Source organism: Roseovarius nitratireducens (assembly GCF_002925845.1).
Classification (GTDB): domain Bacteria; phylum Pseudomonadota; class Alphaproteobacteria; order Rhodobacterales; family Rhodobacteraceae; genus Roseovarius; species Roseovarius nitratireducens.
On sequence record NZ_PDNI01000087.1, the window covers coordinates 1 to 55,028 of the forward strand.

At 66.6% G+C, this 55,028-nt stretch carries 56 protein-coding genes and 2 tRNA genes (1 of these 58 running past the window's edge); 35 read left to right on the top strand and 23 right to left on the bottom strand.

The features are described 5' to 3' along the window. The 3 genes from ahcY to glyA all read left to right on the top strand — a co-directional run. Positions 1 to 1,286: adenosylhomocysteinase (gene ahcY, locus CRJ03_RS18870; protein ID WP_104018141.1), on the top strand; the 1,286-nt coding region annotated here is incomplete at its 5' end. A gap of 11 nt (positions 1,287 to 1,297) precedes the next feature. Continuing rightward, a complete protein-coding gene (locus CRJ03_RS18875) occupies positions 1,298 to 2,290 on the top strand; it encodes an adenosine kinase (RefSeq protein ID WP_104020413.1) in 993 nt (330 codons plus the stop codon). Positions 2,291 to 2,374: 84 nt separating this feature from the next. After that, positions 2,375 to 3,670 (top strand): serine hydroxymethyltransferase, encoded by a 1,296-nt coding sequence (glyA, locus tag CRJ03_RS18880; protein ID WP_104020414.1) that lies wholly within the window; start codon positions 2,375 to 2,377, stop codon positions 3,668 to 3,670. 341 nt (positions 3,671 to 4,011) lie between these two features. On the opposite strand, the gene CRJ03_RS18885 is transcribed toward glyA, so the two are convergent. The 4 genes from CRJ03_RS18885 to CRJ03_RS18900 form a co-directional block, all read right to left on the bottom strand. Then, positions 4,012 to 4,088 (bottom strand) — tRNA-Arg (locus tag CRJ03_RS18885). A 56-nt stretch (positions 4,089 to 4,144) separates the two neighbouring features. Beyond that, a complete protein-coding gene (locus CRJ03_RS18890; protein ID WP_104020415.1) occupies positions 4,145 to 5,536 on the bottom strand; it encodes a sensor histidine kinase in 1,392 nt (463 codons plus the stop codon). Positions 5,537 to 5,558: 22 nt separating this feature from the next. Continuing rightward, positions 5,559 to 6,977: a dihydrolipoyl dehydrogenase family protein gene (locus CRJ03_RS18895; RefSeq protein WP_104020416.1), complete on the bottom strand. Its 1,419-nt coding sequence runs from the start codon at positions 6,975 to 6,977 to the stop codon at positions 5,559 to 5,561. A gap of 2 nt (positions 6,978 to 6,979) precedes the next feature. Next, on the bottom strand, positions 6,980 to 7,723 hold the full coding sequence (locus tag CRJ03_RS18900; protein ID WP_104020417.1) for a TVP38/TMEM64 family protein: 744 nt from the start codon (positions 7,721 to 7,723) through the stop codon (positions 6,980 to 6,982). 268 nt (positions 7,724 to 7,991) lie between these two features. Between CRJ03_RS18900 and rpmH the strand changes: the two genes are divergently transcribed. From rpmH to CRJ03_RS18930, 6 genes are all read left to right on the top strand, one after another. Next, positions 7,992 to 8,126 carry a 50S ribosomal protein L34 gene (gene rpmH / locus CRJ03_RS18905; RefSeq protein ID WP_104020418.1) on the top strand — a complete coding sequence of 45 codons (135 nt, stop codon included), beginning with the start codon at positions 7,992 to 7,994 and terminating at the stop codon, positions 8,124 to 8,126. A 22-nt stretch (positions 8,127 to 8,148) separates the two neighbouring features. Further along, the gene (gene rnpA / locus CRJ03_RS18910) at positions 8,149 to 8,559 is read left to right on the top strand and encodes a ribonuclease P protein component (protein ID WP_104020419.1); all 411 of its coding nucleotides are present in this window, start codon (positions 8,149 to 8,151) and stop codon (positions 8,557 to 8,559) included. Then, complete coding sequence (gene yidD, locus CRJ03_RS18915) at positions 8,556 to 8,894, top strand: membrane protein insertion efficiency factor YidD (RefSeq protein ID WP_104020420.1); 339 nt, start codon at positions 8,556 to 8,558, stop codon at positions 8,892 to 8,894. Before rnpA ends, yidD begins: the two co-directional genes overlap by 4 nt. Next, the gene (gene guaB / locus CRJ03_RS18920) at positions 8,866 to 10,314 is read left to right on the top strand and encodes an IMP dehydrogenase (protein WP_104020421.1); all 1,449 of its coding nucleotides are present in this window, start codon (positions 8,866 to 8,868) and stop codon (positions 10,312 to 10,314) included. Before yidD ends, guaB begins: the two co-directional genes overlap by 29 nt. A 39-nt stretch (positions 10,315 to 10,353) precedes the next feature. After that, positions 10,354 to 11,538: an RsmB/NOP family class I SAM-dependent RNA methyltransferase gene (locus CRJ03_RS18925; protein ID WP_104020422.1), complete on the top strand. Its 1,185-nt coding sequence runs from the start codon at positions 10,354 to 10,356 to the stop codon at positions 11,536 to 11,538. Positions 11,539 to 11,604: 66 nt separating this feature from the next. Then, positions 11,605 to 13,986 carry an ATP-binding protein gene (locus CRJ03_RS18930; RefSeq protein ID WP_104020423.1) on the top strand — a complete coding sequence of 794 codons (2,382 nt, stop codon included), beginning with the start codon at positions 11,605 to 11,607 and terminating at the stop codon, positions 13,984 to 13,986. Here the strand turns inward: CRJ03_RS18930 and CRJ03_RS18935 are convergent. After that, positions 13,947 to 14,588 (bottom strand): gamma-glutamyl kinase, encoded by a 642-nt coding sequence (locus CRJ03_RS18935; protein WP_104020424.1) that lies wholly within the window; start codon positions 14,586 to 14,588, stop codon positions 13,947 to 13,949. The two genes, CRJ03_RS18930 and CRJ03_RS18935, sit on opposite strands and share 40 nt — an antisense overlap. 193 nt (positions 14,589 to 14,781) lie before the next feature. On the opposite strand from CRJ03_RS18935, the gene recA reads away from it, so the two are divergent. The 4 genes from recA to CRJ03_RS18955 all read left to right on the top strand — a co-directional run bounded on the left by recA (position 14,782) and on the right by CRJ03_RS18955 (position 19,236). Next, entirely contained in the window at positions 14,782 to 15,855 is a 1,074-nt protein-coding gene (gene recA / locus CRJ03_RS18940; RefSeq protein WP_104020425.1) for a recombinase RecA, read from the top strand. Positions 15,856 to 15,957: 102 nt separating this feature from the next. Beyond that, positions 15,958 to 18,621, top strand: a complete 2,664-nt coding sequence (gene alaS / locus CRJ03_RS18945) for an alanine--tRNA ligase (protein WP_104020426.1) — start codon at positions 15,958 to 15,960, stop codon at positions 18,619 to 18,621. Between the two features lie 9 nt (positions 18,622 to 18,630). Then, positions 18,631 to 18,915: a DUF1330 domain-containing protein gene (locus CRJ03_RS18950; protein ID WP_104020427.1), complete on the top strand. Its 285-nt coding sequence runs from the start codon at positions 18,631 to 18,633 to the stop codon at positions 18,913 to 18,915. A 33-nt stretch (positions 18,916 to 18,948) separates the two neighbouring features. Continuing rightward, positions 18,949 to 19,236: a DUF1330 domain-containing protein gene (locus tag CRJ03_RS18955; RefSeq protein WP_104020428.1), complete on the top strand. Its 288-nt coding sequence runs from the start codon at positions 18,949 to 18,951 to the stop codon at positions 19,234 to 19,236. A 5-nt stretch (positions 19,237 to 19,241) separates the two neighbouring features. Here CRJ03_RS18955 and CRJ03_RS18960 read toward each other — a convergent pair whose 3' ends face one another. The 3 genes from CRJ03_RS18960 to ssb all read right to left on the bottom strand — a co-directional run bounded on the left by CRJ03_RS18960 (position 19,242) and on the right by ssb (position 22,539). Further along, a complete protein-coding gene (locus tag CRJ03_RS18960; RefSeq protein WP_104020429.1) occupies positions 19,242 to 19,919 on the bottom strand; it encodes a DUF6639 family protein in 678 nt (225 codons plus the stop codon). Positions 19,920 to 20,150: 231 nt separating this feature from the next. Further along, positions 20,151 to 21,971, bottom strand: coding sequence for a translational GTPase TypA (gene typA / locus CRJ03_RS18965; RefSeq protein ID WP_104020430.1), 1,821 nt, complete (start codon positions 21,969 to 21,971; stop codon positions 20,151 to 20,153). 88 nt (positions 21,972 to 22,059) lie between these two features. Next, on the bottom strand, positions 22,060 to 22,539 hold the full coding sequence (ssb, locus tag CRJ03_RS18970; protein ID WP_104020431.1) for a single-stranded DNA-binding protein: 480 nt from the start codon (positions 22,537 to 22,539) through the stop codon (positions 22,060 to 22,062). 189 nt (positions 22,540 to 22,728) lie between these two features. Between ssb and CRJ03_RS18975 the strand changes: the two genes are divergently transcribed. Further along, a complete protein-coding gene (locus CRJ03_RS18975) occupies positions 22,729 to 23,322 on the top strand; it encodes a lytic transglycosylase domain-containing protein (RefSeq protein WP_104020432.1) in 594 nt (197 codons plus the stop codon). 11 nt (positions 23,323 to 23,333) lie between these two features. Here CRJ03_RS18975 and CRJ03_RS18980 read toward each other — a convergent pair whose 3' ends face one another. The 3 genes from CRJ03_RS18980 to CRJ03_RS18990 form a co-directional block, all read right to left on the bottom strand. Next, entirely contained in the window at positions 23,334 to 24,992 is a 1,659-nt protein-coding gene (locus tag CRJ03_RS18980; RefSeq protein WP_240611723.1) for an ABC transporter substrate-binding protein, read from the bottom strand. Positions 24,993 to 25,064: 72 nt separating this feature from the next. Continuing rightward, the gene (locus CRJ03_RS18985; RefSeq protein WP_104020433.1) at positions 25,065 to 25,889 is read right to left on the bottom strand and encodes an AraC family transcriptional regulator; all 825 of its coding nucleotides are present in this window, start codon (positions 25,887 to 25,889) and stop codon (positions 25,065 to 25,067) included. A gap of 93 nt (positions 25,890 to 25,982) precedes the next feature. Beyond that, positions 25,983 to 26,822: an AAA family ATPase gene (locus CRJ03_RS18990; protein ID WP_104020434.1), complete on the bottom strand. Its 840-nt coding sequence runs from the start codon at positions 26,820 to 26,822 to the stop codon at positions 25,983 to 25,985. A gap of 156 nt (positions 26,823 to 26,978) precedes the next feature. Between CRJ03_RS18990 and dksA the strand changes: the two genes are divergently transcribed. From dksA to CRJ03_RS20015, 3 genes are all read left to right on the top strand, one after another. Next, positions 26,979 to 27,434, top strand: a complete 456-nt coding sequence (dksA, locus tag CRJ03_RS18995) for an RNA polymerase-binding protein DksA (RefSeq protein ID WP_206018402.1) — start codon at positions 26,979 to 26,981, stop codon at positions 27,432 to 27,434. Positions 27,435 to 27,515: 81 nt separating this feature from the next. Continuing rightward, positions 27,516 to 28,706 (top strand): FAD-dependent oxidoreductase, encoded by a 1,191-nt coding sequence (locus tag CRJ03_RS19000; protein WP_104020436.1) that lies wholly within the window; start codon positions 27,516 to 27,518, stop codon positions 28,704 to 28,706. Between the two features lie 56 nt (positions 28,707 to 28,762). Next, complete coding sequence (locus tag CRJ03_RS20015) at positions 28,763 to 28,906, top strand: hypothetical protein (protein ID WP_165375363.1); 144 nt, start codon at positions 28,763 to 28,765, stop codon at positions 28,904 to 28,906. 490 nt (positions 28,907 to 29,396) lie between these two features. Here CRJ03_RS20015 and xth read toward each other — a convergent pair whose 3' ends face one another. Both xth and CRJ03_RS19015 read right to left on the bottom strand, forming a co-directional pair. After that, a complete protein-coding gene (gene xth / locus CRJ03_RS19010; RefSeq protein ID WP_104020438.1) occupies positions 29,397 to 30,179 on the bottom strand; it encodes an exodeoxyribonuclease III in 783 nt (260 codons plus the stop codon). Positions 30,180 to 30,238: 59 nt separating this feature from the next. After that, positions 30,239 to 30,562: a HesB/IscA family protein gene (locus CRJ03_RS19015; RefSeq protein WP_104020439.1), complete on the bottom strand. Its 324-nt coding sequence runs from the start codon at positions 30,560 to 30,562 to the stop codon at positions 30,239 to 30,241. A 76-nt stretch (positions 30,563 to 30,638) separates the two neighbouring features. Here CRJ03_RS19015 and CRJ03_RS19020 point away from each other — a divergent pair, with 76 nt between their 5' ends. The 8 genes from CRJ03_RS19020 (at position 30,639) to CRJ03_RS19060 (ending at position 38,283) form a co-directional block, all read left to right on the top strand. Beyond that, complete coding sequence (locus CRJ03_RS19020; protein ID WP_104020440.1) at positions 30,639 to 31,808, top strand: deoxyguanosinetriphosphate triphosphohydrolase; 1,170 nt, start codon at positions 30,639 to 30,641, stop codon at positions 31,806 to 31,808. A 313-nt stretch (positions 31,809 to 32,121) separates the two neighbouring features. After that, positions 32,122 to 32,712 (top strand): hypothetical protein, encoded by a 591-nt coding sequence (locus CRJ03_RS19030; protein ID WP_129590318.1) that lies wholly within the window; start codon positions 32,122 to 32,124, stop codon positions 32,710 to 32,712. 87 nt (positions 32,713 to 32,799) lie between these two features. Next, positions 32,800 to 34,545, top strand: a complete 1,746-nt coding sequence (gene argS / locus CRJ03_RS19035; RefSeq protein WP_104020443.1) for an arginine--tRNA ligase — start codon at positions 32,800 to 32,802, stop codon at positions 34,543 to 34,545. A gap of 73 nt (positions 34,546 to 34,618) precedes the next feature. Continuing rightward, complete coding sequence (locus tag CRJ03_RS19040) at positions 34,619 to 35,488, top strand: SPOR domain-containing protein (protein ID WP_104020444.1); 870 nt, start codon at positions 34,619 to 34,621, stop codon at positions 35,486 to 35,488. Next, a complete protein-coding gene (gene nagZ, locus CRJ03_RS19045; RefSeq protein WP_439126651.1) occupies positions 35,464 to 36,492 on the top strand; it encodes a beta-N-acetylhexosaminidase in 1,029 nt (342 codons plus the stop codon). The genes CRJ03_RS19040 and nagZ overlap by 25 nt, the downstream gene beginning before the upstream one ends. After that, the gene (locus tag CRJ03_RS19050) at positions 36,485 to 37,273 is read left to right on the top strand and encodes a segregation and condensation protein A (RefSeq protein WP_104020446.1); all 789 of its coding nucleotides are present in this window, start codon (positions 36,485 to 36,487) and stop codon (positions 37,271 to 37,273) included. The genes nagZ and CRJ03_RS19050 overlap by 8 nt, the downstream gene beginning before the upstream one ends. A gap of 4 nt (positions 37,274 to 37,277) precedes the next feature. Continuing rightward, positions 37,278 to 37,946 (top strand): SMC-Scp complex subunit ScpB, encoded by a 669-nt coding sequence (gene scpB, locus CRJ03_RS19055; protein ID WP_104020447.1) that lies wholly within the window; start codon positions 37,278 to 37,280, stop codon positions 37,944 to 37,946. 151 nt (positions 37,947 to 38,097) lie between these two features. Then, entirely contained in the window at positions 38,098 to 38,283 is a 186-nt protein-coding gene (locus CRJ03_RS19060) for a hypothetical protein (RefSeq protein ID WP_104020448.1), read from the top strand. A gap of 7 nt (positions 38,284 to 38,290) precedes the next feature. Here the strand turns inward: CRJ03_RS19060 and CRJ03_RS19065 are convergent, their stop codons facing one another. From CRJ03_RS19065 to CRJ03_RS19100, 8 genes are all read right to left on the bottom strand, one after another. After that, entirely contained in the window at positions 38,291 to 39,364 is a 1,074-nt protein-coding gene (locus tag CRJ03_RS19065) for a 2'-deoxycytidine 5'-triphosphate deaminase (protein ID WP_104020449.1), read from the bottom strand. A gap of 64 nt (positions 39,365 to 39,428) precedes the next feature. Continuing rightward, positions 39,429 to 39,505, bottom strand: a tRNA-Pro gene (locus CRJ03_RS19070). A gap of 67 nt (positions 39,506 to 39,572) precedes the next feature. Then, positions 39,573 to 40,289 carry a MerR family transcriptional regulator gene (locus CRJ03_RS19075; protein WP_104020450.1) on the bottom strand — a complete coding sequence of 239 codons (717 nt, stop codon included), beginning with the start codon at positions 40,287 to 40,289 and terminating at the stop codon, positions 39,573 to 39,575. 14 nt (positions 40,290 to 40,303) lie between these two features. Then, positions 40,304 to 40,606, bottom strand: coding sequence for an integration host factor subunit alpha (gene ihfA, locus CRJ03_RS19080; protein ID WP_104020451.1), 303 nt, complete (start codon positions 40,604 to 40,606; stop codon positions 40,304 to 40,306). 110 nt (positions 40,607 to 40,716) lie between these two features. Further along, a complete protein-coding gene (locus CRJ03_RS19085; protein WP_104020452.1) occupies positions 40,717 to 41,691 on the bottom strand; it encodes a beta-ketoacyl-ACP synthase III in 975 nt (324 codons plus the stop codon). Further along, on the bottom strand, positions 41,688 to 42,827 hold the full coding sequence (gene plsX / locus CRJ03_RS19090) for a phosphate acyltransferase PlsX (protein ID WP_104020453.1): 1,140 nt from the start codon (positions 42,825 to 42,827) through the stop codon (positions 41,688 to 41,690). Before plsX ends, CRJ03_RS19085 begins: the two co-directional genes overlap by 4 nt. Before the next feature lie 25 nt (positions 42,828 to 42,852). After that, positions 42,853 to 43,059, bottom strand: coding sequence for a 50S ribosomal protein L32 (gene rpmF, locus CRJ03_RS19095; RefSeq protein ID WP_104020454.1), 207 nt, complete (start codon positions 43,057 to 43,059; stop codon positions 42,853 to 42,855). Between the two features lie 161 nt (positions 43,060 to 43,220). Then, positions 43,221 to 43,814 (bottom strand): YceD family protein, encoded by a 594-nt coding sequence (locus tag CRJ03_RS19100; protein ID WP_104020455.1) that lies wholly within the window; start codon positions 43,812 to 43,814, stop codon positions 43,221 to 43,223. Positions 43,815 to 43,904: 90 nt separating this feature from the next. Between CRJ03_RS19100 and CRJ03_RS19105 the strand changes: the two genes are divergently transcribed. From CRJ03_RS19105 to CRJ03_RS19120, 4 genes are all read left to right on the top strand, one after another. After that, positions 43,905 to 44,363: an outer membrane protein assembly factor BamE gene (locus tag CRJ03_RS19105; RefSeq protein ID WP_104020456.1), complete on the top strand. Its 459-nt coding sequence runs from the start codon at positions 43,905 to 43,907 to the stop codon at positions 44,361 to 44,363. 86 nt (positions 44,364 to 44,449) lie between these two features. Further along, the gene (locus tag CRJ03_RS19110) at positions 44,450 to 45,187 is read left to right on the top strand and encodes a GNAT family N-acetyltransferase (protein ID WP_104020457.1); all 738 of its coding nucleotides are present in this window, start codon (positions 44,450 to 44,452) and stop codon (positions 45,185 to 45,187) included. A 38-nt stretch (positions 45,188 to 45,225) separates the two neighbouring features. Next, the gene (locus CRJ03_RS19115; RefSeq protein WP_104020458.1) at positions 45,226 to 47,049 is read left to right on the top strand and encodes an ABC-F family ATP-binding cassette domain-containing protein; all 1,824 of its coding nucleotides are present in this window, start codon (positions 45,226 to 45,228) and stop codon (positions 47,047 to 47,049) included. A 45-nt stretch (positions 47,050 to 47,094) separates the two neighbouring features. Further along, positions 47,095 to 47,880 carry an ion channel gene (locus CRJ03_RS19120; RefSeq protein WP_104020503.1) on the top strand — a complete coding sequence of 262 codons (786 nt, stop codon included), beginning with the start codon at positions 47,095 to 47,097 and terminating at the stop codon, positions 47,878 to 47,880. A 324-nt stretch (positions 47,881 to 48,204) separates the two neighbouring features. Here the strand turns inward: CRJ03_RS19120 and CRJ03_RS19125 are convergent, their stop codons facing one another. Beyond that, positions 48,205 to 49,203, bottom strand: a complete 999-nt coding sequence (locus tag CRJ03_RS19125; protein WP_104020459.1) for a GlxA family transcriptional regulator — start codon at positions 49,201 to 49,203, stop codon at positions 48,205 to 48,207. 166 nt (positions 49,204 to 49,369) lie between these two features. Here CRJ03_RS19125 and CRJ03_RS19130 point away from each other — a divergent pair, with 166 nt between their 5' ends. After that, entirely contained in the window at positions 49,370 to 50,740 is a 1,371-nt protein-coding gene (locus tag CRJ03_RS19130) for a class II 3-deoxy-7-phosphoheptulonate synthase (RefSeq protein ID WP_104020460.1), read from the top strand. Positions 50,741 to 50,743: 3 nt separating this feature from the next. On the opposite strand, the gene CRJ03_RS19135 is transcribed toward CRJ03_RS19130, so the two are convergent. Beyond that, entirely contained in the window at positions 50,744 to 51,394 is a 651-nt protein-coding gene (locus CRJ03_RS19135; protein WP_104020461.1) for a PAS domain-containing protein, read from the bottom strand. A gap of 259 nt (positions 51,395 to 51,653) precedes the next feature. Here CRJ03_RS19135 and CRJ03_RS19140 point away from each other — a divergent pair, with 259 nt between their 5' ends. The 5 genes from CRJ03_RS19140 to phoU all read left to right on the top strand — a co-directional run. After that, positions 51,654 to 52,544, top strand: coding sequence for a YicC/YloC family endoribonuclease (locus CRJ03_RS19140; protein ID WP_104020462.1), 891 nt, complete (start codon positions 51,654 to 51,656; stop codon positions 52,542 to 52,544). Positions 52,545 to 52,595: 51 nt separating this feature from the next. Beyond that, positions 52,596 to 53,237, top strand: a complete 642-nt coding sequence (gene gmk, locus CRJ03_RS19145; protein WP_104020504.1) for a guanylate kinase — start codon at positions 52,596 to 52,598, stop codon at positions 53,235 to 53,237. Next, on the top strand, positions 53,234 to 53,755 hold the full coding sequence (locus CRJ03_RS19150; RefSeq protein WP_104020463.1) for a gamma carbonic anhydrase family protein: 522 nt from the start codon (positions 53,234 to 53,236) through the stop codon (positions 53,753 to 53,755). Before gmk ends, CRJ03_RS19150 begins: the two co-directional genes overlap by 4 nt. 6 nt (positions 53,756 to 53,761) lie before the next feature. Beyond that, on the top strand, positions 53,762 to 54,805 hold the full coding sequence (locus CRJ03_RS19155; RefSeq protein ID WP_104020464.1) for a sensor histidine kinase: 1,044 nt from the start codon (positions 53,762 to 53,764) through the stop codon (positions 54,803 to 54,805). 171 nt (positions 54,806 to 54,976) lie between these two features. Beyond that, positions 54,977 to 55,028, top strand: partial view of a phosphate signaling complex protein PhoU gene (phoU, locus tag CRJ03_RS19160; protein ID WP_104020465.1) — the 5' portion only. It continues 668 nt past the right edge of the window; only the first 52 of its 720 coding nucleotides appear in the window; its start codon is at positions 54,977 to 54,979; the stop codon falls past the right edge of the window.

A 55,028-nucleotide genomic window follows, 5' to 3' on the forward strand; every position in this document is an offset into this window, starting at 1 on the left:
ACGGCGAGGACAAGCCGCTCAAGGGCGCGCGGATCGCCGGCAGCCTGCACATGACCATTCAGACCGCCGTGCTGATCGAGACGCTGGTGGAGCTGGGCGCGAGCGTGCGCTGGGCGTCGTGCAACATCTTCTCCACCCAGGATCACGCCGCGGCGGCGATCGCCGAGGGCGGCACGCCGGTCTTTGCCATCAAGGGCGAAAGCCTCGAGGAATACTGGGATTACTGCGACCGGATCTTCCGGTTTCCCGAGGGTGGCGCCAACTTGATCCTCGACGATGGCGGCGATGCCACGCTCTATATCCTGATGGGGGCCCGCGTCGAGGAGGGCGAGACCGACCTGATCGAGACGCCCACCTCGGAAGAGGAAGAGGCGCTATTCGCGCAGATTCGCAAACGCATGGCCGAAAGCCCCGGCTGGTTCGTGAAGCAGCGCCACATGATCAAGGGTGTCTCGGAAGAGACCACCACCGGCGTGCACCGGCTCTACAAGATGATGGAGAAGGGGCACCTGCCGTTCCCGGCGATCAACGTCAATGACAGCGTCACCAAGTCGAAATTCGACAACAAGTATGGCTGCAAGGAAAGCCTCGTCGACGGCATCCGCCGTGCCACCGACACGATGATGGCGGGCAAGGTTGCCGTCGTCTGCGGCTATGGCGATGTCGGCAAGGGGTCTGCCGCGAGCCTGCGCGGGGCCGGCGCGCGGGTCAAGGTGACCGAGGTCGATCCGATCTGCGCGCTTCAGGCGGCGATGGACGGCTTCGAGGTGACGGTGCTGGAAGACGTGGTCGACAGCGCCGACATCTTCATCACCACCACCGGCAACAAGGACGTGATCCGCATCGAGCACATGCGCGCGATGAAGGACATGGCGATCGTCGGCAATATTGGCCATTTCGACAATGAAATTCAGGTGGCGACGCTCAAGAACCACAAGTGGACCAACATCAAGGACCAGGTGGACATGATCGAGATGCCCTCGGGCAACCGGATCATCCTGTTGTCGGAGGGGCGGCTTCTGAACCTCGGCAACGCCACCGGGCACCCGTCCTTCGTGATGTCGGCCTCGTTCACCAACCAGGTCCTGGCGCAGATCGAGCTTTGGACCAGGGGCGAGAATTACGGCAACGAGGTCTATGTCCTGCCCAAGCACCTCGATGAAAAGGTGGCGCGCCTGCACCTGGACCGCATCGGCGTCAAACTGACCGAACTGCGCCCCGACCAGGCGGAGTATATCGGCGTGACGCCGGAAGGGCCGTTCAAGCCCGAGCATTACCGGTATTGAGGGAGGTCAAGATGATAAAACGCACACCGCATATCGTGGGCCTGGGCAATGCCCTGGTCGATGTCGTCGCCGCCGTGCCACCCGAGGTGGTCACCCGCCACGGGCTGACGCCGGGCGGGATGCACCTGGTCGAAGCCGAGGCCGCCCATGCCCTGTTCGACGAGGTCGGACCGGGCGTGCGCCAGTCCGGCGGCTCGGTCGCCAATACCATCGCGCATCTGGCCGAAACGCCGGTGCGGGGGACCTACATCGGCAAGGTTGCCGATGACGATCTTGGAGAGACCTTCCGCCAGGAAATGGTGGGACTCGAGCTGGCCGCGCCGGTCGCGGTCGTCCAGAACGACGATCACGGGACCGGGCGCTGCGTGGTCCTTGTCACCCCCGACGGCGAACGAACGATGAGCACCTACCTGGGTGCGGCGACCACGCTGATGCCCTTCGAAGCGCGCGCGGCACTGCCGGAGGATTTCGACATCCTCTTCATCGAAGGCTATATCTGGGACGCGCCGCATGGCGCGGCGGTGATCGAAACGCTGGCCCAGGTGGCCAAGGCTGCCGGGGCCACCGTGGCACTGACGCCATCGGATGCAGGTTGCGTGGAGCGAAACATCGGGGTGATGCGCAACACGGTCTCGCGCTATGTCGATGTCCTGGTCGGCAATCATGCCGAGATCGGCGCCCTGGCAGGACGCGAAGGTGCCGAGGCGGCGCTGGACTGGGCCATGTCCAAGGTCGCCGTCGCCGCGGTCACCGAGCACGAGAAGGGCTCCTGGGTGGCCGATGCGGATGGCCGGCACCACGTGCCCGCGGCACCCGTCGCGCAGGTGGTCGACAGCACCGGCGCAGGCGATGCCTATGCCAGCGGCTTCCTGGCCGGGCTGGCCCAAGGGCACCCGGTGGACCGCGCCGGGGGCATGGGCGCGCGGCTGGCGGCCAGCGTGCTGGGCCATTACGGCGCGCGCGACGGCGCTGCGGCCCGCGCCATCGCCCTTCCGGCTGCCTGAACCGGACCCGAGACTGGCCGGAGCGTCACCGCCGCTCCGGCCCCGCCGCCGCCCGCACAACCGACCCAGCGAGAGGATACCGTCATGACCGTGCAATCTCCTGTCGAAACCTTCTTCACCGAACCGCTTTCGTCGCGGGACCCGGAGGTCTGGGGCGCGATCGGCAAGGAGCTGGGCCGTCAGCGCCACGAGATCGAGTTGATCGCCTCGGAGAACATCGTCTCGGCAGCGGTGCTTGAAGCGCAGGGCAGCGTAATGACCAACAAGTACGCCGAAGGCTATCCCGGACGGCGTTATTACGGCGGTTGCCAATACGTCGACATCGCCGAGACCCTTGCCATCGAGCGTGCCTGCGAACTCTTCGGCTGCCAGTTCGCCAATGTGCAGCCCAACTCGGGCAGCCAGGCCAACCAGGGTGTCTTCCAGGCGCTGCTGAACCCCGGCGACACGATCCTCGGCATGAGCCTTGATGCCGGCGGCCACCTGACCCATGGTGCCAGGCCCAACCAGTCGGGCAAGTGGTTCAACGCCGTGCAATACGGTGTGCGCCAGCAAGACAGCCAGATCGACTACGACCAGATCCAGCAGCTGGCCACCGAACATCAGCCAAAAATGATCATCGCAGGCGGCTCGGCCATCCCGCAGCAGATCGACTTCGCCCGCATCCGCGAGATCGCCGACAGCGTGGGCGCCTGGTTGCTGGCGGATGTGGCGCATTTCGCCGGGCTGATCGCCGCGGGGGTCTACCCCGATCCCTTCCCGCATGCCCATGTGGTCACCACCACGACGCACAAGACCCTGCGTGGTCCGCGTGGCGGCATGATCCTCACCAATGACGAGGCGATTGCGAAAAGGGTCAACTCGGCCATCTTCCCCGGCATCCAGGGCGGGCCGTTGATGCATGTGATCGCGGGCAAGGCCGTGGCCTTTGGCGAGGCGCTGCGCCCGGAGTTCAAGACCTACCAGAACCAAGTGGTCAAGAACGCCCAGGCGCTGGCCAATCAGCTTATGAAGGGCGGTCTGGACATCGTCACCGGCGGCACCGAGAGCCACGTCATGCTGGTCGACCTGCGCCCCAAGGGCGTGAAGGGCAACGCCACCGAGGCGGCGCTGGAACGCGCCCAGATCACCTGCAACAAGAACGGCATCCCCTTCGACCCCGAGAAACCGACCGTGACCAGCGGCATCCGCCTGGGCACCCCGGCGGGGACCACCCGTGGCTTCGCGGAACCCGAGTTCCGCCAGATCGGCGACTGGATCGTGAAGGTCACCGACGGTCTGGCTGCCAACGGCGAGGACGGCAACGCCGCCGTTGAGTCCATGGTCGCGGCAGAGGTCGAAGCGCTCTGCGAAGCATTCCCGCTTTACCCAAACCTCTGATCGCAGGCGAGGCGTTGCAGGCAACGCAGCATCGCGGTGTCTGGCTCTGCACCGAACAGCTCCCGTAATCGGCACTGGGCGGCAGACCACCTGCCGTGATCTATTGGCAGAGAAAAATGAAACCCAAACCGATCAGCAGGTGCAAAGAGTAGCTTAAACCACGCCAGATACTGTCCAACCGATGGGGAGTAGCTCAATCGCATGGTCCGAGCGACTCGCGGCTTGTTCTGATACAAGCGTATCGGGGCGCCGCAATCTGTTACCCCAGACGTTACCCCGGAGCAGAAACGAAAAAGGCCGCTTGCGCGACCTACTTTCAAACCCTTTTTTTGGGGGCTTTGTGGCGGACCGAGGAGGATTCGAACCCCCGACCCCTTGATTCGTAGTCAAGTACTCTATCCAGCTGAGCTATCGGTCCGTCGAGGTCAGCGTTTAGACTTTGCGATGTGTCGATGCAAGGGGGAGTTGGCGGTTTTATGACGCGGTCGCGAAATTTCCCTTGGGCAGGGTGATGCGAAAACAGGTGCCGTTCTCGTCGCTGCGTTCGAGGGTCAGCGTGCCGCCGTGGCCACGCACCAGTTCGGCGGCGATCGAGAGGCCGAGCCCGGTGCCGCCACTGCTCGCGCCGCCGCGGAACGGTTCGAACAAGTGTTCGCGCGCCTTGGCCGGCAGGCCGGGGCCGGTATCCTCGACCCGGATCACCCAGTCCTGCGTATCGGCCTCGGCGGAGACGGTGACGCGGCCCGGTACGCCGGCTCTGACGATCGCCTGACGTGCGTTTCGCATAAGGTTGGTGAGCACGCGGTAGAACTGTTCGGCATCGGCGCGCAGCACCACGTCGGCGGCTACGCGGTTCTCGAATCGCACGGCGAGATCGCCCGCGGCAAGGCGTTCGCCCTCGATGGCGTCCGTCACCAGGTCGGCGAGGTTGTGACGCGCCAGTTTGGGCGCGGGCTCTTCGGCCTTGCCGTAGGCGAGGGTGGCTTCGCACAGGTGCACCGCGCGGGTCAGCGAGTTGACCAGCTTGGGGGCCATGCGCCGCACGCGGGGGTCCTCGCTCATCTCCAGCCGGTCGGTGAAGAGCTGTGCGGAGGTTAGGATGTTGCGCAGGTCGTGGCTGATCTTGGCCACGGCACTGCCTAGCTGGGCGAGGTGCTCTTTCTGCTTGAGCGCGGCGGTGAGCTGGCGTTGCAGCGAATGCAGGCTTTCCTCGGCCTCTCGCAGTTCGGTGATGCCCGAGGATGGGGTGATCACGAGGCGGGCATCCTCGGGATCGGCGGCATAGGTCTGCATGGCCCCGACCACGCGGCGGATAGGACGCACAACGAAGCATTGCACCACCACGAAGAGAAGTCCCGCCGTGATCACCGAGATGACCAGCGACAGCCACAGGATGCGCAGCCCGTAATCTATCATCGCTGTGCGCAGATCGCCGGTGTCGAGCGTGATCTCTATGAGGATTCCGCCCATGCGCACTGGCTCGCCGATCACGCGGATGACTTCTGGATCCGTTTGTGCGAGGCGGCGGAAGGCGTCCGTGATGAGGGTGACAGCCGACGGATCACGCAAGTCGAAGCTCTGCGAGACAGGCGCGGGAACCGGCGAGGAGAGGACGAGTTGGCGCGCCTCATCGCGGCGCAGTACCACGTTGAAAACCTCGGCGTTGCGCAGGAGCTCTTCCTCTAGATCGGCGGAAACCTCGCCGCCGGTCAGCAGCCCCAGCGAGGCGATCTGCGCGCGTTGTAGGCGGTCGAGCAGGAACTGTTCGCGGAACCGCGCCACGGAGGGCACGAAGATCAGCACCTCGGCCAGCATCACGAAGATGGCCGTGAGGATCAGGAACCGGCCTGAAAGCGATCTTAGCACGCGTGCCCTCCCATCAGCGGCGTCAAGGCAGCCAGCGCTGCACGAGGCGCACCACCCATTTCACCATAGCGCTATCAAAGAGCCGGGGCGAGAAATAGGCTCCGGCGACGCGCTTGTTGATTTCGCCCAGCGTGGGGTAGGGCGCGACCATGCCCGCCACGTGTTTCATCTTGAGCTTGTTGGCGATGACCAGTGCCCAGAGACTGATGAGCTCGCCCGCCTGCGCGCCCGCAATCGACGCGCCGACCGGCCGACCCCGCACGACCATCACCTTGATGAGGCCCGTGGTCTTGCGCTCGGCGATGGCGCGGTCGTTGTGGTTGTAGGGAAAGCGGAGAACCTCGAGATTGCCGCCATGTGTGTCGCGCGCCTGTGCTTCGGTAAGGCCGATATGGGCCAGTTCGGGATCGGTGTAGGTGGCCCACGGGATGTGATCGGTGCGATTTTTCGCGGGCAGACCCAGGAGCGCCTGCCGGATGATGAGACCCGCCTGGTAGCCCGCAACATGGGTGAATTGCAGCCCCCCCGCGACGTCGCCAATGGCATGTACGCGCCTGTTGCTGGTGCGCAGCGAGGCGTCCACCTTGATTCCGCGCCTTGTCGTCTCGATGCCCGCCGCCTCGAGGTTGAGCCGGTCGATGTTGGCCTTGCGCCCGACAGCCATCAGAAGGTGGCTGCCCTTGAATACACGGCCGTCCTTGGCCACGACTTCGATGGCGCCTGCCTTACCGGTTATCTCGGCGGCCAACGCCGCTTCCTCTATTGCGATGCCTTCCGCGTCGAAGCGGGCGCGCACGACCTCGACCATCTCGGGATCGTCCTGGCTCAGCACTTTCTCGCCCTCGATCACCGTGACGGCACAGCCGAGACGGCGATGCGCCTGCGCCAGTTCCATGCCGATCGGGCCACCGCCGATGACCAGCAGGTGATCCGGGCGCTCGCGCAGCTCGAAGATGGTCTCGTTGGTCTCGTATGGCACGCGGTCGAGCCCCGGAATCGGCGGCACCAGGGGCGAGGATCCGGTAGCGATGACCGTGCGCCGGGCAGAGATGACGTGGGACCCCGCGCGCACCTCGGTGGGCGAGATGAATTCACCGTATTCGCGGATCACCCGCACGCCGAGCCCCTCGAATCGCTCCTGGCTATCGACCGGCGCGATCTGCGCGATGACGTCTGCGACGTGATCCTTGGCCGCGGCGTAATCGACCTGTGGGACAACGTCGGCGATGCCGAACTGCGCGGCATTGGCCTGGGCGTGGGCGGCCTTGCCGCTTGCGATCAGCGCCTTTGAGGGCACGCATCCGAAATTGAGGCAATCGCCGCCCATCCTGTGGCCTTCGAGAAGGACGACGCTCGCCCCCATCTGCACGGCACCCGCGGCGATTGAAAGCCCGCCCGAGCCGGCCCCGATGACCAGCAGATCCGGTGTCAGTTTATGCATTCTCAAATGTCCCTTTTTCCACGGATGGCCTTGATGAGCATCGGCAGCGCGGCGAGCGCCGCAAGCCCGAGAATGGGGCCGATGATCTGTGGCTCCCACAAGAGGGAAAGATCGGGTGTGTCACCCCGATCGAACACCTCGCCAAGCCCCACGCCGATCCAGGTGAATACGATCGCCCCGGGGATGATCCCCAGCACCGTGGTGAGCACGAAGTTGCGAAACCGCACGCCCACCAGCGCCGGTAGCAGGTTGGCCACGAAGAACGGGACCGCGGGCACCAGCCGCATCAGGAACAGCACGCTGATCTCGTTGTCATGCAGGCGCTCTTTGAGCCGCTTGAGGCGGCCATCCGAGGTCTCGATCCGTGCCGCGAGGGCCGCGCCCAGCCCCCAGCGGGCGGCGAGGAAGATGGCGATCGCCCCCAGCGAGGCGGCGGTGACGTTGAACACCGTGCCCAACACGAGCCCGAAAAGAAAGCCGCCGGTGACCGAGGCCACCGCCGCGCCGGGCAGCGAGAAGGCGACGATCACCACGTAGGTGGTGATAAAGGCTGCCGTCAGCGCGGCGAAATGGCTGTCGCGAAAGGCCAGGAGCATCTCGCGATGCTCGCGCAGCGTTTCGAAGGTGATGTGCTCGCGCAAGGTGACATAGCCCACCACCGCCGCCACGAGGATAATAGCGAGCGGGACGTGGCGCACGAGGCGCCGCCCCCGGGGCGTGGGCGTGGATGAGGAGCTCTGGTTCATGAGTTCACCGGGTTTGTTCGTTCTCGCTCCTAGATGCATGGTCCGGCGCTCGCTCGCCAGTACCTTCACGAGGGGGTGATCCCGGGTGATGCGCGCCGTGGTTTCTGTAATACACCGAAGGCAGAGGGTGTCCGCGCAAATGCAGGGGAAAATCTCCGGGCGAGGGTTTGACTTGGCCGGGGAGCGTCTTTATAGAACGGGCTTCGAACACATCCGGGCTCGGTGCGATTCCTGTCGCGCGGTGCCCCGCAGAACCGGAGACGGAGCGATGAAACGCACCTTTCAACCCTCGAACCTCGTGCGCAAGCATCGTCACGGGTTTCGCGCGCGCATGGCCACCAAGGCCGGGCGCAAGATTCTCAATGCCCGCCGCGCCCGCGGCCGCAAGTCGCTGAGCGCCTGAGCGCCAGCCCTTCGACATGACCATGACACCGCCGGAGGCCCCTGACAACAAGGCAGGGAATGCGCCTCCGGCGGATTCGTCATGTCCGCGCGTTACGCTGAACGTGATGCGCAAACGCGCCGAATTCCTGGCCGCCGCGCGGGCAAAGCGGCAGGGCACCAAGACGATGATGGTGCAGGGGCGTGATCGGCGCGATGACGATCCCGGCGTCCGCGTTGGATTTACCTGTTCCAAGAAGGTGGGCAACGCCGTGGCCCGCAACCGTGCCAAGCGGCGGCTGCGCGCAGTGGCGCGTGAGATATTGCCTGCCAGTGGGCAACCGGGTTGGGATTATGTGCTGATCGGTCGGGCGGGAGAGACGGGGCAGCGCCCGTTCGATGAGTTGCGCCGCGATCTCTCCTTCGCACTCGACCGCCTGCGGGGGCGCGAATGAGCCCGCTCGCACGTCTGCTCGCGCTGCCGGTCCGGGGCTACCGGCTGGTCCTGTCGCCCTGGCTCGGCTGGTCTTGTCGCTATCAGCCCACGTGCAGCCAATACGCGCTCGACGCGCTGGAGAGCCACGGCGCATTGCGTGGCGGGTGGCTTGCACTGCGGCGGATCGCCCGGTGCAACCCCTGGGGCGGGAGCGGCTATGACCCGGTGCCGGGGGCGGGTTGCGACTGCGGCGAGAACGCCCTTTCCCCTACCCGTGATACATGCGATAGGGAGCCGCCAAACGAGACATTCACGGAGAGACGGAATGGAGATTCGCGAGGCACTCACCTTTGACGACGTCCTGCTGGTGCCCGCGGCATCCTCGGTGCTTCCCTCCGACGCCGACACGCGCACGCGCGTCACCCGCGACATCGCCCTCAACATCCCGCTACTGAGTTCGGCAATGGACACGGTGACCGAGGGGCGCATGGCCATCTCGATGGCGCAGATGGGCGGCATGGGGGTGATCCACCGCAACCTGACCGTCGAGGAACAGGCCCGCGAGGTGCGCCGCGTGAAGCGCTTCGAATCGGGGATCGTCTACAACCCGATCACGCTCCGCCCCGACCAGACGCTCGCGGATGCCAAGGCGCTCCAGGAGCGCTACAAGATCACCGGGTTCCCGGTGGTGGACGAGGGCGGGCGCGTCGTCGGCATCGTCACCAATCGCGACATGCGCTTTGCCGAGGACGAGAACACGCCGGTGAGCGTGATGATGACCTCTGACAACCTCGCCATCCTGCGCGAACCCGCCGACCGCGACGAGGCGCGCTCGCTGATGAAGGCGCGGCGCATCGAGAAGCTTCTCGTGACCGACCGCGAGGGCAAGCTCACCGGCCTGCTGACGCTGCGCGATTCCGAGCAGGCGGTGCTCAATCCCACGGCCTGCAAGGACCGGCTCGGACGCCTGCGGGTGGCCGCGGCCTCGACCGTGGGCGATGCCGGGTTCGAGCGCACGCAGGCGTTGGTGGAGGCGGGCGTCGACATGGTGGTGATCGACACTGCGCACGGCCATTCCGAGGGCGTGGCCGTGGCGGTCAAGAGGGCCAAGTCGATATCGAACGAGGTGCAGGTCGTCGCTGGCAACGTCGCCACCGCGGAGGCCACCCGCGCGCTGATCGACGCGGGCGCCGACGCGGTCAAGGTGGGGATCGGACCGGGCAGCATCTGCACCACCCGCGTGGTGGCGGGCGTGGGCATGCCGCAGCTCACCGCGATCATGGACAGCGCGGCGGCGGCGGGCGATATACCGGTGATCGCCGATGGCGGCATCAAGTTTTCTGGCGATTTCGCCAAGGCGATCGCGGCGGGGGCGTCATGCGCGATGGTGGGCTCGATGCTCGCGGGCACCGACGAGAGCCCCGGCGAGGTGATCCTCTACCAGGGCCGCTCGTTCAAGGCGTATCGTGGCATGGGCAGCCTCGGCGCGATGGCGCGTGGCTCGGCCGACCGCTACTTCCAGAAGGATGCGGCCTCGGACAAGCTGGTGCCCGAAGGGATCGAGGGACAGGTACCCTACAAGGGCCCCGCGGGCACGGTGCTGCACCAGCTTGTCGGCGGTCTGCGCGCGGCCATGGGGTATACCGGCTGTGCCACCGTGGACGAGATGCGCCACAAGTGTCGGTTCGTGCGCATCTCTGGGGCGGGTCTGAAGGAAAGCCATGTCCATGATGTGCAGATCACACGCGAGGCGCCAAATTACCGAGCAAGTTAGGTTTTTCAGACTCTTGCGGTCCGAACTTAAAGTTTCATCATGACCCCGGGCGCGCGCATTTCGGCGGCGATCACGGTTATCGACGCGGTCCGCGAAGGTGCCCCGGCGGAGCGGGCACTCACCAATTGGGCGCGCGGTGCGCGCTATGCCGGCTCCAAGGATCGGGCGGCGGTGCGCGATCACGTCTTCGCGGTGCTGCGGCGCTGGCGGTCCTGCGCGGCGCGCGGTGGCGGGGACGGCGCGCGCGCGCTCCTGATCGGGTTACTTCGCGAGCAGAGCATTGATCCCGATACACTTTTCACCGGTGAAGGGCACGCACCCACGGTGCTTTCCGATGCCGAACGCGCGGCGGGGCGTGCGCCGGACGACGCGGAGGCGCGCGACCTGCCGGATTGGCTCTGGCCGCGCTTCGAGGCCGCTCTCGACGACGGGGCGGCGCAGGCAGCCGAGATGCTGCGCCACCGCGCGCCGGTCACGCTTCGGGTCAATGCCCGGCGGATGTCGCGCTCTGCGGCGCAAGCGGCGCTGGCACGGGAGGGAATCGTCACCCGCCCGCTCGATGAGGCGAAGATGGCGCTGCATGTTCTTGAAGGTGAACGTAAAATCTCCATGTCTTCACTTTATAGGACAGGCGCGGTCGAGCTTCAGGATGCCAGCAGCCAAGCGGCGATGGAGGCGCTCGACCTGCGGCCCGGGGCGCGCGTTCTGGACTACTGCGCGGGGGGCGGCGGCAAGACGCTGGCGCTTGCCGCCTGGCTCGACGGGGAATGGTTCGCCCATGATGCCTCGGCGCGCCGCATGTCCGACCTGCCGGCCCGCGCGGCCCGGGCGGGGGCAGAGGTTCGGCTCTGTGAAACGCAAGATTTGCAAGGACTTGCGCCGTTTGATGCGGTGCTTTGCGACGTGCCGTGTTCCGGTAGCGGCACGTGGCGGCGCGGGCCGCAGGCCAAATGGAACCTGACGCCCGACGGTCTGGCGGACCTGGGTCGCATGCAACAGGATATCCTCATGCGGGCGGCGGATCTCGTCGCACCTGGCGGACGGCTCGTTTATTGCACATGTTCTATTTTTACCGAGGAAAACGAGCGCGTTATCGACCGCTTTTTATGTGGATCCGACGATTGGTTCTGTGCAACGTCGCGGCGCTGGCCGATCAGCGAGACCGGGGACGGTTTCTTTTCAATACAGCTTATTCGCGAGTCGCGTTCAGAATTGCATTCTTGACGTGTTTTTTTTGTTGCCGTTAAGTCTGCCTTAATCGTTTCGTCACAGGATCGCGCCGGAGAGGTCATGGAGCAAAAGGCGCGGCGGGTGGCATTCCTGACAATATCCGAAGAGAACTGGCAGCGCGCCGGACAGCGGCTGGCTCCGCGTGCGGGTATCCTTGGGGCGGCAGCGGCGCTCTTTGCGGCGACAGGTCTTCTGATGGGCGGCGGGCAGGCACGGTGGATGCTGACGCTCGTGGCCGCAATCCTGTTTTGCGCGGCGCTCTGGCTCTGGGTGGTCCGGTATCGCGCCGCGCGTGACAGCGCGGCGTTGCTCTCCCAGGCCGCTGGCGTTATTGAGCACGACCCGCAGCCCCTTTTGTTGTCCGGCCCCGAGGGCGCGATCATGTTCGCCAATCGCGCTGCGCGCCATGATTTCGCGACGGTAAAGGGAAGCACGCTCGCGACCCTCCTGCGCGAGCAGCTTGCCAATCCCGGCCCACTTCTGTTGCGAATGGAGTCGCGCGCCGCCGCGGTCGGCGCGGCGCGGGAGGACATGGTGACGCGTGCGGGCCACATGCGTCTCTCGGTGCACAAGGCGGGCGAGGCGCTCTACATGTGGCGCATCGAGAAATCAGCCGATCCCCCGCTCAGGGACCCCGAGGCACATCCGCTTCCAATGATGACGCTCGGGCGCAATGGCACCGTGCTCTACATGAACCCGGCGGCGCGCGATCTGATAGGCAGCCGCGTCCGCACGCTCGACGAGGTTTGCGGCACCGGGACGGTGCGATCGGGGGCCTTTTGCAAGGTTGCCACGCCGGACGAACCGCTTGATTGTCTGTATTTCGAGCGGCTTGGTATCGCCGGGCGCCGAGAGGCGTATCTCCTGCCGGGGATTGAGACCGGGCCGGGCGCGGTGGACGGCTGGGCCTTCTTCGACCATTTACCGGTTCCGCTGCTCAAGCTCGACACCGAGGGCTGTATCCGCCTGTCCAACAGGCTGGCCCGCGTGCTGCTGGGCTGTGAGGAGACAGGCGGCCTGCGGCTTGGCGAGATGCTCGAGGGGCTTGGTCGGCCGGTTGCGGACTGGATCGCCGACGCCGCCGCCGAGCGCGGGACGGTTCATCCCGAGTTCCTGCGCGTGCGGCAGGCCGAGGGCGAGAGGTTCGTGCAGGTGGCGCTCAACCGGGCGCGCGACGGTGACGAGACAGTGCTCATCGCAGTGATGACTGACGCCACGGAGCTCAAATCACTTCAGGCGCAATTCGTCCAGAGCCAGAAAATGCAGGCGATCGGCCAGCTTGCCGGGGGGATCGCGCATGATTTCAACAATCTTCTCACCGCGATCACCGGGCATTGCGACCTGATCCTGCTCCGCCACGATCCAGGAGATCAGGACTATGCCGACTTGACCCAGATCATCCAGAATGCCAACCGCGCCGCGGCACTGGTCAGCCAACTGCTCGCCTATTCGCGCAAACAGACGATGCACCCCCGCATTCTCGATCTGCGCGACACGCTTTCGGATCTCACGCACCTGCTCAACCGGCTCGTCGGGGAGCGGATAACGCTCACCCTGAGCCACGAGCCGGGCCTCGACGCGATCCGGGCAGACAAGCGCCAGTTCGAGCAGGTCATCATGAACCTGGTGGTCAATTCCCGGGACGCCATGCCCAATGGAGGGGATATCCGTATCGTGACGCAGAACATCGCGCTTGACGAGCCACTGTGCCGCGACCGCGCGGTCGTGGCCCCCGGCGAGTATGTTTCGGTCGAGGTGATAGACGAGGGTGCCGGTATTGGGCCGGACAAGCTCGACAAGGTATTCGAGCCATTCTTCACCACCAAGGGTGTCGGCAAGGGCACCGGGCTCGGCCTGTCGACGGTTTATGGCATCGTCAAGCAAAGCGGCGGCTTCATCTTCGCCGATAGCGTTGAGGGGCGGGGCACGACGTTCCGGCTGTTTTTCCCGGCTCACGCGCATTGCGAGGCCGCGCGGACGGAGGGCGGTGCGGTCTCACCCGACGCCGCGCGTGGCGCCGGGGTGATCCTGCTCGTGGAGGACGAGGTGCCGGTGCGCGCATTCGCGAGCCGTGCATTGCAACTTCGCGGCTATAGCGTGATCGAGGCAGGCTCGGCCGAGGAAGCGCTCGAAATCCTTGGCGACAGGACGCTTTCGGTGGATGTCTTCGTCACCGATGTCGTGATGCCGGGGCTGGACGGTCCGGGCTGGGTGCAAAGGGCGCTGGCCGATCGCCCGGACGTGCCCGTGGTGTTCGTCTCCGGCTATGCCGAAGAGACCTTTGGCGACGCGCAGGCGCGGTTGCCAAGGTCGGTCTTCCTGCCCAAGCCGTTTTCCCTCGACGAGCTTGTGGAGACGGTGCACCGCTTGGCGCGGAATCCGGATTTGGCCGGCACGGATACTCAGGAGTTGGGCGGCGGGGGCGGCGCGGGAGCCTCGTAGTGCCCGTCCGGACCGATCCCGTCGTAGAGCGTGAAGTCATCCGCGTACTTGCGGCGCAGTCGCCCCTCGATACGTGCGGACAGCTCGAGCGCGGACGGCGGCGAGCGATTGCAGGAGGGTGGGTCGATGGAGACACCGAGCCTCCGTTCGAGGAAGCCGCGCAACCCGTCCTGGTCCTCGTAGCGGAAAAGATGGGTGACGCGCGTGCCATTGCGTTGGGGCTCGAGGAACTTCGCCTGGCTGCCGACACGGGCGAAGGGCGGCGGATCTCCGCGGCAATAGGCGGCCACGAACTCGTCAAAGCTCTGGCCGATTGTGCTGTTGGGGCGCCCCGCAAGGGCATCGCGGCGACGATAACGGTACCAGCTTCCCAGCCAGTCGATCGGCTCGCGCATCACGGCGACCACGTCCGGATCGGCCCCGATGAAGCGTTCGATCATCGGCCGGAAGAAGCGGTTGTATCGAAACACAGGCGCGTGCTTGAGGTCGGGTGGCGCGCTGATCACCATCGCCGCATGCGGCGCGAGCGCGGCCTCGTAGGCGGTACTGCCGGTCTTGGGAACCGAGAGAAGGACAAGGTTCTGTCGAGAGAAAACGAGCAAATCCAGTGTGTCCCGATCCTGGCCGCCAGTTTCGGCATCGGCGTCAATAACTTCTTAACGTCTCGCCGGGATGCTGTCATCACCAAGATTGTCTCTTGTCATGGCGCGTGTTTTGCCCCATGAATGGGAACAATACCAGAACAAAGGCGGGCATTGCTGCCCTCCACGGGGTATGAAATAACGGAGCTACGCAATGGCAACGGCAGACCTTCTTTCAATGGACAACAAGCGTATGGCGGACAAGCAGAAGGCGCTCGACAGCGCCTTGGCACAGATCGAACGGCAATTTGGCAAGGGCTCGATCATGAAGATGGGCGGCGACAATCCCGTCGCCGACATCGAAGCCACCTCTACCGGCTCCATCGGCCTCGACATCGCACTCGGGATCGGTGGTATTCCGAAGGGGCGCGTGGTGGAAGTCTACGGACCCGAAAGCTCTGGCAAGACCACGCTCACGCTGCATTGCGTGGCCGAGGAACAGAAAAAGGGCGGTGTCTGCGCTTTCGTCGATGCCGAGCACGCGCTCGACCCGATCTATGCGCGCAAGCTCGGTGTCGATCTCGACGAGTTGCTCATCTCGCAGCCCGACACCGGCGAACAGGCGCTCGAAATTGTCGATACGCTGGTGCGCTCCGGCGCGGTTAGCCTCATCGTCGTCGATTCGGTCGCCGCACTCACCCCAAAGTCTGAACTCGAGGGTGAGATGGGCGATAGCAGCGTGGGCGTCCACGCGCGACTCATGAGCCAGGCCATGCGCAAGCTCACCGGCTCGATCAGCCGCACCAAGTGCACGGTTGTGTTCATCAACCAGATCCGCATGAAAATCGGTGTCATGTTCGGCAGTCCCGAGACCACCACGGGCGGCAATGCGCTCAAGTTCTATAGTTCAGTCCGTCTCGACATCCGTCGCATCGGTGCCATCAAGGATCGAGACGAGGTTGTCGGCAACGCAACCCGCGTTAAGGTGGTCAAGAACAAGGTCGCGCCGCCCTTCAAGCAGGTGGAATTCGATATCATGTATGGCGAGGGCATCTCCAAGACCGGGGAGCTTCTCGACATGGGCGTGAAGGCAGGCATCGTCGACAAGTCGGGGAGCTGGTTCAGCTATGGTGACGAGCGCATCGGGCAGGGCCGCGAGAATGCCAAGACATTTCTGAAGGAGAACCCGCGGGTCGCGACCGAGATCGAGGACAAGATCCGCGCGGCGCACGGGCTCGATTTCGACATGGCGGAAGAGTCCGACACCGGGCCCGTCCTCGAAGCCTGAGCGCGGGCGCGCGGCAAGGGGTTTTGGGCTGTGGACACGGGCGGCGCTGACGGCTAAATCGGCACGAACGCCCCGTTTCACAATGCCGGAAGCCCCACATCCATGCCCACGCTCAACGAGATACGCAGCGCATTCCTCGATTTCTTCGAGCGCAACGACCACCGCGTCGTCGAAAGCTCGCCATTGGTGCCGCGCAATGACCCGACGCTGATGTTCACCAACTCCGGCATGGTGCAGTTCAAGAACTGCTTCACCGGGGTCGAGCATCGCGACTACACGCGCGCCGCGACCAGCCAGAAATGCGTGCGCGCTGGCGGCAAGCACAACGATCTCGACAATGTCGGCTACACCGCACGGCATCATACGTTCTTTGAGATGCTGGGGAATTTCAGCTTCGGGGACTATTTCAAGGAGCAGGCCATCCCTTACGCTTGGGATCTGCTGACGCGCGATTTCGGGATCGATTCCTCGAAGCTGTTGGTGACGGTCTACCACACGGACGACGAGGCCGCGGATATCTGGAAGAAATACGCAGGCCTGCCCGACGAGCGGATCATCCGCATCGCGAGCGAAGACAATTTCTGGTCGATGGGGTCGACCGGACCGTGCGGGCCGTGCACCGAAATCTTCTACGATCACGGCCCCGAGGTGCCCGGCGGGCCACCGGGCAGCCCCGATGAGGATGGCGACCGCTTCATCGAGATATGGAACCTCGTGTTCATGCAGAACGAGCGGTTCGAGGACGGCTCGATGCGCCCGCTCGACATGCAGTCCATTGATACCGGCATGGGGCTCGAGCGGATCGGCGCGCTGTTGCAGGGCAAGCACGACAACTACGACACCGACCTGATGCGCAGCCTGATCGAGGCGAGCGCGCACGCCACGAGCGCAGATCCCGACGGACCGGGCCGCGTGCATCACCGGGTGATCGCGGATCACCTGCGCTCGACTTCGTTCCTCATCGCCGACGGCGTGATGCCCTCGAACGAGGGGCGCGGCTACGTGCTGCGCCGGATCATGCGCCGCGCCATGCGCCATGCGCACATGCTGGGCGCCAAGGAGCCGGTGATGCACCGGCTGGTGCCCGCGCTGGTGGCGCAGATGGGGCAGGCATTCCCGGAGCTGGGCCGCGCGCAGGCGCTTATCACCGAGACGTTGCGCCTCGAGGAGACGCGGTTTCGCCAGACGCTGGAGCGTGGTTTGCGGCTTCTGGAGGATGAGCTGGGCCACGTGCCGGATGGCGCGGCCCTCCCCGGTCAGGCGGCGTTCCGGCTCTATGATACGTTCGGGTTCCCGCTCGACCTGACGCAAGACGCGCTGCGCGAGCAGGGGCGGGAGGTCGATCTTGCGGGTTTCGAGGCGGCGATGGCCGAACAGAAGGCCAAGGCGCGCGCCGCGTGGGCCGGGTCGGGAGAGACCGCTGATCAGCAGGTGTGGTTCGACATTGCCGAGACCCACGGGGTCACGGAGTTTCTTGGCTACGAGACCGAGCGCGCCGAGGGGCGCATCCTGACGTTGGTGGCCGATGGCACCGAGATTGCGGAGGCCGCGCCTGGCACGCGCGTGCAGATCGTGCTCAACCAGACGCCGTTTTATGCCGAGGCCGGCGGGCAGGTCGGCGACACAGGGGTGATCGAGACCGAGAGCGGCCGCGCCCGGGTGAGCGACTGCAAGAAGGTGGCAGGCGTGTTCGTGCACATGGCCGAGGTCGAGACCGGCGAGATCAAGGCGGGCGAGGCGGCGCGGCTCGAGGTCGATCACGAGCGGCGCAGCACCATCCGCGCCAATCACTCCGCCACGCACCTTCTGCACGAGGCGTTACGGCGCGCGCTTGGGCCACACGTTGCGCAGCGCGGCAGCCTCAACGCGCCGGACCGGCTGCGTTTCGACTTTTCTCATGCCAAGGCGCTCGATCCCGACGATCTTTCCCGCGTCGAGGCCGAGGTTAACGCCTTCATCCGCCAGAACAGCCCCGTGGAGACGCGGATCATGACCCCGGACGACGCCCGTGCCATCGGCGCGCAGGCGCTTTTCGGCGAGAAGTACGGTGACGAGGTCCGGGTGGTCTCGATGGGGTGGTTGGACGGCTCCGGCAAGGGCACGGACGGGACGACCTACTCGATCGAGCTGTGCGGCGGCACCCATGTGCGACGGACCGGCGACATCGGTGCTTTCAAGATACTTTCGGAGAATGCCTCTTCAGCGGGTGTAAGAAGAATTGAAGCCGTCACCGGTGCTGATGTGATATCTGACGTGCAGCGTCATTACGAAATCTTGGATGAAGTTTGTCTGGCGCTGAACACCCTGCCTGAAGACCTTCCCGCGCGTGTGAGTCGACTTCGTCAAGAACGCCGGGCGCTGGCCAACGAGGTGGCGCAGCTGCGCCGCGAGCTGGCGATGACGGGCGGTGCCGCGGGGGATGCCGGTCCGGAACCGCGGGAGGTGGGCGGTGTCACCTTCCTTGCGCAGGTGCTCTCGGGTGTGCAGGGACGCGACCTGCCGCCGCTCATCGACGAACACAAGGCGCGCCTTGGCAGCGGTGCCATCTTGCTTATTGCCGATACCGGCGGCAAGGTGGCGGTGGCGGCGGGCGTGACCGCCGATCTTGCAGGCCGCGTTTCGGCCGTGGACCTCGTGCGCGCGGCGGTGCCCGCGCTCGGCGGCAAGGGCGGCGGCGGTCGTCCCGACATGGCGCAGGGCGGTGGCAGCGATATCGGCGGCGCCGAGGCGGCGATCACCGCGGCGGAGGAGGTTCTGGCCTCCTGAGGAGGGGGAATGAGCGTCTATATCATCGGTCGGATCACCATCACCGATCCGCAGGACTATGCCGCCTATGCCGAGCAGACCGAGGCGCTGGCACGCAAGTTTGGTGGCCGGTTCCTGGCGAAGGGCGGGGCACAGACCGTGATCGAGGGCAATTGCCCCGACCGGCACGTCATTATCGAGTTTCCCGACCGTCAATCCGCCCTCGACTGGTACAACTGCGCCGAATATCGCCGTATCCTGCCGCTCGCCCTGTCGGCGGCGAACCGTGACCTTGTGATCGTCGACGGCGTCTGACCACACCACCACGCCCTGTGAAAGGACACCCCCATGCCCGCACTCTGGATCGCCCATGTCACCGTCACCGATGACGCGGCCTATGGCCGCTACGCCGCGCTGGCCGGACCGGCGATCGCCGCCCACGGGGGCGAGTTCCTCGCGCGCGGAGGGCGGTATGTGCAACTCGAGGGCAAGGATCGCCCCCGAAACGTGGTGGCCCGCTTTCCCAGCCTCGAGGCGGCCGAGGCGTGCTATCACAGCCCCGAATACCAGGAGGCGCTAGACCACGCGCGCGGCGCGTCGGAGCGGGAATTGCTGATTGTCGAAGTGACCGACTGATCGCGTCACGGACGCTCATAGTCCAGGCGGACGCGGCCTTCCATTACATCGTCGATATAGGCGCAGGCATCCGGGCGCTGATTGAGGTGAATCCATGCCCAGGTCATGAAAGTATCGGGCGCCATGAAGAGAACGACCGGGTTCAGGAAATCCCGCGAGATTTTCTTGGCCTTATCGAGGCCGGTCTCGAAGATGGTGATATCGGCTTCGGGCAGCGACATGACCTGCATGTTATAGGCTACATATTCGCTGGCGGTGATGCAGCTTCCGAACGGGCAGGGTACCTCGTCAAAGGCGGCGTGGGCCAGCTCATGGAGGATGATACTCCGAAAGAATACCTCGGGTGACACATGAGAGAGGTTGCTGTCGGAGAGGCGCATTGACTGCATGACTTCGGGCATGGGGATTTCAATTTTATCCTCGCCGCAATAATAAAGGCCCAGACATTTTTCGGGCATCTCGGTCACGAGTTCGATGCGTATCCGCCGTGTCTCGGAGATGGGCACGTTACAGGCAGCCAGCTTCTCTGCCGACTCGCGCGCGAAGGCACATACTTTCTGTGCCAGGGCGTCGTCATCGCTCAGGACCTCGAAGCGTGGATCGGGACATTCCAAAGGCTCCGCTCCCGCCGGGGTGCCGGCTAGCAGTACCGCGATCACGATCCATCCAAGCCATCCCGGCATCTGTACCTCCCGCGCGCATCGGCTGAGAGTGGCCCGGACCGCGCGCTGGTGGCAAGCATGTCAACTGGCACAGGCGAAGGCCTGCCCTACGTCCCGTGTCGTGTATCTGAGAGAGAGAGCGATGCGACCACTCCTCGTTATTCTTGATCCTGCGGTGGCCAGCGGCCCTCGTAGCCGAGGACATTGAGGCATTGAAGTAGCCCGCTGTCATCGCGCCCTGAGCCGCGCGTCTCAGCCCTGCTTGGCGGCGCGCTTGCGCTCGTGCGGATCGAGGTGGCGCTTGCGCAGGCGGATCGCGTTCGGCGTTACCTCCACCAACTCGTCATCGTTGATATAGGCGATCGCCTCTTCCAGGCTGAGGGTGATCGGCGTGGTCAGGCGCACCGCCTCGTCGGTGCCGGAGGCCCGCACGTTGGTCAGCTTCTTGCCCTTGAGCGGATTGACCTCGAGATCGTTTTCACGGCTGTGCTCGCCGATGATCATTCCCTCGTACACCTTGGCCTGCGCGCCAATGAACATGCGCCCGCGTTCCTCGAGATTCCATAACGCGTAGGCCACCGCCTCGCCCGATTCCATCGAGATGAGCACGCCTGCGCGCCGCCCGGGAATCGGCCCGCGATGCGGCACCCAGCCGTGAAAGACGCGGTTGAGCACGCCGGTACCGCGGGTGTCGGTCAGAAACTCGCCGTGATAACCAATCAGCCCGCGCGACGGCACATGCGCCACGATCCGCGTTTTGCCCGCGCCGGAGGGCTTCATCTCGGCCAGTTCGCCCTTGCGCGGGCCGGTGATCTTCTCGATCACCGCGCCGGTGAATTCGTCGTCTACGTCGATGGTGACTTCCTCGACCGGCTCCAGCCGCTCGCCGTTCTCGCCCTCGCGCATCAGCACCTGCGGGCGCGTGATCGAAAGCTCGAACCCTTCGCGGCGCATATTCTCGATCAGCACGCCCATCTGCAATTCGCCGCGGCCCGCCACGTCGAAGGCTTCGCCGCCGGGGGTGTCGCTGACCTTGATGGCGACGTTCGACTCAGCCTCTTTCATCAGGCGTTCGCGGATCACGCGGCTCTGCACCTTCTTGCCGTCGCGACCGGCGAGCGGGCTGTCATTGATGCCGAAAGTGACCGAGATGGTGGGCGGGTCGATAGGCTGGGCCGCGATCGGCGTATCGACGGCAAGCGCGCAGATCGTATCGGCCACGGTAGCCTTGGACATGCCGGCGATGGTGACGATGTCGCCGGCGTTTGCCTCGTCGATATCCTGGCTGGCGAGGCCGCGGAATGCCTGAATGCGGCTCACGCGGAACTGTTCGATCTTCTGGCCGATGCGGCTGAGGGCCTGAACGGTCTGGCCTACCTTTAGCCGTCCCGATTCGACGCGACCGGTGAGGATACGCCCGACGAAAGGATCGGCCCCAAGCGTGGTGGCGAGCATGCGGAAATCATCGTTCGCCTGGGCGAGTTGCTTTGGCGCGGGAACGTGGTTGACGATCAGATCGAACAGTGCCGAGAGATCGCGGCGCGGCCCGTCGAGCGCGTGATCTGCCCAGCCGTTGAGCCCCGAGGCGTACATATGCGGGAAATCGAGCTGATCGTCGTTGGCGTCGAGGCTGGCGAAGAGGTCGAATACCTCGTTGAGTACGCGGTCGGGCTCGGCGGCGGGCTTGTCGGCCTTGTTGAGCACCACGATCGGGCGCAGCCCGAGCCGCAGCGCCTTGGAGGTTACGAACTTGGTCTGTGGCATCGGCCCTTCGGCGGCATCGACGAGCAGCACGACTCCATCGACCATGCTCAGGATGCGTTCGACCTCGCCACCGAAATCGGCGTGTCCGGGGGTGTCGACGATGTTGATGCGGGTACCTTTCCAGACCACCGAGGTGGGCTTGGCGAAGATGGTGATGCCGCGCTCGCGTTCGAGGTCGTTGCTGTCCATCGCGCGCTCGTCCACGGCCTGCCCGGCGCGAAAGGCACCGGACTGTTTGAGCAACTCGTCCACGAGCGTGGTCTTGCCGTGGTCGACATGGGCGATGATGGCGATATTACGCAAATCCATTGGGCGTTGTCCTGATCCTGTTCCGCATGCGCCTTAGACGCCGCGACGCAGAATGACCAGAGGCAAAGCGGCGCGGATGCGCGCGGGATCAGAACGGGATCTCGTCATCCATGTCGCCGGACGGGCGCCCGGCCGGGGCACCGCCACCGTAATCGCCGCTTCCCTGGTCCTGGTCCCGGTCGCTCCCATAGCCACCGCCTCCGCCGCCGCTGTCGCCGCGGCCGTCCAGCATCGTCAGTTCGCTGCGGTAGGGCCGCAGCACCACCTCGGTGCTGTAACGGTCTTGCCCGGACTGGTCCTGCCATTTGCGGGTTTCCAACTGGCCCTCGATATAGACCTTGGAGCCCTTGCGCAGGTATTGCTCGGCCACGCGTGCCAGCGGCTCGGAAAAGATCGCGACCGAATGCCATTCGGTCTTTTCGCGGCGCTCGCCGGTGTTGCGGTCCTTCCATGTCTCGGAGGTGGCGATGCGCAGGTTGCACACCTTGCCCCCGTTCTGGAAAGTGCGGGTCTCCGGGTCGCGGCCCAGGTTGCCGATAAGGATCACCTTGTTTACGGAGCCGGCCATCGCGCCCTCCTTGTTCTCGCTGTTGCGCCTTGTCCCCGGTTACACCACCGCAACAGCGTGAAGGAAAGGTTAAAATTTGCGTTCCGGCGGCGATTTCCCGCGCTGGTGACAGCCCATTTCGGAAAAGGCTCGAAAATCCTGCGGAATTCTGTATTTTCCGGTCGGAAATGGATCGGGGGATCAAAAGTGATGCGTTGGATTGGGGTGGCGCTGCTCGTCGTGCTGGCCGGGCCGCAGCAGGGTTTTGCGGAAACGCTCTCGACCAAGGGGCGGATCGATGTGTTCCAGTCGCAGGCGCGCGTCCTCGACCGGCGGAAGCGGCAAGAGCGCAAGAGCGCCATAAGGCTCGAGCGTCCGGGCTTTGTCACGCCGACGATGTGGGGCGATCTCTCGCCGTCACCGCAGTTTCGCGGGGCCTATCGCGGCCCTTATCTTGACATGGCCAAGCAGGCGGCGCGCCGTCACGGCATCCCCGAGAGCCTGTTCCTGCGGCTGGTGCAGCAGGAATCGGGTTGGCGGGCTGACGCCGTGTCGCACAAGGGTGCGCTCGGGCTGGCGCAGCTCATGCCGCAGACGGCACGGTTGCTGGGCGTCAACCCCCGCGATCCGCGGCAGAATCTCGAGGGCGGTGCGCGGTACCTGGCTGCACAGCACCGCAAGTTCGGCTCGTGGCGGCTGGCGCTGGCGGCGTATAACGCAGGGCCGCAGGCGGTAGAGAAATACGGCGGCGTGCCCCCCTACAAGGAGACGCGCAATTACGTGCGGGTGATCCTCGGGAGCTGATCCGCGCGCGGTCAGGCGGCGAAACCGATCCGGTACAGATGGATTTCGTGGGCTGGATGCTTGGCGGCATTCACGAGCCGCCCGTTGTGATGATTGTGCAGATCCCGCCAGTAGGGCTGGATGATGACCCCCTCCTCGCGCAGAATCGACTGAAGCCGTGCCATAACCCGGCGGCGTTCGTCGGCATCGAAGAGGGCATTGGCCTCGTCGAGCAGCGCATCAAACTCGGCATTGGCAAAGCCCGTCTCGTTCCACGCCGCGTTCGAGCGGTAGGCCAGCCCGAGCACCTGCACGGCGAGAGGGCGGTGATTCCACTGGGTGCCGGAGAACGGGTACTTGCGCCAGTTGGCCCAGAAGCTCGCCCCCGGCACGATGCGCCGCTCTACCCTGAGGCCGGCATCGCGAAGCTGCGCCGCGACCGCGTCGCCGCTGTAGCGCTGCCATTCGTCATCGAGGGTAACCAGCTCGTGCTTGTAGCCCATGAGCCCCGCCTCGGTCACGAGGCGGCGCGCCTCTGCCGGGTCGTAGGGCACCGGACCGAGATCGGCATGCGCGGGCTGCAGCGGGCTCACGTGATCGTTGTTGGCGACCGTGCCGCGCCCTTCGTAGCCGAGCTCGAGACAGATCGCGTTATCCACTGCCAGTGCCAGCGCGCGGCGCACGCTCCGGCGGGCATAGGGGTTGGTGCCGACCATGCGCGCGTTCTGCGCACCGCGAAACACGATGGTGGCGGCGCTCTCGACGCGGGTCGCGGTCCAGCCGATGGCGTCCATCGCCGGGATAAAGGCACCGACGCTCTCGTAGAGCAGGTCGATCTCATCCGCCTCGGCGGCGGCAAGCCAGGTCGTCGGGTTGGTTCCGAGGTCGATGAATTCCACCCGATCAAGCCACGGTCCGCCGAACACCTCTGTTCCCCACCAGTTGTGATCGCGGTTGTGCTCGAGAACGCAGTGCTCGCCCACCCTTAGGCTGACCGGGCGAAACGGACCCGTGCCGATGCCATGCGCGAAGGGATCGCCGCCAGCATAGCTTTGATGCACGATTGCCGAAGGGTAATCCGACATGCCGGCGACCAGCGTGATGTCGGGGCGGTTGAGCCGCAGGGTGACCGTGAGCGGATCGGTGATCTCGATCGCACCCTCGCGCACCTGCCCGGTGGCGAAATCGATCAGCGCAGAGAACCGGCTGGCCATCGAATTGCCCGGCGCGGTGCTGTCGCACCAGCGTGCGATATTGTGCGCGACATCGGCGGCGGTGAACGCATCGCCATTGTTCCAGCGCACGCCGGGGCGCAGGTGCAGCACGTAGCGGGTGGCGTCGGCACTGACGTCCCAACCCTCTAGCAACAAGCCGCGAAAGGTGCCGTCGCGGCGGTATTCCACCAGGTATTCGAGAAAACCGCGGACCTGGTTGCCCATCTCGCTCCAGTCGAAGCTGCGCGGATCCCCGAGCGGCTTTACATTCTGCTGGATGCGCAACGTGCCGCCCTGCGCGATGCCTGTTTCCGCGCGCACCGATCCCGGCAATCCTGCGAGCGACAACGCCGCGCCCGCCCCCAGCCCGAGCGCGGTGGCATGGCCGAGAAATGCGCGTCGTCCCATCCGGCCCGCGCATAGATCGTCGCACAGCGTGGCGAGACCGGGGTGATGGGGCGGGACAGGGCGCGGCATGGCAGGATTCTCTCGCTTGGGACCGCTTCCATTAGAGCCCGGCGCGCCTGCGCACGCAACCCGGATGGGTCGTCAGATAACCTGCCGGGCCGCAGTGGCGACGGGAGAGGCGGCGCGCGCGCGGGCTGCGCTGCGCAGGTCCGAGGGCGTCCGGCCGGTGTGGTGCAGGATGAAGCGCGAGAAGTAGGCGGCGCTGCCGAAGCCAAGCTCGGCGGCGATCTGCGCCATCGGGCGATCGCTTGCCTCGATCAGGTCGCGTGCGGCATGCAGGCTGCGTTCGGTCAGCAACTCGGCGGCGCTCAGCCCCGAGAGGCGCCGGCAGACACGCGTCAGGTGCGTCGGCGTCACGCCCAGCGTGCGGGCGTGGTCGGCCATGCTGCGGGTGCTGGCGTGGTGGCGCTCGATCAGCGCGGCATAGGCCCGCACCAGTCGTTCGGCGGCACCGGAGGCGGGCTCTTCGGGTTGCGAGAGCATGGCGCGGCGCAGCCAGACGCTCATCAGGGCCGCCTGCGCGTCCACCACCTCTTCCGAGAACGGGCGCGCGTCGTTCTGCTCGCGCTGCATCCCCTCGAAGATAGCTGTCAGCTCGTTTTGGCCCATGACGTCCCGGATTCGCATGTGCAGTGGCCGGTCGGGCATGGGCGCCGTGGCCTGCGCAGGCATCTCGCAGACGAGACCAAAGCCGGTCTTGCCCGGATCGAGCGAGAACATCGTATGAGCGGGCAGTACCAACGCGTTGTGCACGCCTATGCCCCGGCGCACGCCCTCGACCACGGCTATGCCCTGTCCGCGTGTCATCCAGACAAGGGCGTGGCAGGGGCAGGAATGCTGCAGGGTGAGCCGCCATTCGGCCCCGTGCATCCACTGCACGAGCGTCATCACCGTTGCATGATCCATGCGCGCCTCCTTGATCGGAAAGATCGCCTTTGGACTACTGATGTCACGGATCAGGCCAGATGTCAGGGATGAAATGCCTGCTTCTGGAAAACCTCAGCGCTGACGCCGAGCCATGAAGGCGAGTCGCTCGAACAGGTGCACGTCCTGTTCGTTTTTCAGCAGTGCACCGTGCAGTTTGGGCAGCGCGTCAGCCCCGTCGCGCCGCAGATCCTCGGGCGAGAGATCCTCGGCGAGAATCAGCTTAAGCCAGTCGAGCACCTCGGAGGTGGAGGGCTTTTTCTTGAGTCCCGGCGTGTCGCGAATCTCATAAAACTGCGTCAGCGCGGTGGCCAGCAGGGCCTCCTTGAGGCCGGGATGGTGCATCTCGACGATTCGCCTGAGCGTCTCGGCCTCGGGGAAGCGGATGTAGTGGAAAAAACAGCGCCGCAGAAAGGCGTCGGGCAATTCCTTCTCGTTGTTGGAGGTGATGATGATGACCGGGCGGTGACGGGCGCGCACCGTCTCGCCGGTCTCGTAGACGTGAAATTCCATCCGGTCGAGTTCCTGCAACAGGTCGTTGGGGAACTCGATATCGGCCTTGTCGATCTCGTCGATGAGCAGCACCACGCGCTCCTCGGAGGCAAATGCCTCCCACAGCTTGCCGCGGCGGATGTAGTTGGACACATCGTGCACGCGTTCGTCGCCAAGCTGGCTGTCGCGGAGGCGGCTGACGGCATCGTACTCATAGAGCCCCTGCGCCGCGCGGGTGGTGGATTTGACATGCCAATCGATGAGTCGCATCCCCATCGCCTGTGCCACTTGGCGCGCCAGTTCGGTCTTGCCGGTGCCCGGCTCTCCCTTGACCAGGAGGGGCCGTTCGAGCGTGACGGCGGCATTGACCGCCACGGTCAGGTCGCCGGTGGCGACATAGGCATCGGTTCCTTCGAATTTCATCGGTCAGGCGGCCCCTTCGTGCGCGGAAATGGAAACAATGTCGGGAACCTAGACGCTTCGCCCGGCCACATCAATGGCGCGTGATTGGCTAGTGACATTCCCCGGCGCCGCGTGTAGATGAGCGCTCGAAGGCACCGACTGTCTGAGGAGTTCATGATGCCGGACACTGGCCTTGACGAGGGGATCGAGATGAAAGCCGAAGTGTTCTTGCCAGAGGATTACACGCCCGCAGAAAACGAGCCGTTCATGAACGAGCTGCAGTTGGAGTATTTCCGCCGCAAGCTGGTGCGCTGGCGGCTGGAATTGCTCGAAGGCAGCCGCGAGGCAATCGAATCCCTGCAGGACGGGACAAGAGCAATTCCCGACGTGGCCGACCGCGCCAGCGAAGAAACCGACCGCGCGCTGGAACTGCGCACCCGCGATCGCCAACGCAAGCTGGTAGCCAAGATCGACGCCGCGCTCCGCCGCATCGAAGACGGGGAATACGGATATTGCGAGGTGACGGGCGAGCCGATCAGCCTCAAGCGGCTGGACGCGCGCCCGATCGCCACCATGACGCTTGAGGCGCAGGAACGCCACGAACGCCGCGAAAAGGTACATCGCGACGACTGAGGCGCTGCTTCGGGCGACGGGAACGGACAGGCGCGCGCCGGGGCACCCCTCCGGCGCGCGTCTTTTTCGGGAAAGGGGCCAATGGGTCTGAACGCAATGAGGGTCGCCGTGATCGGCGCGGGGATCGGCGGGCTGGCCGTGGCGCAAGCGCTGGCGCGGCGCGGCGCGGATGTCACCGTGTTCGAACAGGCATCCGAAATCGCCGAGGTGGGTGCCGGACTTCAGATCAGCCCTAATGGCGCGAGGGTGCTCGATGCGCTTGGGCTGGGCGCGGAGCTTCGCCAGCGCGCGGTGATGGCGCGGACGGTGCAGCTTTGTGATTACCGTGGGGGCGAGGTGCTGCGGCTCGATCTCGGTGACACGGGGCAGGGCGGCTATCATTTTCTCCACCGTGCGGATCTCATCAACCTGCTGGCCAACGGTGCGCGCGCGGCAGGCGTTCGCATCCGGCTGTTACAGCGGATCATCGGCGTCGCCGACGGGCGGCGCCCGCGTGTTGAACTGGCCAACGGTGCCGGGTTTGACGCCGACCTCGTGATCGGCGCGGACGGGTTGCATTCGGTGGTGCGCGCCGCGCTCAACGGCCCACGTGCCCCCTTCTTCACGGGCCAGGTGGCGTGGCGCGCGCTCGTTCCCAACAGCGCCGAGCGCTGTCCGGAGGTGCGTGTCCACATGGGGCCGATCCGCCACGTTGTGAGCTATCCTTTGCGCGGCGGTAGCCTGCTCAACCTCGTGGCGGTACAGGAGCGCGCCGCCTGGACCGCCGAAAGCTGGAGCCAGACTGACGATCCGCAGTCGTTGCGTGCCGCGTTCGGCGATTTCTGCGACGAGGTGCAGGGGATGCTCGCTGCCGTGGACAAGGTAAATCTCTGGGGCCTGTTCCGGCACGAGGTGGCCCGCGCGTGGCACGGCGAGGGGCTGGCGATTCTCGGTGACGCGGCACATCCCACGCTGCCCTTCATGGCGCAGGGGGCGTGCCTCGCGCTCGAGGATGGCTGGGTGCTGGCCGCGGCGCTCGACGAGGAAGGCGATGTGGCAAAGGGATTGGTGCGCTACCAGGCCCTGCGCGAAGCGCGGGCGCGCCGGGTGGTCGCGGCGGCGAGTGCCAACGCGTGGAAATACCACCTCGCCTTCCCACCGCTGAGATGGGCGGCACACACCGCGCTACGCGCTGGCGGACGGCTCGCGCCTTCGCGAATGATCCGGCAATTCGACTGGATTTACGGCTACAACGCGATTGACGCGGTTGGGCAGCCGGTCAACGATGGTTGACAACCGGGGGCGCACGGCCCCCATCGGGCTGGGGCGAATAGTGCGCGCCCGGGCTTGTGCGGCCGGTCGAGATATACCGCAAGAACCACGGGGACTGGCCTGACCTGATCGACCCGCAGACCTTTACCAACAAGCAGCTATTGTTCAAGTTCTTCGGCCTTATCCCGCGCGTCACCCCCTCGGACAAGCTGCGCGCATGATTGGCTCCCGCCCCACCTGCGCGCGCAGGTTCACCGCCCGCGCATCCCGTGGCGCGGGACCGCGCCCGAGCTGCCCGGCAATGACGAGATCGCGGCCGGCACCTACTGGCTCAAGTGCAACCACGGCTCGGGCACGCACTTGCAGACGGTCTTCAGCCGGTCGGGCACCTGGCTCGACAAACAGCTCTACGTGCGCAAGGGCGGGCGCGGCCCGTGGCGCCACCCGCGCAGCTCGACCTGATGGTGGAGGCCGCCGAGGCGATCGGGCGGTTCTTCGATTTCATCCGGGTGGACATGTTCATTCGCGACGGCGAGGTCTATCTGGGCGATGTCGGTCTCGTGCCCAATGGCTGCACCAAGCGCATCCGCGATCCGGAACTCGACTGGATGCTGGGGGCGCGTGGCAAGCCCCTTGGTTGGGCCGCGTCAGCCCCGGCTTTGCCGATGGCCATTACCGGCGCGAGTGGCCATTCGCCGCCTGAACCCGCCCTCAGATGTCGAGATCGACCCAGAGCGGCACATGATCGGACGGCTTGTCGCGCCCGCGCACGGCCGTGTCGATGCCGCAATCGGTCATCCGGTCGGCGGCCTGCGGGCTAAGCAGCATGTGGTCGATGCGGATGCCGTTGTTGCGCTGCCACGCGCCGGCCTGGTAATCCCAGAACGTGTAATGGCCCGGCCCCTGCACGCGGGCGCGGAACGCCTCTGTCAGGCCCAGGTGCAGCAGGCGGCGAAAGGCGGCGCGGCTGTCGGGCAGGGCGAGCGCGTCGTCGCGCCACGCCTCGGGGCGCGCGGCGTCCTCGTCCTGGGGGATGACGTTGTAATCGCCCCCCATGAGCACCGGCTCCTCGGTGGCGAGAAGCTCTGCCGCACGCGCGCGCAAGCGTTCCATCCACGCGAGCTTGTAGTCGTATTTCGGACCCGGCGCGGGGTTGCCGTTGGGCAGGTAGAGGCCGCAGACCCGCAGCGCGCCCTTTTCGCCCGTCACCGTGGCCTCGATCCAGCGGGCCTGCTCGTCGCTATCGTCGCCGGGTAGGCCGCGGCACACGTCCTCCAGCGGGTATTTCGACAGGATCGCCACCCCGTTGAAGCCCTTCTGCCCGTGGGTCTCTACGTTGTAGCCGCGATCCTCGAACATCTCGCGCGGGAAGTTCTCGTCCACCGACTTGATTTCCTGTAGCAACACCACGTCCGGGGACGCCTCGTCCAGCCAGTCGCAGAGCGCGGCATGCCGCGCCTTGATCCCGTTGATGTTGAAACACGCGATACGCATGGCCGCCTCTCCCGTCGCCCTTTTTCCTCTATCGCGCGGCCTCGCGCGTGGTGCAAGGCTCAGATCGAGAAGGACGTGCCGCAGCCGCAGGAGGCGGTGGCATTGGGATTGTCGATGGTAAAGCGCGCGCCGATCAGTTCTTCGGTGAAGTCGATTGTCGCGCCCGCAAGGAAGGGCAGCGATACGCTGTCTACCACGACCCGCTCGCCCTCGCCTTCGAGCACGAGATCGTCCTCGGCGGCGGAATCGAGCCGGATATCGTACTGAAACCCCGAACAGCCGCCGCCCTCGACCGCCACGCGCAGCGCCTTGCCGTCGGCGCCGGCACCGATCTCGGCGAGGCGGGCATAAGCGCGGGGGGTGACCTTGGGGGGCAGTTGCATGGGTGTCCTCGGTGGTTTCGCGTGACAGTTCTTTCTGCAATATATGCTCCGAGTGCCCCGCCACAAGGACCGATCAATGACCGCCCCTTTCGCGACCGACCCGGGCCGGACACGCGGCCGCCGCGTGGCGGAGGAAGAGAGCGCGTTTCGCTCGCCCTTTCAGCGCGACCGCGACCGCATCATCCATTCCAGCGCCTTTCGCAGGCTCAAGCACAAGACACAGGTGTTTGTCGCGCACGAGGGCGATTACTACCGCACCCGGCTCACCCATTCGATCGAGGTGGCGCAGGTGGCGCGTACCATCGCGGGCGCGCTTGGCCTCGACACCGACCTGACCGAGGCCGTCGCGCTTGCCCATGACCTCGGCCATACGCCCTTTGGCCACGCGGGCGAGGATACGCTCGCCGCGCTGATGGCGCCCTATGGCGGTTTCGATCACAACGCGCAGGCGCTCCGCATCGTGACGGTGCTAGAGCGCCACTATGCCGCCTTCGACGGGCTCAACCTCACATGGGAGACGCTGGAAGGGCTGGCCAAGCATAACGGTCCGGTGACGGGCGATCTGCCGCTGGCGCTGGCAGAATGCGACGCGGTGCACGGGCTGGAGCTTGGCACCCATGCGGGCGGCGAGGCGCAGGTGGCGGCCATCGCCGACGATATCGCCTACAACAACCACGACCTGCATGACGGGCTGCGCGCGGGGTTATTTGTCGACGAGGAAATCGCGGCGCTGCCCATTGTCGGCCCCTGTTATGCCGAGGTGGACCGGCTCTACCCGCGCCTCGATCCCAAGCGCCGCCGCCACGAGGCGCTGCGCCGGGTATTCGGTGAGATGGTGGGCGACGTGATCGCCGAGAGCCAGCGCCTGCTGGCCGCCCATTCGCCGGGTTCGGTGGAGGAGCTGCGCGCACTTGGGGTGCCGGTGATCCGTTTTTCGCCCGGGCTGTGGGAGGATTTGCAGGCGATCCGGGCGTTCCTCTTTACCCGGATGTATCGCGCCCCGGCGGTCAACGACATGCGGCGCATGGTGGCGCGGGTGATCGGCGAGTTGTTCCCGGTCTACCTCGACGCGCCCGACCACCTGCCCGAAGAATGGCGCGCGGACGTGGCGCGCGCGCCTGACCGCGCGGCGCTGGCGCGCTTGGTGGGCGATTACATCGCCGGCATGACCGACCGGTTCGCATTGCAAAGCCACGCCCGGCTGGTTGGTGGGACGTCGGCACAAGACCTGCCGGACGGGGTGTAGGCTTGCCGCCTGGTACAGGGACGGAAGCGCTCGACCCGGCAATGGCGCGCGGGATGGTGGGCGCGCCCGGTGTCGGGGCGCAATGGCTGGCATGGCAGTTGCAGATGCCCGCCATCGTGCTGATGCTGCGCGACTGGCGCGCAGCGCTTCGTCGTGGGCGAGGACGCGCCACGGCGTGGCGAGGACATGCGTATCGCCGCCCTTGCCCCGCCGCGCGACACCGGCGGGGACACGCAGCCGCCGGCAAGTTGAAGCGCGTGATGCCGGGTGCTAGTGATGTCCACGGGATGCGTATCGAGTGGGTGAGGGTGGTGTGGACGGGGAGACATCTCGGAAAACCGTGCTGATCGCGTCTGCGGGCTGTGCGGTCGGTGGAGAGCTGGCAGAAAGGTTCGCGGCGACAGGGGCGCTGGTGGTCGTGGCCGATCATGCCGAACGGCGCGCGCTGGCACTGGCGCGGCGCGCGCCCGGAAGGATCGAGAGCCTGACGCTCGATTGCCTGCGTCCCGGCCAATGCCGACGGTTGGGCGAGATATGGGGCGACACGCCGCTCGACCTGCTGGTACATCTGCACCCGCTGCGTAGCCCGCGACGTCTCGGGGCGGCGGTGGCGGCGATCCCGGCACTGACGCGCGCGCTGATGGACGGGCTGGCGCAGGGAGAGGGGCTGGTGCTCGTCGGCTGCCGTGCGGCAAGCCATGACGCGCGCCCCGAGGCGCGGGCGTTCGACGCGGCGCTGGCGGCGCTCGCCCCGCACATGCAGGCCGAGGCGGGCACGCACGCCCGTGTCAACGTTCTGCGGCTCGGCCCGTACACCGGACGCACGGCGCTGATACATGAGGCGCGGCGGCTCGCGGAGGGGGCGCGCGACGGGCCGCGCGGCGCGGTGATCAACCTCGCCTGAGCGGGCGGCGAGAACCGCGCCCAAGGCGATTGACGCGCGGGCCACGGGTGGTAAACCGGCGCGCGTGCCAACACGGAAAGGCGGCTCATGAACCTCTTTGACGACATTCGCGGTCTCGTTCTCGATACCTTGGGCGGTCTGCAGGCCGAAGGTGCGCTGCCCGCCTCGCTCGACCTCGGGAACGTCACTGTCGAGCCGCCGCGCGATCCCGCGCATGGCGACATGGCGACCAATGCCGCGATGGTGCTGGCGAAACCGGCGGGGATGAAGCCGCGTGACATCGCCACCGTGCTCGCGGAGCACCTCGCCGCCGATGCGCGCATCGATAGCGCCGAGGTGGCCGGCCCCGGTTTTCTCAACCTGCGGCTGGCACCTGCGGTCTGGCACGATGTGCTGCGCGATGCGCTGCGGCAGGGGGCCGATTTCGGCCGCGCCACGCTGGGGCAGGATCGCCGGGTCAATGTCGAATACGTCTCGGCCAATCCGACCGGCCCGTTGCACGTCGGCCACACTCGCGGCGCGGTGTTCGGCGATGCGCTGGCGAGCCTCCTGGATTTCGCGGGCTATGACGTCACGCGCGAATACTACATCAACGACGGTGGCGCACAGGTCGATGTGCTCGCGCGCTCGGTCTACCTGCGCTATCTCGAGGCGCACGGGCAGGAGGTGGCCTTTGCCGATGGCACCTATCCGGGCGACTACCTGATCGAGGTGGGTCGCGCGCTCAAGGACAAGGTCGGCGCCGCGTATGTCGACGAGCCCGAAGCGGTCTGGCTGGCCGAGGTGCGCGACTTCGCCACCGACGCGATGATGACGCTCATCCGCGAGGACCTGGCCTCGCTTGGCGTCGAGATGGATCACTTCTTCTCTGAGAAATCGCTCTACGGCACCGGATTGATCGAGGCCGCGATCGAGGATCTGCGCGGCAAGGGGCTGATCTATCGCGGCGTGCTCGAGCCGCCCAAGGGCAAGATGCCCGAGGACTGGGAACCGCGCGAGCAGACCCTGTTCAAATCGACGGAACACGGCGATGACGTGGACCGCCCGATCATGAAATCCGATGGTGGATGGACTTATTTCGCCCCCGATATTGCCTATCATTATGACAAGATTTCAAGGGGATACGATCTGCTTATCGACGTGTTCGGCGCCGATCACGGTGGCTATGTCAAGCGGATGAAGGCCGCCGTGTCGGCGCTGTCGGATGGGCGCGTACCGATCGAGATCAAGCTGTGTCAACTGGTCAAGCTCTACAAGAACGGCGAGCCGTTCAAGATGTCCAAGCGCGCCGGCACCTTCATCACCCTGCGCGACGTGGTGGACGAGGTTGGACCAGACGTGACCCGTTTTGTCATGCTCACGCGCAAGAACGACGCTGCGCTCGATTTCGACTTCGCGCGTGTTCTGGAACAGTCCAAGGACAACCCGGTCTTCTACGTCCAATACGCAAATGCGCGGGTCAACTCGGTGCTGCGCAAGGCTACTGCCGCGGGGATCACGGTGGATGACGCGGCACTTGCGGAGGCCGATCTGTCGGTGCTCTCGCACGAGGCGGAACTGGCGCTCGCGCGCAAGATCGCGGAATGGCCGCGGCAGGTGGAAAACGCCGCGCGCGCAGGCGAGCCGCACAGGGTGGCGTTCCACCTCTACGACCTGGCCTCGGAACTGCACGGTCTGTGGAACCGTGGCCATGACGAACCGGCGCTTCGCTTCCTGCAAGAGGGTGATCCGGCCACAACACGCGGGAAAATCGCGCTGGTGCGCGCGGCAACGGTTGTGATTTGCGCCGGTCTTGGTATCCTTGGCGTCACTCCGGTGGATGAGATGCGCTGAACGCCGCCGCCACCGGTGCGAGCAGGCAACCAGGAACCGGCGACCATGTATCGCCGGTGGCGAGAGGCAGATCATGGCAGAGATGCAGGCATCCCGGACGGAGTACGGGTCGGACGATCGCGTGGCGGTGGCCGTGACGAAATTTACCAATATTACTGGTGCGCTGGTCTCGATGGCGCTCTTGGCCGGAATTGGCCACTGGGGTTACCAGGTGATCATGCGCGACGTGTCGGGCGTGCCGGTTGTGCGCGCGCTCAGCGATCCCATGCGCGAGGCTCCGGCCGAGCCGGGCGGGCGCGAGGCGGCGCATCAGGGCCTGTCGGTCAACCGTGTGGCGGCGCAGGCGGCGACGGCAGAGCCGCCCGACCGGGTAATCATCGCACCCCCGCCGCTCGATCTGACGCTAGAGGATATTCCGAGCACGGCGAGCACCACAGCACAGGCGTCGACGGCGCCGCGCTCGGGTGACGTGCATCTCGCGGTGGTGCGGCAACCGGCGCAGGCAGCGCCGCGCGCCGCGACTGAGCCCACACCCGAGCCCGAGACGCAGGCGCGCACTGAATCGGTCGAGGGGGGGCTCGGGCGGTCGTTGCGTCCGCAGCTGCGCCCGGCGCTGCCCGATCCGGTGGCCTACGCGCTCGCGGCGGCGACCAGCGCCCCGTCGGTCGAGGTCGATCCCGAAAGCCTGCCGACCGGTTCGCGGCTCGCGCAGCTCGGGGCCTTCGATTCGGCAGAGGTGGCGCGCTCGGAATGGGAGCGTCTGACAGCGCAGCTTGGTGATCTGCTGGACGGCAAACGCCGGGTGGTGCAGCGCGCCGAGAGCGGCGGGCGGACTTTCTACCGGCTGCGCGCAGCCGGGTTCGAAGACCTCGCGGATGCGCGCCGTTTCTGTTCGGCCTTGCAAGCAGAGCGGGCCGAGTGCATCCCGGTGGTTACTCGGTGACAGGGTTCGGCGCGGTCATTACCGGCGCCGAGGGGCATCGGCTAACTACTGGGGAAAAAGCGTTTTTTCGTGAAGTAAAGCCCTTCGGATTCATCCTCTTCGCGCGAAATATTGACACCCCCGACCAGGTGCGCGCGCTGTGCGACGAACTGCGCGAGGCGGCGGGGCACGAGGCGGTTATCACGATCGACCAGGAAGGCGGGCGCGTGCAGCGCCTGCGTGCGCCTGCCTGGCGCGAGTGGCCCGCGCCACTCGATCACGTGGCCGCGGCTGGCGCGCGGGCGGCGGAGGCGCTGCACCTGCGCTACCGGATCATCGCCGACGAGCTTTTTGCCCTCGGGATCGACAGCAACTGTGCGCCTTTGGTGGATGTGGCGGGGCGGGACACCCACCCGTTTCTGCGTGACCGCTGCTATGGCGAGACGGCGGGGCGGGTTGCGCTCTTTGGCCGAGCGGTGGCGGACGGGCTTATGGAGGGGGGCGTTCTGCCGGTGGTCAAGCACATCCCGGGACACGGGCGCGCGAGGGCTGACAGCCACCACGAACTGCCCCGCGTGACCGATCCGGCAGAGCATCTGGCCGAGGTAGACTTCGCCCCGTTCGAGGCGCTTGCCGATTTGCCGATGGCGATGACGGCGCATGTGGTCTATGCCGCGCTCGATGCGCGGCCCGCGACCTTGTCACCTGTTATCATTGAGGTAATTCGCCGCTCCATCGGGTTTGACGGGCTCTTGATGACCGACGATATCGCCATGAACGCGCTCTCGGGCAGCCTGGTAGAGCGGGCGCGGGCCGCGCTCGCGGCGGGGTGCGACGTGGTCCTGCACTGCAACGGCACGCTAGCCGAGCGACAGGCCGTGGCGGCGGCAGCGGGCGAGATGCGGGCCGCTGCGCAGGACCGTGCCGAGCGGGCGTTGTCCGCGCGCCGGACGCCCGATCCGGTTGACATCTCCGCCCTCGCGGCGCAGCTTGATGCGTTGACGGGCGGACGGCAACATGGCTGAAGACACCTTCGATGACAGCGCGGATCCGGTGCCTGTGGCCGAACGGCTCGCGGCGGAGGCGCTCATCGTCGATGTCGACGGGTTCGAGGGGCCGCTGGACCTGTTACTGACGCTCTCGCGCACGCAAAAGGTTGATTTAAGGCGCATTTCCGTCCTTCAACTGGCCCGGCAATACCTCACCTTTGTCGAGCAAGCGCGCGCCCTGCGGATCGAGCTGGCCGCCGATTACCTGGTGATGGCGGCGTGGCTTGCGTTTCTCAAGTCGCGTCTGCTCTTGCCGCCCGACCCCGCCGAAGAGGGGCCGTCGGGCGAGGACCTGGCCGCGCATCTGGCGTTTCAGCTTGAGCGGTTGCAGGCGATGCGGGATTGCGCGGCGCGGCTGATGGCGCGGGACCGGCTGGGGCGGGATTTCTTTGCGCGGGGGTTGCCCGAGGACGTGACACGGCGGCGTGAGGTGCGCTATACGGCGAACCTGCTGGACCTGATGCAGGCCTATGCGCGGCTTCGCACGCGCGACGAATTTCGCCCCTTCGTCATGGACCGTGACGCAATTTTCACTATGGAACAAGCACTTGAGCGATTGCGGGGGGTGATCGGCGAGGCGGCGACATGGACCGATATCGCGAGCTATCTGCCGGAGGGGTTCACCACCGATCGCCAAAGGCGGCGCTCGGCCACGGCCTCGACCTTTGCCGCGGCGCTGGAGCTTGTGAAGGAGGGGCGGGCGGAGCTGCGGCAGACCGAGATATTCGCGCCGGTCGAGCTTCGGCGGAAGGATTAACAACATGCCGCAAGATATTGATACCGAAAAGGAAAGCCTGTTCGAGGCTCCGCCGATGGCCGAACAGGAACGGATGATCGAGGCGATGCTTTTTGCCGCCACCGAGCCGATGGACACGCGCGAGATGGCAGCGAGGATGCCGCATGGATGCGATCCGGCGGAAGCGCTGGTCCATCTGAAAAAAAGGTATGAGGGACGGGGGGTTACGCTGGTGAAAGTGGGCGATGGCTGGGCCATGCGCACCGCGCCCGACCTTGGCTTTCTGATGCGGCGCGAGGTGGTGGAGACCCGCAAACTGAGCCGGGCGGCAATCGAGACATTGGCCATCATTGCCTACCATCAGCCGGTCACCCGCGCCGAGATCGAGGAGATACGCGGCGTGTCTGTCAGCCGGGGAACCGTCGATCAACTCCTTGAAATGGAATGGATTCGTTTCGGCAGACGCAAGATGACGCCGGGCCGTCCGGTGACCTTCGTGGTCACCGAGACATTCCTCGACCATTTCGGTCTGGAAAGCGCGCGCGACCTGCCGGGGCTCAAGGAATTGCGCGCCGCGGGGCTGCTGGACAACCGCCCGCCGCCGGGGACATTGCCGGGGATCGGCGACGGGGACGAGGAGGACGAGGACGCGGAGGTGCCGCCCGCAGGGCAGGACGAGTTGTTCGGGGACTGACGAACCTGTCGGTTCGCGGCCCGAACCGCACGGTTCGGCGCATCGCGCGGACGGTCGCGCAGGAAATCGTCAAGAAATTCGCCGCACCCGCCCTGATTTCCGCACGTTTCGGTGCTATGGTCCCGGCCAGAGGCAGCGAGAGGAGGGCGCGATGAACGCCAACCAGATGATCAACATGGTGATCCGCATGGTCATGCGGCAGGTGATGCGCCGCGGGGTCAATGCCGGGATCGACAAGGTCACGCGTGGCCGCGGTGACAACGGTCCCGACGGGCAGAAGACCGCGCGCAATGCCCGCAAGACGATGAAACTGGGGCGGCGGATGGGGCGCTTCTGACCGGGCGTCAGGCCCGGAAGTGCTTGGACAGTTTCAGCCCCTGTCCCTGGTAGTTTGACGCGATGTCCGCGCCGTAGAGGCGGTCGGGCACCGTATCCATGCTCTCATACACCAGCCGCCCGACGATCTGGCCGTGCTCTAGCACGAAGGGTGCCTCGTGGCAGCGCACCTCGAGCACGCCGCGCGCGCCGGTGCCGCCCGCAGCCGCGTGGCCGAAGCCGGGATCGAAGAACCCCGCGTAATGCACCCGGAATTCGCCCGCCATCGCCACGAAGGGGGCCATCTCGGCGGCATAGCCGGGGGGGATGTGCACCGCCTCGCGGCTGACGAGGATGTAGAACGCGCCGGGGTCGAGGACGATATGGCCGTCGCGCGCGTGGACCTCTTCCCAGAAATCGGCGGCCGGGTAGTGGCCGATGCGGTCGAGGTCGATCAGGCCGGTATGCGGCTTGGCACGGTAGCCGGTGAGCGTGCCTGCCTCGGGGCGCAGATCGACCGAGAAGGCGAGCCCGCTGTCGATCACCGCCGGGCCGTCGACGAGCGGCGTCTCGGCGTGCAAGCGATGCATCGCGGCATCCGAGAGCCGCGCGTCGCCCGAGCGAAAGCGGACCTGGTTGAGCCGCATGCCGGGGCGCACCAGCACCGAGAAGGAACGCGGGCAGATTTCGGCATAGAGCGGGCCGGTGTGGCCCGGCGGCACGCGGTCGAATTCTGTCCCGCCATCGGTGATCGTGCGAGTGAGCAGGTCGAGCCGTCCGGTGGAGGACTTGGCATTGGCCACCGCCTGCACGCCCTCGGGCAGTGCCAGCCGTTCCATCAGCGGGACGAGGTAGACGCAGCCCTTTTCCAGAACCGCGCCGGGGCCAAGCTCTATGCGGTGCATCCCGAACTCATCAAGCCGGTCGGCGACGGTCTGTCCGGCACCGGGCAGGAACGAGGCGCGCACGCGGTAGGCCACGGGGCCGAGGCGGAGATCGAGGCTGGCGGGCTGGACCTGTTCGGGCAGGATGGCGGGATCGGACGCGATCTGGCCCGCGTCGATCATCGCCGAGATTTGCTGGCAGGAGAGAACGCCGGTCATCGGTGGCCCCCTCGGCCGTCGCAGAGGCCCCGCGACACGCGGGCGGCGGGATCGTCGGTCGATTTGGTCGGGCTAGCAGGACTCGAACCTGCGACCTTCCGTCCCCCAGACGGACGCGCTACCAGGCTGCGCCATAGCCCGACGATGCGCTGTTCATACCGGTTTTGCGCGCGGGGGCAAGGGGGGCGATGCGAAATATTGCCGCCGCTCATGCCTTTGGCGCACCCGCGTCGCGCAGCCGTTCGGCCAGCGCCGAGAGCGTGGCCGCGAGATCGGCTGGCAGCGGGCGGGGCAGCGTGGCGAGACGCGCGAGCGGCCCCGGCGCGGCGGCCATGTCGTCGGGCGGATCGTCGGGCAGATCCGGCAGCGAGGGCAGGGCGGGGGCCTGTGGGTCGGGGGCCGGTTCGGGCGCAGAGGCGGCTTCCGGTTCGGGCTCGGGTTCGGGCTCCGATCCAGGCTTTGTCGCTGTCTGCGGCTCCGGTGCGGGTTCTGGCTCGGTTTGCGGTTCTGGTTCGGGTTCTGCCGCGGTGGTGGGCTCAGGCTCAGGCTCTGGGTCGGAGGGTGGCTCTTGCGCGGTCGCGTCCTGCGGCGCGTCGGGGCGGGCGAAGCTGAGCACCTGCGCGACTGGCGTGGGTGTCGCCTGTTCTCCCTCGAACCCGGGCGAGAGCGCGGCGACGTGGCTTACCCCCTGTTCGCGCAGCATCTTCTGCACACCCTTGATGGTCATGCCCTCGTCGTGCAGCAGCACCTTGATCCCGCCGAGCAGCCGCATGTCGGCGGGGCGGTAGTAGCGTCGCCCGCCCGCGCGCTTGACCGGTTTCACCTGGGTGAACTTGCTCTCCCAGAAGCGCAGCACGTGGGCGGGCACCTCGAGCCAGTCTGCCACCTCGCTGATGGTGCGGAAGGCGTCGGCGGATTTGCCCATGTGCGGCGGTGTCCTCAGCGCTTGTTGCCGATCGCAACGCGATCCTTCATCAGGTGCGAGGGCCGGAAGGTGAGCACCCGGCGCGGCTTGATGGGGACTTCCTCGCCGGTCTTGGGGTTGCGGCCCACGCGGGCCGACTTGTCGCGTACCGAGAACGTGCCGAAGGAAGATATCTTGACCGGTTCGCCACGCGCCAGCGCGTCCGAGACGTGGGTAAGCACGCTCTCCACCATCTGGGACGCGTCGTTGCGCGACAGCCCCACTTCGCGGAATACCGCTTCGCTCAGGTCCATCCGTGTCAGTGTCTTGTTGGTCATACCGTCCCCGCATTTTTGCGGCTCAGTGTGCGGCGAAGCCCGTGCCGTGTCAATCGTGATGGTCCCGGGGACTGGGAGGTGGCGCGGATTTTTGCAGGCCGACGCGCGGTTTACCAGCGCATCACCACCGCGCCCCACGCCAGCCCGCCGCCGATCGCCTCGGACAAGACGATCTGCCCGGGGCGGATGCGCCCCTCGGCCACGCCCACCGAGAGCGCCAGCGGGATCGAGGCGGCGGAGGTGTTGCCGTGGTCCTGCACGGTGACGATGACGCGGTCCATCGACAGGCCCAGCTTCTTTGCGGTGCCCTGGATGATGCGGATATTGGCCTGGTGCGGCACGATCCAATCGACGTCCGGCCCGGTGAGGCCGACCTTGCCGAGCGCGGTCTCGGCGGTGGCGGCGAGTTTCTCGACGGCCTGCCGGAAGAGCGCGTTGCCCTGCATCCTGACTTTGCCCGCATCGCCAGTCGTCGATACGCCGCCATCGACGTAGAGCATGTCGCGGTAGCGCCCGTCGGAATTGAGATCGACCGAGAGGATGCCGCGATCGGCGTTGGTGCCGGTGCCCTCGGTGGCCCCGAGTACCAGAGCGCCGGCGCCGTCGCCGAACAGCACGCAGGTGGAGCGGTCGGACCAGTCCATGATGCGCGAGAACGTCTCGGACCCGATCAGCAGCAGCCGCTCGGCCTGGCCCGCGACGATCATCGCGTTGGCGGTGGCGAGCGCGTAGACGAACCCGGCGCAGACCGCCTGCACGTCGAAGGCGAAACCGTGGGACATGCCCAGCCCCTCCTGCACCATCGTGGCGACCGAGGGGAAGGTGAGGTCCGGCGTGGAGGTGGCGACGATCAGGCCGTCGATGTCGTCCGGTGTGAGCCCGGCATTGGCGAGGGCGGCGCGCGCGGCGTGGAGGGCGAGGGTGGAGGTGGTCTCGTCCTCGGCGGCGAAGTGGCGGCGCTCGATCCCCGAGCGCGAGCGAATCCACTCGTCCGTGGTGTCGAGGGTGGCCTCGAATTCGCTGTTTGGCACGATGCGGGCGGGCAGGTAGTGCCCGGTGCCGAGGGCCGTGGCGCGGCGGGTCATGGCGCGAGGTCTCCGTGGTTGTCGTCCCCGGTGTTGTCGTCCCCGGTGTCGTGTTGGTCGCCGTCGTCCTCGCGGTCGAGCGGGGCCGCGGCGGCGACGCGGGCGGCGAGCTTGGCGGTGAAGCCGGTCTGCGCGAGGTCGAAGGCGAGCTTTATCGCCGACGAAACGCCCGTGGCGTCCGCTGCGCCGTGCGACTTGACCACGGTGCCATTCAGCCCGAGGAACACGCCGCCATTGGCGCGGCGCGGATCGACGCGTTTCTTCATCCGCCGAAGCGAGGTATAGGCCAGCAGTGCCGCCAGCCGCGACAGCGGCGTGTAGGCGAAGGCCTCGCGCAGGAGGTCGGTGATCAGGTTGGCGATGCCCTCGCCGGTCTTGAGCGCGACATTGCCGGTGAAGCCGTCGGTCACGATCACGTCGCAGCGCGTGCCGGGCAGGTCGCGCCCCTCGACGAAGCCCACGAACTCGAAATCCGCGTTCGCGGCATTGGCGGCGATCAGCTCATGCGCCTCGCGCAGCTCGGCGCGGCCCTTGTGTTCCTCGGTGCCCACGTTCAGCAGGCCGATGCGCGGGCGCTTGAGGCCAAAGCCGTTGCGCGCGTAGGACGCGCCCATCAGCGCGTATTGCATCAGGTCCTTGGCGTCGGCGCGGATATCCGCGCCGCCGTCGAGCATGATGTTGTGCTGTTGCGGGTTCTGCGAGGGCCACATCACCGCGATGGCGGGGCGATAGATGCCCGGCAACTTGCGCAGGCGGATGACCGACATCAGCATCAGCGCGCCGGTATTGCCGCAGGAGACGCAGACCGTCGCCTCGCCTGCGCGCACCGATTCGAGCGCCGACCACATCGAGGTGTCGTGCCCGTGGCGCACCACCTGAGCGGGCTTGTCGGTCATCGACACGACCTCGGGCGCGTTGCGGATGGTGACCCGGTCGGTCAGTTCCCGGCGCCTGGCGACCAGCGGCGCGAGCGTGTCGCGCGGCCCGTGCAGGATGAATCCGATGCGCGGATTCTTGCTGGCGGATTGGGCCATGCCCGCCACCACGGCGGCGGGCCCCTCATCGCCGCCCATGGCGTCAATCGAGATCACGAAGCGCCCCGCGCCGGTCATGTCCTGATCGCCCTGAGCGCCCATGCGGCCGATGCCCCCGAATAGTGTCTCAGGCGGCGTCGTCTTCCAGGTCGATATCGTCCACCATGGCGACGACTTCGCGCTCTGCGTAGTGGCCACAGGCCGCGCAGACGTGGTGCGGGCGCTTCAACTCGCCGCAATTGGGGCATTCGTTGGGATTGCCCGCGGTGAGTGAATCATGCGCGCGGCGATTGTTGCGGCGCGATTTCGAGACCTTGTTCTGTTGGACGGCCATGTCACAACCTCAATTCCTGCGGGCCGGATCGGCCCATGTTTCACGGGTGTTCGCGGCTCTTAATCCTGACCGAGCCGCCGGTTCAACCCCAAATTCCGGTGAGAGCGCGAAAATACAGAGATTTGGGGCCGGGGCAAGCGATTCTTGGGATGGCTTCCGGCTCAGCCGGAGGGGCCGCTGTCATTGCCCTCGTCGTCGTCATTCCCGGCCAGCCGGTCGCGCAGTCCGGCGAGCCCGGCAAACGGGCGGCGGGGCGCATCGTCATCGTCGTTTTCCGCCCCGTCGGGCGCGGCCGAGAGGGTGCCGAGTTCTGCCGCGTCGCTGCGCGGCCAGGGCGGCAGCGCCAGCGCCAGCGCCTCGGCGAGCACGGCATCGAGGTCGATCACCGCGCCCAGGGGCTCTATCGTGTCGTCCTCGGGCATCTCGATCTCGTCGACGGGCGCGGCCTCGGGCGGGGTGGCGTCGGGCGTGTAGCGGCGCGTCACGGTCTCGTCGATGCGGGTGGTCACCGGCGCGAGGGTGACGCCGCAGGGCTGCACGACCGTCGCCCCGAGCGTGGCGCTGAGCAGCCAGTCGCGGGGGCCGTCGGGGGTGATCTCTCCCCTGAGGCTCAGTTTGCGCAGATCGAGGAGGTCGAGGCGCGCGGCCAGCGTCGCGCGCGCGGCCGCGTCGGGCACGATCTCGAAGCGGTGGCCGCCGTGCCGTGCGAGGCGCGGGACGGGGATACGGTGGGTGGAGCCGGTATCGGCGGACATCGCGGCCTCTTGCTTTGAATTCTTGAACCCGGGGGCTGCATTGATGTAAGCGGGATAAAAGCCGCGAGCGGTGGTGACAAGAGGGCAGAGATGACGGCGATTTCAATGCGAGTGCTGCGTGTCCTTGCCCTGTGTGGTCTCATCGGGGTGACCGCCTGCTCGGCCACCTACCAGAATCATGGCTATGTCCCGCCCGAGAACGATCTCGAGAATCTGATCGTCGGCGTCGATACCCGCGCGACGGTGGACGATCTGATCGGGCCGCCCTCGGTCTCGGGGATGGTGGGTGATGGCGATTATTACTACGTCCGCTCGCGCAAGCGCACCTACATGATGCTGCGCCCGCAGGTGATCGAGCGCGAGGTACTGGCGATATCGTTCAACGACGACGACACCATCGCCAATATCGAGAGATTCGGGCTGGAGGACGGACAGATCGTGCCGCTCTCGCGCCGGGTGACAGACAGCTCGGTGGTCAAGAACGGCTTCCTGCGGCAGGTGCTCAGCAATATCGGCGCGCTCAACCCAGAGCAACTGTTCGGCGAATAGCGCGCGCGCCGCATTGTCTTGGAGATGTCACGCGCCGGGTGCAGGAGGTATCGCCGGGGGGCGAGCGGCCGCGTGGAGACGGTGACATGAGAGAGATCCGGCAGGGGCGCTACGTGGCTCGGCTGGCGCGCGGTCCCGGGGACGTCGCCCGCGCCCAGGCGCTGCGCGCCGAGGCGTTTCTGGGGAATGCCGGAGGCTGCGACGCCGATGCCCATGACGCGGCGTGCCTGCACCTGCTGGTCGAGGAGGCGCGGGGCGGGCGGCTGGTGTGCTGTTTCCGGGTGCTGCTGCTGGAGGACGGGGCCGGGATTGCGCGCAGCTATTCGGCGCAATTCTATGAATTATCGGCACTGGCGGCGTTCGAGGGGCGGATGGCCGAGATGGGGCGATTCTGCATCCGGCCCGGGCTGACCGATCCGGACATCCTGCGCGTGGCGTGGGCGGCGATGACGCGGCTGGTGGACGAGCACGGGGTGGCGATGCTGTTTGGCTGTTCGTCTTTCAAGGGGGTGGAGACTGCCCCGTATCTCGATTCTTTTGCGGTGCTGGGGGCGCGGCACCTGGCGCCGCGGCGGTGGTGGCCGCGGGTCAAGGCGCCCGCCGTGTTCCGCTTTGCCGAGCGATTGAAACGGTACAAGCCCGACCTCAAGGAAGCGATGCGGCATATGCCGCCCTTGCTGCGAACCTACCTGATGATGGGCGGCTGGGTGAGCGATCACGCGGTGATCGACCGGCAGATGGACACGCTGCACGTCTTTACCGGGGTCGAGATCGGAGCAATCCCGGCGGCGCGGGCGCGGCTGCTGCGGGCGCTGGCGGGGTGAGGCTTGACTGTGGCGGGGCCGCGGGATAGCCCGCGCGCATGGCCCGTGCCCCGCTTTTGCAACTCACCGATATCTCGCTCACTTTTGGCGGCGCACCGCTGTTCGCCGACCTGTCGCTGGTGGTGCAGCCCGGCGACCGGGTGGCATTGGTGGGGCGGAACGGATCGGGAAAATCCACGCTGATGAAGGTGATGGCCGGGCTGGTGGAGCCCGACCGGGGCGTGCGCGTCGTCTCGCCGGGCGTGAGCGTGGGCTACATGGAGCAGGAACCGGCGATGGCCGGCTTTGCCACGCTGGGTGATTTCGCCGCGAGCGCGCTGGCGCCGGGCGAGGAATACCGGGTGGAGATGGCGGGCGAGGGGCTGAAATTCGACCCCGCGCGGCCGGTCGAGACCGCCTCGGGCGGGGAACGGCGGCGCGCGGCGCTGGCCAAGCTGATGGCCGAGGCGCCGGAGCTGATGCTGCTCGACGAGCCGACCAACCATCTCGATATCGAGGCGATCGGCTGGCTGGAAGAGCAGTTGAAGGCCACGCGAAAGGGCTTTGTTCTCATCAGCCACGACCGCGCCTTCTTGCGTGAACTTAGCCGTGCAACTCTTTGGATTGACCGGGGAATGACGCGGCGGCAGGAGCGGGGTTTCGCGCATTTCGAGGAATGGCGCGACAAGCTCTGGGAGGAAGAGGACCAGCAGCGCCACAAGCTCGACCGCAAGATCAAGGCCGAGGCCCGCTGGGCCGTGGAGGGCATCAGCGCGCGGCGCAAGCGCAACCAGGGGCGGGTGCGCGCATTGCAGGCGCTGCGCGAGGAACGGCGCAACCAGATCAAGCGGCAGGGCACGGCGGCAATGGCGCTGGAGAGCGGCCCGAATTCCGGTCGCAAGGTGATCGAAGCCAATGATATTTCAAAGGCTTACGATGACAAGCTCATCTTGAGGCCGTTCAGCCTGCGGATCATGCGGGGCGAGCGCGTGGCGTTTGTCGGGCCCAATGGGGTGGGCAAGACGACGCTCTTGAAGATGCTGATGGGCGAGGTGGCCCCCGACAGCGGCACGGTCACGCATGGCACCAACCTGGTGCCGGCGGTGTTCGACCAGGCGCGTGCGCGGCTCGACCCCGAGATGACGCTGTGGGAGAGCCTGACGGGTGACGCGGAGATGCGTGTCGCGGGCCAGGCGGACCAGGTGCTGGTGCGTGGGCAGCCGCGCCACGTGGTCGGGTATCTCAAGGATTTCCTGTTCGACGAGCGACAGGCGCGCGCGCCGGTCAAGTCATTGTCGGGCGGGGAAAAAGCGCGGCTCTTGCTGGCGCGGATCATGGCGCGGGAGAGCAACGTACTGGTGCTCGACGAGCCGACCAACGATCTCGATATCGAGACGCTGGATTTGCTGCAGGAATTGCTCGACGATTACGCGGGGACCGTTCTGCTGGTGAGCCACGACCGCGATTTCCTTGACCGGGTGGCGAGCACCACCATCGCCATGGAGGGCGACGGCCGCGCAACCGCCTATGCCGGTGGCTGGAGCGATTATCGCGCGCAACGCGGTGGCGCGAAGGGAAGCGATGACACTGCGAAAAAGAGCGTGAAAACAACGCAGAAGAACGCGGAGTTGAAGCAGGAAGCCAAGCCTGTAAGGCTGAGCTTTACCGAGGCGCACCGGCTGGAGGAGTTGCCCGGGCAGATCGAGCGGCTGGAGGCGGAGATCGCCAAGCTGGAGGAGCTGTTGGCCGATCCCGATCTCTATAGTCGCGAGCCGGTCAAGTTCCGCCGCGCGACCGAGGCGCTGACCGCGCGGCAAAAGGCGCTGGCCGAGGCCGAGGAGGAGTGGCTGTCGCTCGCCGAGAAGGCCGAGGCAACGGGCTGATTTTTTCGCTGTAGCCCGGTCGGTTGCGCGGATATGCTCGGGCGCATGAGCAGTTCGGATCGCAGCCTGCACGACAGTGTCCGCCTCCTCTACGAGGGGCGCTCGAAACGCGCGACGCGGTTTCGCTATGCGCTCTTGGCGTTCGACGTGGCGAGCATCGTGTTCTTTCTGTCGACCGCGACCCTGCCCCTGACGCCCGCGCTGCTGCTGGCCGACATGGCGGTGGCCGCCGTGATCTCGGCGGATTTCCTGTGCCGTCTGTGGATCGCCGAGAACCGGTGGCGGCACCTGCGGCAGCTTTACGTTCTGGTGGATATCGTGGTGCTCGCCTCGCTTCTGGCGGTACCGGTGCTGGGGCAGGGATGGGCGGCGCTGCGGCTGCTGCGCGCGTTGCGGCTGGTGCATTCCTATCACCTGTTGCGCGACCTGCGGCGCGACTGGCGCTTCTTCCGGCTGCACGAGGACGCGATCCTCGCTACGGCCAACCTACTGGTGTTCATCTTTGCCATGACGGCGCTTGTGCTGCTGCTGCGCGGCGGGCGCGAGCCGGGGCTCGAGACCTATGTGGACGCGCTCTATTTCACCGTCACGACGCTGACGACGACGGGATATGGCGACATTCTCATGACCACCTGGTCCGGGCGGCTGCTGGCGGTCGGGATCATGATCGTCGGCGTGGGGCTGTTCCTGCGGCTGGCGCGGGCCATCTTCATGCCCTCGAAAGTGCGCCACAAATGCCCGGAATGCGGGCTGTTGAAGCACGACCCCGACGCGATCCATTGCAAGCATTGCGGGATCGAGCTGAAGATCGAGACGGAGGGCGCGCAGTAGGGCTGGCGGGGCGTCGGGAGGTCATGGCGTCAGGCCCGGGGAAGACGGGGCGTGGCGCGGAGGGCCGGGTGTTGTGGTTGGCCTTTAGCCGCCGTTGCAGTGAGCCGCGTCATCGCATGTCCGCGGGCAGGCGATCCAACGGTTTTTCAGGGCACTTTATTTCTGCTTTCCCGAAAAACATGCAATCGGCGCGCTAGCTTAGCCAAATCGCCTGTCCGGGGGGCGGACAGGCGATGGCGCGGCGGCCTTCGGCCTTGATTCCGCGCCGGGACCAGATGGTCCAACGTCCGCTCAAGGCCGATACCGCCCCCGCGCCCCGCCGCGTCAGACCGATAGCCGCGCCCCGTGGGCCCCGCGCTCGCGGTAGGGGGTGGTCTGGTAGTGCGCGCGGTAGCATTTGGAGAAATGCGACGGCGAGGCGAAGCCGCAGGCCAGTGCCACGTTGATCACCGTCATGTCGGTCTGCATCAACAGGTTGCGCGCCTTTTGCAGCCGCAGTTCCATGTAATACCGCTTGGGGCTGCGGCTGAGGTAGCGGCGGAACAGGCGTTCGAGCTGGCGGGTGGACATGCCCACCTCGCGGGCCAGGATCGAGGGGCTGATCGGTTCCTCGATATTGCTCTCCATCATCTGGATGACCTGGCTGAGCTTGGGGTGGCGCACGCCGATTCGGGTGGGCACCGAGAGGCGCTGGGTGTCCTGGTCGGTGCGGATCGAGGAATAGATCTGCTGGTCGGCCACCGCGTTGGCGAGCTTTTCGCCATGCTCGGCGGCGATCAGGCTGAGCATCAGGTCGATCGAGGCGGTGCCGCCTGCCGTGGTCATGCGGTTGCCGTCGATCATGAAGATCGACTTGGTCAGCGTCACCTCTTCGAATTCCTCGAGAAAGGCATCGTGATTCTCCCAGTGGATGGTGGCGCGCTTGCCGTCGAGCAGCCCGGCGCGCGCCATCACGTAGGACGCGGTGCACAGCCCGCCGATGCGCAACCCGCGGCGCGCCTCGCGGCGCAGCCAGTTGAGCATCCGCTTGGTGGCGGTCTTCTGGACATCGACCCCGCCGCACAAGATCAGCACATCCTCGCGTTTCAGTTCGGAGAGCGGGAAATCGACGTGGAAGCGCACGCCGTTGGAGCAGGTCACGACATCGTCGGTGTCACCGGTCAGGGCCCATGTGTAAAGCTCTGCGCCGGCCATGCGGTTGGCGATGCGCAGGCATTCCAGCGCACCGGCAAAGCTCAGGAGCGTGAACGAGTCAAGCAGCACGAACACGAAGCGTGCTGGCGCCCTTGGCACATCCACCTTGACTGTCACGGCATCTGACATCGGGCCCCCTCTTGCGCTCCGTCCCAGCGTCACTGTCACCAAAACGTCGCGATTCACAAGCCAAACACGCACATTCGTGTCGCATTTTGACCGATTCCGCGGCTGGCCTCTGCGCGTCCGGTGGATTATAGAGATGTCCGATCAAATGAGAAAGCGGAGACCGAAGATGACGGAATGGCAGAAAACCGGCTGGCGCGCGAAAGAGCGGGTGCAGATGCCGGATTATCCCGATGCCGGGGCGCTCGCCCGCGTCGAGGATCGTCTGCGCCAGTATCCGCCTCTGGTCTTTGCCGGGGAGGCGCGGCGCCTCAAACGCGCGCTTGGGGCGGCGTCGCGGGGCGAGGCGTTCCTGTTGCAGGGCGGCGATTGCGCCGAGGCGTTCGACCAGTTCTCGGCGGATGCGATCCGCGACACGTTCAAGGTGATGCTGCAGATGGCGATGGTGCTGACCTATGGCGCCAAGGTGCCGGTGGTCAAGGTGGGGCGCATGGCCGGGCAGTTTGCCAAGCCGCGCAGCGCGCCTACCGAGGTGGTGGAGGGTGTCGAGCTGCCCAGCTATCGCGGTGACATCGTCAACGAGCTGGCCTTTACCCCGGAGGCGCGCATCCCTGACCCGGCGAAGATGCTGCAGGCCTACACGCAGGCGGCGGCGACGCTGAACCTGTTGCGCGCGTTCTCCACCGGCGGATACGCCGATATGCACCAGGTGCACCAATGGACGCTGGGCTTCACCGAGAGCGAGAAGGCCGCGCGCTATCGCGAGATGGCCAGCCATATCGCCGACGCGCTCGACTTCATGAAGGCCGCGGGCGTGGACAGCGAGAGCGCGCACACGCTCAAGTCGGTGGATTTCTACACCTCGCACGAGGGGCTGTTGCTGGAATACGAGGAGGCGCTCACCCGTCTCGATTCGACCTCTGGCAAATGGCTGGCGGGGTCGGGGCACATGCTGTGGATCGGCGACCGCACGCGCCAGCCCGACGGCGCGCATGTGGAGTTTTTGCGCGGGGTGCTCAACCCGATCGGGCTGAAATGCGGCCCGACCATGACCTCGGACGATCTCAAGCGGCTGTTGGCGACGCTCAACCCCGAGAACGAGGCCGGGCGGCTGACGCTGATCGCGCGGTTTGGCGCGGGCAAGGTGGGCGAGAACCTGCCGCGGCTCATCCGCACGGTCGAGGAGGAGGGCGCCAACGTGCTGTGGGTGTGCGACCCGATGCACGGCAACACGATCAAGTCGGCCACCGGCTACAAGACCCGGCCGTTCGACTCGGTGCTGCGCGAGGTGCAGGAATTCTTTGCCATCCACCGCGCGGAAGGAACCATCCCCGGCGGCGTGCATTTCGAGATGACCGGGCAGGACGTGACCGAATGCACCGGGGGGATGCGCGCGCTGAGCGAGGAGAGCCTGTCGGATCGCTACCACACCGCGTGTGATCCGCGTCTCAATGCGTCGCAATCGCTGGAGCTTGCGTTTCTCGTGGCCGAGGAGCTCAAGGGCCAGCGCGAGCGCATGGCCGAGGCGCAAGCCGTCTGATGCTCAGGTGACGAGCCGCAGGTGAGAGCGGTCGCGGGGCCCGGTCGGGGCCTGCGACCGTCCGCCTGCCAGCGTGCGCAGGGGCGGCGCGGTGTCGCGCGGCGCGGCGCCGGAGAGCGGCTGCGTCTCGGCATCCGCGATGCCGAAGCGGCGGGGCGTGCGCCCGGTGGTGCCGTCGGTCACGAGGCAGCCCAGCGCGCGCGAGATGTCGCCCAGGTCACTGCGTAGCGGCAGCAACATCAGCGTACCGCCGAGCGCGGGCCGCCCGATCCCGCGGCGCGCGCGCAGCGCGAAGCGCAGGACCGCCGGGCCGTCGAAGAGATCGACCAGCCGCAGGGCAAAGGCATCGCGGTCGCCCGGCTCGATGAAGGTGGCGAGCGGCATGCCGCGCACCTCCATGCCCATCAGATCGTTGAGGTGCATTCCCGCCACCCGCAGCCGCACCATGCCCGGCGCGATGCGTTCGGCGATGAAGGCGCTGGAAATCAGCGGTTCGATGCCGCGCGGGTCGATATCGGCGCGCATGGGCACGTCGCCGCCGCGTCGGCACCCCTCCCAATGGGCGCGAAAGGCGCGCAGGTGCGCCTCGGTCTGCGCCTGTGTTTCGATTGTGTCGCCCTGCACCGGGCCCGGTTCCGTCGGATCATCCCACATGGTCCTAATCCCTCGTTGTGCGCCCCCGCACCGTCGATATGCGCCTGGGTGCCGCAGGCTTGCCTCAGCCTGGTGAAGCCGCGTTCTCGGCGCCGGACGGTGCATAAAGATTGCCACAATTCGCCGCGCATGTATCTAAAATTCGCGGTATCTGGTTAACCCTTGCGCGCCCGGAGCGCGCCCGGATGCGCGGCTTGCCAGCCGGACGCGCAATGGCTAACACGGGGGCTGCACCGCCACGAGGGAGGCCCAAAGCCCCATGATCCGCTCGATGACCGCCTTTGCCACGCGCAGCGGACAGCATGGCCCGCGCGCAACGGTCTGGGAGATACGCGGCGTCAACGGCAAGGGGCTCGACCTGCGGCTGCGCCTGCCCGAAGGCGTCGAGGGGCTGGAGACGCGGCTGCGGTCGGCGGCGGCCAAACGGCTCGCGCGCGGCAACGTGACGGTGGTGCTGCGGTTTCACGACATGGCCGAGGCGGGTGGGCTCTCGCTTGACGCGGGGGCGCTCGACGTGGCGCTGGCGGCGCTGACCGAGACCGAGCGGCGCGCCGATGCGGCGGGGCTGACGCTCGCACCCTCGACGGCGGCGCAGGTGCTGGCGCTGCGCGGCCTGCTGGAGACCGGCGGCGCGCCGGTGGCCAACGCGGAGGACGCCCCGGCGCTGGAGGCGGAATTCGACGCGCTGCTGGGCGATTTCGTGGCGATGCGCGAGGCCGAGGGCGCGGCGCTGGGCCGGGTGATCGCAGATCAGCTCGACCGGATCGCGGCGCGGGTGACGCAGGCCGAGGACACGCTGGGCGCGCGCGCCGGGGCGATCGCCGAGGCGCATCGCGCGGCGCTGGTGCGGGTCACCGACCAGGCCGGGCAGGTTGCCCCTGAGCGGATCGCGCAGGAACTGGCGCTGGTGGCCGTGCGGCTCGACGTGACCGAGGAAATCGACCGGCTGCACGCCCATGTGGCGGCGGCGCGCGAATTGCTGGCGCAGGGCTCGCCGGTGGGGCGCAAGCTCGATTTCCTGGCGCAGGAATTCATGCGCGAGGCCAACACGCTGTGTTCGAAGGCGCAGAACGCGGATCTCACGGCGGTGGGGCTCGATCTCAAGACGGTGATCGACCAGATGCGCGAGCAGATTCAGAACGTGGAATGAGCGGAGAGGGTGGATGGATATTTTTGGCAAGATGAAGCGGGGGGCCGCGCGATGAGCGAGCGGCGTGGGCTTCTGATCATCCTGTCCTCGCCCTCGGGCGCGGGCAAATCGACGCTGTCGCAGCGGCTTTTGCAATGGGATCCGACGCTGAGTTTCTCGGTTTCGGCCACGACCCGCGCGCCGCGGACGGGCGAGGAGGACGGGCTCGACTATCACTTCCTGTCGGAAGAGGCGTTCAAGCGGCAGGTGTCGGAGGGCGGGATGCTGGAGCACGCGCATGTCTTCGGCAATTTCTACGGCTCGCCGCGCGCACCCGTACAGGCCTCGATCGACGCAGGAAACGACGTGCTTTTCGACATCGACTGGCAGGGTGCGCAGCAGATCCGCAACTCCGCGCTTGGCGGGCACACGCTGTCGATCTTCCTGCTGCCGCCCTCGATCCATGAGCTGCACCGCCGCCTGCAGGCGCGCGGCAAGGACGCGCCGGAGGTGATCGCGCGACGGATGCAGAAGAGCTGGGACGAGATCAGCCATTGGGACAGCTACGATTTCGTGCTGGTCAACGACGATCTCGACGTCGCCGAGGCGCGGCTCCGGACGATCATCGAGGCCACCCGCCTGCGCCGCACGCAACAGCCCTGGCTGACCGATCACGTGCGGCGGCTGCAGACCGAATTCGAGGAGACGCTATGACGCTCTATGCACTGGACGGTGTCGCGCCCGAGGTGGCGGACGACACCTGGATCGCGCCCGATGCCAACGTGATCGGCCGCGTGGTGATCGAGGCGGGGGCGTCGGTCTGGTTTGGCTGCACGCTGCGGGGTGACAACGAGGAAATCCGTGTGGGCAGGGGCAGCAACGTGCAGGAAAACTGCGTGATGCACACCGACATGGGCTATCCGCTCACGATCGGGGCGGGCTGTACCATCGGGCACAAGGCGATGCTGCACGGCTGCACCATCGGCGAGAACAGCCTGATCGGCATGGGGGCCACCGTGCTCAACGGCGCGGTAATCGGGCGCGATTGCCTGATCGGGGCGGGCGCGCTGGTGACGGAAGGCAAGGAAATCCCCGATGGCAGCCTCGTTGTGGGCGCGCCGGGGCGGGTGGTGCGCGGCCTCGATGCCGACGCCATCGCCGGGCTGCGCGCGAGTGCCGTGCATTACCAGGAGCGGATGCGCCGCTTTCGCGCCGGGCTGAGCGAGGTCTGAGCGGGGATGGAGGGCATCGTCTCGCTGCTCGCGGCGGTGCCGCTCGCGGCGGTGCTCGTGGGGCCCGACGCACGTATACTCGCGGCCAACGCGGCGGCGCGCGAGATGCTGGGGCAGGCCATCGAGGGGCGGCATTTCCTCACCGCCATGCGCCAGCCCGACCTGCGCGCGGCGATCGAGGCCACCGCCGGGGACGGCACGGTGCGCAGTATCACCTACCAGGCCGCGAAGGACGGGCGCGACAGCACCTTTCGCGCCCACGTGGCGGCGGTGACGCTCGAGAAGGGCGCAGCGCCCGGCGTTCTGGTGTCGTTCGAGGACCTGACCGAGCGCGAGCAGGCGGCGCAGATGCGGCGCGATTTCGTCGCCAACGTGAGCCACGAATTGCGCACGCCGCTGACCTCGCTCATGGGTTTCATAGAGACGTTGCAGGGGCCCGCGCGCCGTGACGAGGCGGCGATGGACCGGTTTCTGGGCATCATGGCGCGCGAGGCGGCGCGGATGGAACGGCTGGTCCATGACCTGTTGTCGCTGAGCCGGGTCGAGGGCGAGGAGCGCGTGCGCCCGCGCGAGCCGGTCGACCTGAGTAGCGTGATGGGCACCGTGGTGACCATGCTGCGGCCGCTGGCGCGTGAACGGGGCTGCGCGCTGCGCTTTGAGCCGGGGGAGGCGTGCCTGGTGCCGGGCAATGCAGACCAGTTGCAGCAGGTGTTCACCAACCTCGTCGAGAACGCGATCAAGTATGGCGGGGACGACAACGAGGTGGAGATCACGCTGGCGGCGCATCCCAACGATGTGACGCTGCGGGGGCCCGCCATCGCCGCCACGGTGCGCGACCGCGGCCCCGGGATCGACCCGCTGCATATCCCGCGCCTGACCGAGCGGTTCTACCGCGTGGACACCCACCGCTCTCGCGAGATGGGGGGCACGGGGCTGGGCCTTGCCATCGTCAAGCACATCGTCAACCGCCACCGCGGGCGGCTGCGCATCGCGTCCGAGCCGGGGCAGGGCAGCACGTTTTGCGTGATCCTGCCGCGCTGGACCGGGTGACGGGCGGGCATGGCGCCCGGCGCAACATGATGTCATAATCCTGTTGCAAAAGTTTAGCATTCCTGTTGCCCAAGACAGCTAGCACGGGCACCGAGCCGCGCGTGACCGCGCAACCCATATCACCCCCGGGGCCCATCACGGGCGGGGCCCGGCGGAGGAGAGTCAGAGACCATGAACGAAAAACATATCGTGTCCTCGTTTGACCGCGATCTGGAGGCCATCC

What these genes read in the sequence shown, in the direction of transcription:
- CRJ03_RS18875 (WP_104020413.1), top strand. Translation starts at nt 1,298, where the DNA reads ATGATAAAACGCACACCGCATATCGTGGGCCTGGGCAATGCCCTGGTC.
- glyA (WP_104020414.1), top strand. Translation starts at nt 2,375, where the DNA reads ATGACCGTGCAATCTCCTGTCGAAACCTTCTTCACCGAACCGCTTTCG.
- CRJ03_RS18895 (WP_104020416.1), bottom strand. Translation starts at nt 6,977, where the DNA reads ATGCATAAACTGACACCGGATCTGCTGGTCATCGGGGCCGGCTCGGGC.
- CRJ03_RS18900 (WP_104020417.1), bottom strand. Translation starts at nt 7,723, where the DNA reads ATGAACCAGAGCTCCTCATCCACGCCCACGCCCCGGGGGCGGCGCCTC.
- rpmH (WP_104020418.1), top strand. Translation starts at nt 7,992, where the DNA reads ATGAAACGCACCTTTCAACCCTCGAACCTCGTGCGCAAGCATCGTCAC.
- rnpA (WP_104020419.1), top strand. Translation starts at nt 8,149, where the DNA reads ATGACACCGCCGGAGGCCCCTGACAACAAGGCAGGGAATGCGCCTCCG.
- yidD (WP_104020420.1), top strand. Translation starts at nt 8,556, where the DNA reads ATGAGCCCGCTCGCACGTCTGCTCGCGCTGCCGGTCCGGGGCTACCGG.
- guaB (WP_104020421.1), top strand. Translation starts at nt 8,866, where the DNA reads ATGGAGATTCGCGAGGCACTCACCTTTGACGACGTCCTGCTGGTGCCC.
- CRJ03_RS18925 (WP_104020422.1), top strand. Translation starts at nt 10,354, where the DNA reads ATGACCCCGGGCGCGCGCATTTCGGCGGCGATCACGGTTATCGACGCG.
- CRJ03_RS18930 (WP_104020423.1), top strand. Translation starts at nt 11,605, where the DNA reads ATGGAGCAAAAGGCGCGGCGGGTGGCATTCCTGACAATATCCGAAGAG.
- recA (WP_104020425.1), top strand. Translation starts at nt 14,782, where the DNA reads ATGGCAACGGCAGACCTTCTTTCAATGGACAACAAGCGTATGGCGGAC.
- alaS (WP_104020426.1), top strand. Translation starts at nt 15,958, where the DNA reads ATGCCCACGCTCAACGAGATACGCAGCGCATTCCTCGATTTCTTCGAG.
- CRJ03_RS18950 (WP_104020427.1), top strand. Translation starts at nt 18,631, where the DNA reads ATGAGCGTCTATATCATCGGTCGGATCACCATCACCGATCCGCAGGAC.
- CRJ03_RS18955 (WP_104020428.1), top strand. Translation starts at nt 18,949, where the DNA reads ATGCCCGCACTCTGGATCGCCCATGTCACCGTCACCGATGACGCGGCC.
- CRJ03_RS18960 (WP_104020429.1), bottom strand. Translation starts at nt 19,919, where the DNA reads ATGCCGGGATGGCTTGGATGGATCGTGATCGCGGTACTGCTAGCCGGC.
- typA (WP_104020430.1), bottom strand. Translation starts at nt 21,971, where the DNA reads ATGGATTTGCGTAATATCGCCATCATCGCCCATGTCGACCACGGCAAG.
- ssb (WP_104020431.1), bottom strand. Translation starts at nt 22,539, where the DNA reads ATGGCCGGCTCCGTAAACAAGGTGATCCTTATCGGCAACCTGGGCCGC.
- CRJ03_RS18975 (WP_104020432.1), top strand. Translation starts at nt 22,729, where the DNA reads ATGCGTTGGATTGGGGTGGCGCTGCTCGTCGTGCTGGCCGGGCCGCAG.
- CRJ03_RS18980 (WP_240611723.1), bottom strand. Translation starts at nt 24,992, where the DNA reads ATGCCGCGCCCTGTCCCGCCCCATCACCCCGGTCTCGCCACGCTGTGC.
- CRJ03_RS18985 (WP_104020433.1), bottom strand. Translation starts at nt 25,889, where the DNA reads ATGGATCATGCAACGGTGATGACGCTCGTGCAGTGGATGCACGGGGCC.
- CRJ03_RS18990 (WP_104020434.1), bottom strand. Translation starts at nt 26,822, where the DNA reads ATGAAATTCGAAGGAACCGATGCCTATGTCGCCACCGGCGACCTGACC.
- dksA (WP_206018402.1), top strand. Translation starts at nt 26,979, where the DNA reads ATGCCGGACACTGGCCTTGACGAGGGGATCGAGATGAAAGCCGAAGTG.
- CRJ03_RS19000 (WP_104020436.1), top strand. Translation starts at nt 27,516, where the DNA reads ATGGGTCTGAACGCAATGAGGGTCGCCGTGATCGGCGCGGGGATCGGC.
- xth (WP_104020438.1), bottom strand. Translation starts at nt 30,179, where the DNA reads ATGCGTATCGCGTGTTTCAACATCAACGGGATCAAGGCGCGGCATGCC.
- CRJ03_RS19015 (WP_104020439.1), bottom strand. Translation starts at nt 30,562, where the DNA reads ATGCAACTGCCCCCCAAGGTCACCCCCCGCGCTTATGCCCGCCTCGCC.
- CRJ03_RS19020 (WP_104020440.1), top strand. Translation starts at nt 30,639, where the DNA reads ATGACCGCCCCTTTCGCGACCGACCCGGGCCGGACACGCGGCCGCCGC.
- argS (WP_104020443.1), top strand. Translation starts at nt 32,800, where the DNA reads ATGAACCTCTTTGACGACATTCGCGGTCTCGTTCTCGATACCTTGGGC.
- CRJ03_RS19040 (WP_104020444.1), top strand. Translation starts at nt 34,619, where the DNA reads ATGGCAGAGATGCAGGCATCCCGGACGGAGTACGGGTCGGACGATCGC.
- CRJ03_RS19050 (WP_104020446.1), top strand. Translation starts at nt 36,485, where the DNA reads ATGGCTGAAGACACCTTCGATGACAGCGCGGATCCGGTGCCTGTGGCC.
- scpB (WP_104020447.1), top strand. Translation starts at nt 37,278, where the DNA reads ATGCCGCAAGATATTGATACCGAAAAGGAAAGCCTGTTCGAGGCTCCG.
- CRJ03_RS19060 (WP_104020448.1), top strand. Translation starts at nt 38,098, where the DNA reads ATGAACGCCAACCAGATGATCAACATGGTGATCCGCATGGTCATGCGG.
- CRJ03_RS19065 (WP_104020449.1), bottom strand. Translation starts at nt 39,364, where the DNA reads ATGACCGGCGTTCTCTCCTGCCAGCAAATCTCGGCGATGATCGACGCG.
- CRJ03_RS19075 (WP_104020450.1), bottom strand. Translation starts at nt 40,289, where the DNA reads ATGGGCAAATCCGCCGACGCCTTCCGCACCATCAGCGAGGTGGCAGAC.
- ihfA (WP_104020451.1), bottom strand. Translation starts at nt 40,606, where the DNA reads ATGACCAACAAGACACTGACACGGATGGACCTGAGCGAAGCGGTATTC.
- CRJ03_RS19085 (WP_104020452.1), bottom strand. Translation starts at nt 41,691, where the DNA reads ATGACCCGCCGCGCCACGGCCCTCGGCACCGGGCACTACCTGCCCGCC.
- plsX (WP_104020453.1), bottom strand. Translation starts at nt 42,827, where the DNA reads ATGGGCGCTCAGGGCGATCAGGACATGACCGGCGCGGGGCGCTTCGTG.
- rpmF (WP_104020454.1), bottom strand. Translation starts at nt 43,059, where the DNA reads ATGGCCGTCCAACAGAACAAGGTCTCGAAATCGCGCCGCAACAATCGC.
- CRJ03_RS19100 (WP_104020455.1), bottom strand. Translation starts at nt 43,814, where the DNA reads ATGTCCGCCGATACCGGCTCCACCCACCGTATCCCCGTCCCGCGCCTC.
- CRJ03_RS19105 (WP_104020456.1), top strand. Translation starts at nt 43,905, where the DNA reads ATGACGGCGATTTCAATGCGAGTGCTGCGTGTCCTTGCCCTGTGTGGT.
- CRJ03_RS19110 (WP_104020457.1), top strand. Translation starts at nt 44,450, where the DNA reads ATGAGAGAGATCCGGCAGGGGCGCTACGTGGCTCGGCTGGCGCGCGGT.
- CRJ03_RS19115 (WP_104020458.1), top strand. Translation starts at nt 45,226, where the DNA reads ATGGCCCGTGCCCCGCTTTTGCAACTCACCGATATCTCGCTCACTTTT.
- CRJ03_RS19120 (WP_104020503.1), top strand. Translation starts at nt 47,095, where the DNA reads ATGAGCAGTTCGGATCGCAGCCTGCACGACAGTGTCCGCCTCCTCTAC.
- CRJ03_RS19125 (WP_104020459.1), bottom strand. Translation starts at nt 49,203, where the DNA reads ATGTCAGATGCCGTGACAGTCAAGGTGGATGTGCCAAGGGCGCCAGCA.
- CRJ03_RS19130 (WP_104020460.1), top strand. Translation starts at nt 49,370, where the DNA reads ATGACGGAATGGCAGAAAACCGGCTGGCGCGCGAAAGAGCGGGTGCAG.
- CRJ03_RS19135 (WP_104020461.1), bottom strand. Translation starts at nt 51,394, where the DNA reads ATGTGGGATGATCCGACGGAACCGGGCCCGGTGCAGGGCGACACAATC.
- CRJ03_RS19140 (WP_104020462.1), top strand. Translation starts at nt 51,654, where the DNA reads ATGATCCGCTCGATGACCGCCTTTGCCACGCGCAGCGGACAGCATGGC.
- gmk (WP_104020504.1), top strand. Translation starts at nt 52,596, where the DNA reads ATGAGCGAGCGGCGTGGGCTTCTGATCATCCTGTCCTCGCCCTCGGGC.
- CRJ03_RS19150 (WP_104020463.1), top strand. Translation starts at nt 53,234, where the DNA reads ATGACGCTCTATGCACTGGACGGTGTCGCGCCCGAGGTGGCGGACGAC.
- CRJ03_RS19155 (WP_104020464.1), top strand. Translation starts at nt 53,762, where the DNA reads ATGGAGGGCATCGTCTCGCTGCTCGCGGCGGTGCCGCTCGCGGCGGTG.